The following is a 51,166-nucleotide window of genomic DNA, read 5'->3' on the forward strand; positions in this document are numbered from 1 at the left end:
CTTATATTATTAAGCTGCTTTTTATCTATATAGAGAAAATATTAGTGTATGCTAATTGATTGTTTGATCTTCTATAAATGTGTTACTGTTTATCGATTTGTCCTGTTTGAATTTTTGAAATTCTTCTAAATCATATACCGGACATGCTCCTATGTGATTGGTTATAAACGCCCCCAAAGCTATTGCTTCTTTCATAGCATCTAAATTTGAGAACCCTTGAGCTCTTTTAGCTAAAAATCCGGCCAGAAAAGAATCACCACTACCGACTGTATCTTTTATTTCAACTTGTATGGCTTCTGAATATATATATTGATATTGATCACAATATACCGCTCCTTTACTTCCTTTGGTTACAATTAGTCCATCTAAAGAGAATGTTTTACGAATATATTTTACGGCATCTTCTTCAGATGTATATTCTTTCCCCACCCATTCTAACAAAAGCCTTAATTCTGCCTTATTCATCTTTACTAAATCAGCTTTTTTCATAAAATCGATAATCGATTCTTGAGAAATATATGGGGGTCGTAGATTGATGTCAAAAACTTTATATGGCGCAACTTCAATTAATTTTGACAAAGTGTTTTTGGATAAATTATTTCTGCTTCCTAAACTTCCAAATACAAATCCTTGTGAATTCTTTACTAAATTTTCATATTCATCTTTCCATTCTATAAAGTCCCAAGCTACGGGTTCTACAATGGTATAATGAGCTTCGTTATTTTTATCTATTTCTGCTATTACAGTCCCTGTGTTGTATTTATCGCTTATCTGGCATTCTTCTGTCGGAATCGCTGCTTCTTGTACTTTATTAAGCAATTCTCTGCCTAATTCATCATTTCCAACACAACTAATCATTCTTCCATCAACACCCATTTTATTAAGATGATATGCAACATTAAATGGAGCTCCTCCTATTTTCTTTCCTGATGGGAATATATCCCATAATATTTCTCCAAAACAAATGATGGGCTTCGTATTCATATTATTTTTCATTATGTATCTTATTAAGAAGATTGTTTTATTATTAATTTGGAGTTGTACACTCTCGGTTTGAATTTTAAATTTTTATCTTCAATCATGCCGGTAATTATTTCTACAGCTTCTTTGGATATTTCATACAAAGGTTGTTTTATATGGCTCACCGGTACTTTAAAGATGTCAAAGGCTTCTGATTCATCAAAGGTAATTAGTGCTAATTCTTCAGGTATTCTTATGGTTAACGTCATTAATTTTTTAAGTCCCGCCAATGCTAATTTATTTGTTGCAAAAAATAAGGCATCAATGGCTTCTTCTTTTGAAAGTAATTCATCTATAGCATGGGAAACTTCTATATCTATTTCCGCTTCATTAATGTATTTTATATTTTCTGATTTAATAGTTAAACCCCTATCCAACACAGCTCTTTTATAACCATTTACTCTTTCATTTATATGAATTAATTCCGTTTGAAATGATAGTATGCCTATGTTCTTTTTTCCTTTTTTTATTAAATGTTCTGTGGCTTGATAGGATGCTCCGTAATTATTAGTAGTAATTACGGGTATTTCCATATTATTATTAAAATATCTGTCTATTAAAACTATCGGAGCATTGGTTTTAGCTAAATCCAATATATACTTTTCTGAGCCTTCTACCGGTAGAATTATAAAACCATCTACCTGTCTGGTAAGAAAAATATCTATTAATTGCTGCAATTTTTCTGCGTTTTCATCGGAACTTCCAATTAATATTACATATCCTTTGCTGCTTATCTCATCTTCAATAATCCTTGCTATTTGAGAAGCAAACGGGTTGGCAATATCTGCAACCAACAAGGCAATGGTATGAGTTTTTTTGGCTTTAAGACTTCGCGCTATGCTATTGGGTCGGTAATTCAGTTCTTTAGCTGCATTTTTTATTTTTTCTGCTGTTAGTTTACTTATTCTATCGGTATGACGACCGTTCAAAACATATGAAACCAACGCAGTCGAAACCCCTGCTTTTAAAGCAACATCTTTAATTGAAACTCTTTTCATAGTAATTGTATTTTATAGCTTAGTCAATAAGCCCTAATTCTTTTTCAATTTGTTCTAAAGATTTTCCTTTGGTTTCCGGAATCCAAAATTTAACAAAAATAAAGGCAATTACAGTAAATATTCCAAAAATTCCAAATAATGCACTGTCTCCTAAATTTGCTCGTATAATTGGTGCAAAATATACAGTTAAAAATGTACAACCCCAGCTAACAGCAGTTGAAAAAGACATTGCTAATCCTTTGATTCTATTAGGATAAATTTCTGATATAATTACCCACATTACCGGAGCAAAGGATGCAGCAAAAAAGGAAATATATCCTAATAAGGCTATTAAAACTCCCACACTATTTTTTTCAGGTTGCAAGAAAGCATATGTCAAATATCCTAAAGAAACAGCCATTCCAAAAGCGCCCCATAATAAAAGAGTTTTACGACCTTTAGAATCCACTAATTTCAAGGCAACTATAGTCATTAATACATTTACAATTCCCACGATCATGGATTGAAGTAAAGCTGTATCTCCACCTACTCCGGCAGAACGGAAAATATCCGGTGCAAATATTAATACAGCATTTATGCCGGTAATCTGCTGGAATGCTGCTATAAGGGTTCCTATTGCAACTATTTTGCCAGTCTTTCCGTTAAATAATTCTTTACTGCTGGCTTTTTCTTTGTTCTTTTCAGCATTTATGGATTTTTCCATTTCAGGAAGTTCGTTTTTCACATAACTATCTCCTCCTATTTTATTAAGAATTTCTACGGCTTCGTCTTTTTTTCCCTTAGCCAATAGCCAGCGCGGACTTTCCGGAAATGAGAATACTAAATATAGTAAAAAAATGATCCCGAATAGGGCCGGGATTCCCAACATATACCTCCAACTTTCATGACCTAAATTAATCAAGAAATAATCAAAAACATAGGCTAAAAAGATACCGATGGTTATTGCAAATTGATTGAATGATACCAACGTTCCTCTTTTATTGGCCGGGGAGATTTCTGAAATATACATGGGGCCTACTACTGAAGTAGCTCCTACAGCAAAACCGGAAAGAACCCTGAAAATAGTTAATCCTATAAAGCTGGTTGCAAAAGCACAACCTAAAGATGAAATTATATATATAATTGCTGTAATGATCATAACATTTTTACGACCGTATTTTTCAGCAATGCTACCAGTGAAAAAAGCTCCAATTAAGCAACCAATCATTAAAAAACTGGCAACCGTACCTAATCCGCTATCGCTTAAACTGAAATCTTGCTTTATGAGATCATTGGCTCCGGCAATTCCTGCCATATTTAAACCAAATAATAGACCTCCGTTTACTGCAACGAAAGTAATCCAATATAGATATTTTGTATTCATATTACATTTATGTTTGTGGTTTCATGCAGTAAAATTATATCATTTAATCGATTAAATGATTTTATTTGAAATGAGTTATATCATATTAAAGAATGATAATATTTTTATAGGTATAGAGATTGATAGTACAAAAATTATATATCTTATTTTTTCAAATGATTCAAAAATAATTTTATTAAATGTAAACGAAAATGAATTCTTAAATTTAAATATTGTTAATTAGAAAAAATGATTCTTTAACTTTAAAAAGATATCTAGTTAAAAAATATAAATATTTTATCTTTCTTAATCTATCGTTTAAACGTTTAAACATTTACTAAAGACTTAAACATGCTTTATAATTTTTATATGTTAAAGCATCATACTAACTTACTTAAGAAAGCTATATATTAACCTTAATATAATTCTTTGTACTAGACCTATATATTTATATAGGGTGATGTATCATTAAATTTAAACTAATTGTAATAGTTCGTTTTGCTTGGTTTGGATTTTCTAATTTTCTTAGGCGGATATTTCTTAAACAACAAATTAATTGATGAATTATAAAAGGAAGCTCTAGAAGCGGTAGAGGTATTAAAAGGTTTAGAATCTACAACTTTTGATGTCCAAACTAAATTCTTGGTTTTTGCATCATCAAAATCGACTTTAAACGAATAATTAACAATTTTACTATTATTTTTTATGGGTATATCTACATTAGTACCTAATCCAAACCAACCACTTCCTCCTCCAATTCCTAAATTGACCGAACTATTGGCAGGGTGTGTAAGTTGGGTATAAACTTCCACGGCTACATAAACATCGGGGTTATCAACATCTTTTATTAAACCTTTGGAAAGCAACACCGCATCCAGGTTTTTCATAAAATTTGTACTGTCTATTTTATTATTAAGTTTTACTTTATTATCTGCATAATAATTATAGGTTTTTACTGTAGAAAAATTATATCCTGAATCATAATCTACTGATAGATTATTGGTTTGACATGAAACCAATGTAATTAATAAAATAAATAGCAGCCAATGAGATTTCATATATTTATATAATTTACATTCAACATAAGTAACAAATTTACTAATATTTTAGTCATATTTTACTTGCCTATCTAAATTATGTCCCTTTTATGTGATTGTTATCAGGTTTACGTTATTTTATCTCAAAACTCTACTTCCTTGTTATAATTTTACACCTGTTAATTAATACTTCTTTATGACTGATACTTCAATTGAAATAAAATTTGTAAGTGAAGTTATTTCAGATATTGCTATAAGCCTTATCATGAATGGTGCTAATACTTCGCGAACATTAAAAAATACGCAAAGAATAGCCGGGGCTCTTGGTTATGAAGCTGATTTATTTTTTTCGTTATCAGGCGTTGTACTTAGTGTGAGAGATAAGAAAACTCATGTTATGCATACTATAGTTCGTGCTATACCTCATATTGGAGTAAATTTTGAAATTGTTTCTGAAATCAGCATATTATCATGGAGAGTGATTCATGAACAAATGGATGTGAATGCCGTAAATGAACAATTTAATTCTATAAAGAAAATTAATCATTACCCGAAACCCGCCATTTGGTTTTTTGTAGGTCTTGCCGGAGCCAGTTTATGCAGGATTCTTAATGGTAGTTGGATTGAGTTTTTTATTACTTTCCTTGCGACTGTTTTTGGAATCCTTTCCAGACAATTTTTAACTAAAAAAAAATTCAACATTTTTATAATTTTTACTATTGCTTCTTTTACTGCCGTATCTGTTGTGAATATTTTTAGATTAATCACCGGCCTTGATCTTAAAAGTGCTTTTGCTGCCAGTGTTTTATTTTTAATACCGGGTGTGCCTTTAATTAATTCTTTCATAGATATTTTAGAAGGATATGTTACACAAGGTATTGCCAGGGGAATACACGGATCAATGTTAATTTTTGTTATCGCTATGGGCCTATTTTTATCATTATTTTTATTTGGATATGGATTTAATTAATTTTTTTACCGTTTGTGAGAATGTAACTATTTGGGAAAAAATATTTTGGTCTATGTGGGTATCCATAGGCTTTGCCGTTATATTTAGAACGCCTTACCGTTCGATGTGGGTGGTAGCTTTGTTAGGAGCTATGGGATTTAGCTGCCGAGCTGTTTTATTACATTATTTTGTAAATCAAATCGTATTTTCAAGTTTTGCCGCTGCCAGCTTAGTAGGTATATCAGGCGTTTATTTCGCTCATAGAGTACACACCCCTCCTATTGTATTTACGATTCCCGCTGTCATTAATATTATTCCCGGTAAAATGGGCTATGAGTTTATGATTTCTTTGATCGAGGTTATGACTTTAAAAGAAGGGGAACCACTGCAATTTAATTATTTAGTAGAAATGCTTGAAAAAGCTACTCGTACGGGGTTTACTTTATTATCACTCGCATTTGGCGTTGTTTTTCCTTTATTAATTTTTAAAACCAGATCAGTTAAACAAACTAATCTTAATCAATTATTATTTAATAAACTGGTTCATATTAAAAAGAAAAATGAATAAATGATTTGTTAAACATATTGATAGTCTTATTATAAAATAAATTATTTAACTGATTATATTTAATTTATCTCCATATACTTAATTGAGTATAAAGAAAGTGAAATTCACCCATTTAATTTTTTAATTAATTATTTTTCAATTAGTTTTTGTTAGTTTATACTATTAAGTAAAAAAAACAATCATATAGTTTTATATGATTGTTTTTTATAATATCTTTTATTTATTAATTATCTTTTTATTTTTTGAAACATCATTTCAATTAATTTCAACGGATTCATTATTAATTGTATAATTTTTAGCTTAGTTAAAAACAAACATACTAAAGTAATTGTTATAGCTGCTAAAATATCAACTACAAGTGGTATATGACTGAAATGTTTTGTAACTATCCCCCAATATACAGGATATACGATCATAATATGTAATAAAAGGATGCCCAAACTAGCGGAACCAAATTTATAGAAGGTATCCGGAATAATATTAAAAAATGCTGCAGAACTGAATATGGCAAAAACAAGAAAAATCAACCTTTGAATCAATCCATCGGTAATGGTAGGAAATACACTATAGGAATATCCACCAAATGTGGTGAATGCATGATAGCTTGTTCCATATAAACAAACCCAGATACCAAAAATCGTGAAAAATAATACGGAATATATTTTTTTAATATTTTTTATTCTAGACCATATATCTTGTGGGGCATAATATCCTACAAAAAAATGGGGTATAAAAACCAAGATTCTTAGTGCAGAAACATAATCAGGATGTAATATAGGATCTATTTTTATGAATCCAACAGATAACGAAATAACCGTTGAAATTAGTAAGCTTGCCCATGCCGGTATATTAAACTTTTTTATTAGTATTATAAAATATCTCCAAAGTATTAATCCCGCAAGATACCAGAGAGGACCTATGGGTAATAGTATATATCGTACGATATTGAAATGCCCGGCAGCCATGGAGGGGATTGAATAAAAAAGCTGAAATAAATAATATACTAAAACAAAGCCTAAGAAGAATTTTTTAAACTTATCCCATGTTAAATTTTTTGAGAAATAACCTGAAATGATTATAAATAAGGGTATTGTAAAGGTTGAAGAAAAAATGTAAATCAAAAGTTTGATTTTAGATGTAAATAAATCATATTCACAGGTATGTGCTAATACAACAAAAAATATTAAAATGAACTTAGCGGAATCTAAAGATTTATTCCTTTCCATAAAAAAATAAAATTATTTAATAATAAACTATTTGTATAATAAATGCAATTTAAAATATAATGATCTGTTTATAAACATATAGATCCGACTGTTAATTATAAATTTAAATGTTCTTAAAATTTATAAAAATCTCCAACTTCATATAAATAAAAATTTAACTTTATTTACCAGCATTCCCAAAGGTTAAAAGCATCTATACTTTTATAAAAATTGGTCAAATATACACATAAAATGTTAATACAATTCATATAATAATCATGAGTGAAAAGTAATGATAAAAATCACATTAACAAATAAAAATCAAAAAAAAGTTTATTTTATATTAATAATATATATTTTTAAATAAAATTTAAAACTGATCATACTATGAATTATATTTATTTTTATATAAGATCAACACCATTTGTTGTTTATTTTTTTTTATTTCTTTTTCCCTCAACTCCTATCTTTTCTCAAAAAATACAGCGGCAACAAAGTATTGGTGGAAACCAAATTAATTATACCGATATTGAACCTATTGAAATGGTAGGTAATAATTACTTTTTACCGGATTATATATCCGGTGCATACCTTAATGCAGTAGCAAGTGGTCAATATGGAAGATATAGCCCTAATAAGCCGGATGCATTTAGTTTCAGCTAGGGATTTTCTTTTCAAGGAATCTTTGGAGAAGCAAGCTTAAGTATTGGAATTGCAGTAGCCAACGGTGATGCGGCTTTAGTTGTGGGAACTGGAGGTGGTCTGGGAATAAAACCGAGCAAACCGGGGGTAAAAACCGGGGCTCAATTTGCTTTTCATGATAACTATGGGGATAATAAAGATGTTTTAAAAGGTCTTTCCGGAACGGATGTTAGCTGGGGAGGTTCCTTTTTGATGGGAGGTGTTTATTCAACGTCTGCAGTTTATAAGAATGGGAAATTAATTAAAGATGAATCTGGAGTACGAACAATTGGAATAAATGCCAGAGTAGGATTTGGCGCGGGTGTTGCTGTTTCTAAATCCGAAACTTTTAGATTAAGCAATGGTATTCGTCAGTTAAGTAATTGGTTTAACAATAAATAAAAAGATAATGAAAAAGATAATTATTTTATTATTGGGAATTAGTCTATTACGTTCTTGTTTAAAAATTGATTGTGAAAAAAATGCTGATTTACATAGAGATGAAGAATGCATTATGATCTTAGAGAAAGAGCCCTCAACAAGTCAAGCTTATTTAGATTTATATGGAGTGGATATGAATACGGGAAAACCCTGTCATTGTAAAGCTAATGGACGTTGGTGGTCAACATTTAGCGATAATATGTCTGTAGGAGATACTTTAATTAAACGAAAAGGGGAATTAGTTTTTTATATTCATAAAAAAGATACTATTTTAAGTTTTCCTTGGAGATGTGAGGGTAAAGTGTATCAATAATTTTTTATTACTTCTATTTTAAAAGAATGTGCTACTGTTTTTTGCTGATGATGAAACTTTAAAGGTGTAAACATAACAAAAAATATCAGTGAATGTTTTATTGTTCAGAAAATCGAAAGTATTTTAAATAAAAAACCCTCATAATTCTATATGAGGGTTATAATTTTGTAGCGAGGAGCAGACTTGAACTGCCGACCTTTGGGTTATGAATCCAACGCTCTAACCACCTGAGCTACCTCGCCAATTAATTCGAGGTGCAAATATAACGGGATTTCATTAATTTACAAAATTATTTAATAGTAAAAGCCGATTTTTAACTTTCTGCTTTAGGTAAAAATATTTCTGCTAACATACATCGTACGCCACCGCCGCCATATTTTTCAATTGTGGGAATATCAAATACTAATATTTGACTGTATTTATTTATGGCATTTATTTGACCTGCATTCAAGGATTGATAGGCTGTATTGGACATTACTAAAAATCTTTCTTTTTTATCGTTTTCCAGTTGTAAGGTATTTCCTAAAAAATGATTCATTTGTTCTTCTGAAATGATAATTACCTCCTTTTTCGTAGTTTGTAAAAAGTCTATTACTAGTTTTCTTTCTTTTACATCTTGGATGGATTCTTTACAAATTATGGCGAAATCTTCTGCTACGCTCATCATTACATTGGTATGATACACCGGGTATCTTTTACCATTTTTTTCTTGTGTAGAATGAAAAACTACAGGTGAGAATTCCAAATCTTCACAAAACTCTATAAAAAGCTCTTCGTTGGTTCTTTCTGAAATGGCAGCATAGGCGATTTCATTAGTACGATCCAATACCATGCTTCCGGTTCCTTCTAAAAAAATATCTTCCTCTTCAGCCTGGCTGTAATCTATTATTTCATTAATTATAAATCCTTCCTTCTCTATACTATCCAATATATCTTCTCTTCTTTCTACTCTTCTATTTTCAGCATACATAGGATAAAGCACTACTTTACCGTCTGAATGGAAAGAAATCCAGTTATTTGGAAAAATTGAATCCGGTGTATGCGGTTGCTCCGTATCTTTAACAACCAAAACATTTATTCCGAATTTTCTAAGTTTTTCAACCATATTTCTGAATTCTTCCTTTGCTTTTTCTTGAATAGATTCTACAGAAACCGAATCGTTTTGTTGGAAGAAATTATTTTTTGCTGTTTGATAATTATACCCAAAGGAAACGGGTTCTATCATCAATACGGTATTTGTTATCTGCTTATTACTCATTTGTACGTATTAAAGGTAAAGTGGAACATCTTAGAAGGCCTCCCATTTTTGATATTTCATGGTATGGAACTTTTTCTACTTTTATATTCCATTCGTTTTCCATAAAATTATTAAGTCTTTCAAATTTATTTTCCGAAATAACCACTTCCGGTGAAATGGAAAATACATTAGTATTCATGTAATACAATTCTTCGTCCGTTACTTCAAAGACATTATTTGTGCCAAAAAAATCAAGTAAGAAATGATAGTCTTTTTCATTTGCAAAACCTCCTTTGTAAAGAATAGCTTTATCTTTTCCAACAGGCATAAAGGTGCAATCGAGATGTAAAATTCCGTTTCTCGGGTTTTTATCATCTTTTTTTAACGGTAAATTTATAAAGGTTTTATTAGGAAATAAATCTTTTAAGTAATCTATAGCATATTGGTTTGTTCTCGCTGTTTTAATATTCGCAAAGTCTTTTCCTTCATAAGCTCCGCAAAAAACAACATCGTTGTGAGGTATAATATCCCCTCCTTCAACTTTTGCTTTTTTAGGAAGATTATAAATATTCTGAAAATATATGGATTTGAATATTTCCTTATAAGCATAGAGTTCTTCTGCTCGATCTGCAATCATATTAGATATAATGATCTTATCTTCTATAACAAAGGCTACATCTCTTGCAAATACTTGGTTATAATCTTTTAAAATTTCGGGAGATAAAACCGTAACATCATATTTTTGAAGGGCTTTTTTAAATTCCTTCATTTCGTGTATTACGTCTTCTTCTATAGGGTAACTGTTGTTTTTTACATTTTCATAAGACTTTGCATCATAAGTTTCATTTTGTTCCGGTGTTTTTCCCATAGAACAGGGTTGACCCAGAACAACCACTTTCAGCTTTGATGTTTCATTTTTTATGTTGAGCTGCATAATATTTCATCTAGTTAATTGATTAAAAAAAATCAAAGTTAGTTCAAATTTACAGAAAATTTATTTTTAAGGAGTTTTACTTTATGTTAACGGGCTTTATTCGCCAAATTTAGTTTTTATTAGCTTCCAAAATTTTTTCATATTGGTGTATGATCTTATCTTTTGAAAATCTATTTATTATGGAATTTTTTATACGATTTTTATCGTATTTCTTATTTAATGTTATTTTTATCTCCTCTGCAAAATTTTTATGATCTTCAATGGAAATAATTCTTCCATTGACATTTTCTTCAATTATTTCATTGATTCCCCCTTTACAATTATTTGCTAATGAAAATGTTCCGGTAGCTCCTGCTTCTAACATTACATTGGGAAAACCTTCATATCTGGAAGAGAGGATAAATAAATCTGCATTTTTTAAATATGGATAGGGATTAGTTATTTTTCCTAAAAATTTTACATTCTTAATTTGTAAAGAATCTTTTAATTCTATCAATTTTTCTTTATCGTCACCCTCTCCTATGATATATAAAAATATATTTTCATTTTTTAGGTATGAAAAAACTTTTAATAGATTGTCAAAGCCTTTACGATAGGAAAGATTGCCGATAGCCACTACATTTTTATAGCCTTCGAAAAATGGAAAATTCATAGATTCGAGTGATTTTGCTTCAACTGCATCTACATCCACCGGATTATTGATTTTTATAATCTTTTTCTCAAGTATTTTTAGGTTGTTTATAAGATCATATTTCATATCATCACTCTGTGCAATGACGGTATCAAAATTATTGTAAAAACGATAAAAAAATCTTATTTCCGGCCGGGTTACATGTTGGGAAACTATATTGGTTTCTCTTGCTATAAAACGTATTTTCGGAAAAAAGGGTATTATGGGTGCTAAATAGGCCGATACTTCACCCCATCCGCCAAAAACGATATCGGGTTTTAATGTTCTAAATACCTTAATTATGGGAAAAAATGCATTTCTTATTCGAGACGTTTTTATATCTATGATTTCAATATTTTTATCTAAAAGCTCAAGATAATATCCTTCTTTTCTCATTAGAAGGAGCTTTGGAGTAAATTTATTTTTATCCAAATTATTTATAAGCAAAGTAATTATTCTTTCTGCCCCGCCCATATTTAAATCCGGAAGTATAAATAGTATAGTTTTCATTTACACTTTATTGTTAATATATCCTTCGGTTGCTTTTTCATTGGGTTGTATTTGAGCTACATTTCCAATTACAATTGAATTATCGGGAATATCTTCCGTAACATAGGCATTGGGCGCGATCAAAACATTATTTCCTATTTTTATATTGCCTACAAGTACTGCATTAGTACCTATCCATACTTCATCTCCTATAACAGGTACTCCTGCTTTTTTGCCTCTGTTCGTTTTTCCTATGGTAACTCCGGGAGCTATATTGCAGTTTTTGCCAATTTTTACTTTGGGATTTATAATAACTGTTCCCCAATGACCGAGGTAAAAGCCTTCTCCAATTTGTGTTTCCGGATATATTTGAAATCCATATTTAGTTTGGTAATGATATAAAATCAATCGATATAAAGTTCCTAATATCGATTTTTTTGGATATACGGATGCTTTTCTTAAAAAATATATATACCGAAAATTGGGATTTATTAGAGCCTTGCCTAAAAATTTCCCCGGCCATTTTCCGTATATTCTGAAATAATCTTTTTGTATTAAAGAGTTTGACATTTTATAAATTGTCTAAAATAGTTGTTAATCGGGATACAGCATTCTCTAATGTAAAGGGTAATTCCTTGTCGTTCATTTCTTGTACATATTTTTGGGTGATTTCGGGTTGTGTTAAAAATTGTTTCATTCCGGTATAAATCCCTTCTTCAGAATTTTCAACGATTTTTCCTAATTTTCCTTCTTGCAATATTTCGCTGACTCCGGAAACATCCGTAGCTATTATCGGCTTTTTCAATGTTAATGCTTCAAATAAAACGGTTGGATATCCTTCATATCGTGAGGATAAAATAAAATAATCAGCATTTTTAAAAAATGGATAGGGATTTTCTTGATAACCCACCATTTTTACTGTATCATCCAAATTCAATGATTTAACTAGTGTATGTATATTTTTAAAATCATACCCGTCTCCTACTATATAAATTTTATGTTTATATCCTTCTTGTAAAAGCCTTTTATGCATTTTTATAAGTCGGTCAAAACCTTTCTGTGGAAAAACTGTACCTACAGCTACAAAAATTTTTTCATTCTTTTCTTTCGTAAAAGTAAAGTTAATATCTTCTTCTGATTTTTTTATAATTTCTTGAGAATCAATTGGATTATAAATTCTAATTAGTTTTTCTCTGTCCTCTCGGGTTGTGGCTAATTTTTCGAAACCGGATCTAATCTTTTCAGATATTACCCAAATTTTATCTGCTTTAAAAAAATTACTTAATTTTTTGGTTGTATATTCTGATATGCTGAACAAATCATTATGAACCCAAACTACCTTTTTTGAGGTTTTTATTGGACTTTTTAAAACTTCTTCCAACAGTCTGTGATTGGCAATAAGCTCTATATCATAATGTTGTTTTTTTAAAATAAATTTATAAAGTGCTATAGGAAATAATTTCAACAGTTCTTCATAGGATCTTCTAAAAGCTTTAACGGGTATTTCCCAAGGTTTGTTTGTTGTTATCATTTCTCCTTTATGTAGATGATATACTGAGACCCAAGAGGGAACGTCTTTTAAATATTTTCCTGATTTAAGATTTAATAACAGATCTATTTCATATTTATTTTCGGGTAAATTTTTTAAAAATGTTACTAAAACTTTTTCAGCTCCTCCATGACGTAAGGATCCTATTCTAATAAGTATTTTCTTTTTTTTCATCTTAACTTTAAAAAATTTTTTAATTCATTTGAAAGTTTTTTTTCAATTAGATGATAAAGTATATATGAAAATAATATTATGCTTAACATCATTAAAATGTAGAAAAAATAATTTAATAAATAAATTTTAAATATTCCCGGAAAAATATCAAAATGCTCCTTCAATAAATTTGGAATAAATGGATGAAATAAATATAAAGAATACGATATATTTCCTAAGAAATAAAGCGCATTTAGATTTATTTTTATTTGAGAAAAATCAAAATTAATTACGCTATATACGATGAATGTAAAAAAAAGCAATAATCCTATTTTATTATTTATTTTAACATAATTGAATAAAAATAAAATCAATATAAACATTGATACTGTAAACAATGTTAATGAAATTTGAGAATTATTTATTATAATTTTTTTTCTAAATAATCCTAATAAAACTCCTACTAAAAAGTAATTTAGCTGAAAGCTGGAAATCATATTCATATAACTATTTTGATATTTAAAATGTTGTAAACTTATAAATATCATAAAAAATATAAGCAAAACTATATATTTATAATGCCCAAATAATAAGCTTATTGCAAATATCAAGTAAAAAAACATTTCATAGTTTAAAGACCATCCTAAATATAAAATAGGGAATTCATTATACGGAATAAACATTATGGATTTTATAATTTTAATAAATACATTCCAGTTAAAAGAATCAATAAATATAATATACCAAACAATTGTTAATATAGTATACAAAGGAGCAATTCTAATTATTCTTTTCTTTATAAATAATTTTGAATACTTATATTGACTTTGTAAAAAATTATCTTTTGTGGTATATATCATTATAAATCCACTAATGATAAAAAATAATTCTACTCCATACAAACCTTTTGCAAATAAAAAATCTCCTAACTTACTACTATCATTTAAATTAATCCAATAACGTGTATGAAATCCACATACAAGCAATGATGCTAAACCTCTTAAACATTGAACATAGTATAATAATTTCTTATTTTCCATTTTTAACTTTAGTTAATTTTTATCTAAAAGAATTTTCCATGTTGAAATAATGTTTTCCTTTTTCCATTTTTTAGATTCTTCATAAGAAGATATATTTAATTTTTTTAACAACTCTTCATCAGTTATTAATAATTGAAGCTTATTTGTAAAATCTTCTTTATCATGATGCTTTATTAGAAAACCATTATTATTATTTACTATTGAAGCAGGACCAAATTCACAATCATAAGAAATCAAAATATTACTACAAAACATAGATTCAACCAGTACCAGACCAAAAGCCTCAGATTCTGATGCTAGTACTAAAATTTTACTTTTCATCATATAGTTACACACCTCTTCTTTTGTCTTATTTCCCAATATCTCTATATGTGAATGAGGATGATCTTTTACATAATTTTCTAAATAACTTTTTTCAGATCCTTCTCCGATTATTTTAAAATTCCACCCTTCTTTTTCTTTTAAATTAGAATATATTTCCACCAGTTGCCTTATATTTTTTTCAGGGTGTAGCCGTCCGACAAATAAAATGGTATTTTCTTTTTCTTCACAACATATAAATGGCATATTCTCAAAAGGATCACCTATGAGGTTATAAATTAAATAGCTGTTAGGATTTATCTTTTTATAATGTCCCTCGGATTCTTTATTTATATAAATAATTCCTTTTAAATTCTTGTAATATGGTCGCATAAGGGTATTCCAAAAAAAACCTCCCATCTTATAGTTTATGTGTTCCCACGCCCATGTTTTCTTATTTATTCCTTTCATGGTGGACAACATGCTTGAAAGGGTATATCTGCAAGAAACTATGGTATCATAATTCTGATGGTTTTTTTTTAACCATTTTTTTAATAGGCAATATACCCCGTATTGATAAATATAATTTTTAATGTTTTGTTTCTTTGGCAACCACGAAAAGTATTTGTTAATTAGAACCATTGCCTTAAATGATTTTGTATTTCCAAAAGAATTTAAAACCACTGACTTAATTTTAGGGTTTAAATCGTATAGAAATTCCTCATTTCCATCCAAACATAAAACCGTTATATCGAACTTAGTACATAGTTCATTCATTAAATTAGTTAAAACGGTTTGTACTCCTCCGGATTTACCTAGTGAATAGGTTATAAACAATAACTTTTTCATTTTTTTATTACAGCTATCTTTTATTTATAAAATAATATATATAGCTAAATGGCAATGTTAAAACACTCATAGTCTTAATTAAAGGATTAGTAATGTCTGTAATATTTGACGCTAAAGATTTTTTATTTAAAAAGGAATAAAATTGAAATCCGATTAAATTTCTAAGCATAGTTTTAGGATATGAAAATAACTGATAGCTATAATTGTTTAGCATGGCTTTATATCCCTCTCTTAATCCGAAAATATTTTTGCCCTTCCAACGGGTATTGGAAACCGATTCTGAATCGTTATCGTCTTTATGATAAGTACGAATTATCTTATTAATAAATTTTGTTTTTAACCCTTTTGCATCGTAAATGGTAAAGAAAACACTTTGAGGAATATAGCCTTTATTTTCATAAATTAAATAATCAAATTTATCCAATTCTCTTTGATAACTCTTTGTTATAAAAATACCATTTTTATCTCCCTTTACTTTGTACTTATACCGCATTTCTAAAATAGAACCTATAAATCCGTTTTCAGGGAAATAACTTCCTACTAAATTTCCTTCCGTATCTGCTGAATGTCCAATTACTCCAATATATTGATCTTGGTTTTCAATACTGCAAACTTCTTCATACAATATTTCAAATGAATTTTCAGGCCAACTATCATCTGAATCGATAATTACAAAATAAGGTGTTTTTACCTTCTTAATTCCTTCAAATACGGTAATAAATTTATGACGATTTTTTCCTTTATAGTATTCTATAGGAATACTATTTTCATCTATATATTTTTGCACCAACTGACTGGTCGAATCCGTAGAACCATCATCCATAATTATCCACATAAATTGTTTGAATGATTGTTTTTTTAGTGATTCATAGACTCTATCGAGCGTATGAGCCCTATTATAAGTGGGTGTTATTACTGTTATTACGGAATTTTTTTCCATTCATTGATTTTTTTACTTTGTTAACAGCTTTTCTATTTCTTTATATATAGGAACTGGTGAGAAAATTTCTTTACAATTTTTATTATTTTCGATAAAGAATTGCACTTTTTTTGGGTCATACAACAGGGTTTTCATTGCTTCATATAGGGCTTGTTCATTATTACTTGGAATGAATATACCGTTTTCTTGGTCTACCATCATTTCTCTAATTCCTCCAACATCGGTAGTTATAATCGGCTTTTCCAATATAAGGCTTTCCGCAATAACTAAAGGATACGCTTCTGAAAATGAAGGAAGGATAAAATAATCTGCTTCTTTAATCAACGGGTAGGGATTACTATATTCTCCCAAAAATATAAATGTTTCTTCTATACGATATTCTTTTACTTTTTTTAGTAATTCTTCTTTATATTCTCCCTCTCCAACGATATATATTTTATGATATAATCCATCATCAATTAGCTTTTTATGAGCTTCAATTAAAAGTTGATAGCCTTTACCCGGTTTTATTCTTCCAACTGATATAAATGATTGTATTGAATCATTTTTGTGTGAACTGATTTTTATAGTTGGTTTCAGCTTGGATTTAGCTATGATATCATCAACCTCTATTGGATTATAAATAATCTTAGCATTTGCAGCTATCTGATCATTAAAACTTTTTGCACTTTCCATAGTTTGTTGTGAAACATAAACCATGATATTAAATCTCAAAAATTTCGCTACAAATTTCTCTTTATTTCCATTTATGGTAATATTTTTTATATCACCATGCATCCAACCTATTTTTTTGGATTTTAGATTAGGACTGTTTAAAACATCATCGTAATTATAATGGAAAAAAGCTACTTCAACATCTTGATCATAGAGTTTTAGATTTTTATATAGTAATCGAGGAAATTTTGAATACAATTTTAATTTTGCAGCCCTAGTGATTAATTGAAATTTTTTTATAAAAGAATTTGAATTCATAAATTCTCTTCCTTTTCCTATATATTGAACTTTAATGGATTCCGGTATTTCTTTAATTAATTCTCCTTGATATAGATTCAACAATAAAGTAACATCAAAAATATTCTTATCTAAATGATTTAAAATATTTAGTAAGACTTTTTGAACACCTCCGGTTTCCATGGATCGGATTCTAAAAAGAATTTTAATTTTCTTTATTTCTTCCATTTATATAAGTAAAATATATATAGTTAAATCTATTTTTAATATTATTTAATTATTTGTTTTAATCACTATATCTCAATTAATAGTTATAAATTTTAAATTCATTATTTATGAATAGTACCATCTTTCCTTTTAAAATAGATTTTAAAAAATAAATGTAATACTAAGTATATTTTTAAGTAAATCTAAAAAAAACTTACCAATTCTTTCTATTTTATTATTACTTATATAAATTACATGTTTTTAATATATTTGCTATTATGAAATTTTGTAAAAAATACTTATTATTTTTTATTTTACTAATAGGAAATTTATTTTACGGTATAAATAGAGATTCAACTTTTATATCAATTCAGGATTCTTTAAATCGTAGACCCAAAGTAGGTTTAGTTCTTAGTGGCGGAGGTGCTAAAGGGTTCGCTCATGTGGAAGTTATCGAGGCTATTGAAAAAGCAGGAATTAAAATTGATTATATAAGCGGAACCAGTATGGGTGCCATAGTAGGTTCATTATATGCTGCAGGATATTCACCTAAAGAAATGAGAAATATCATTAAAAGCATTGATTTTAACGAACTTTTTTTACAGGACAGAAATCGAAATTTTATTCCTTTTTTTGATAAATCTTACAGAGAAAAATATATTTTAACATTACCTATTTCCAATTTTAAAGTAGTTTTTCCATCAGCTTTAAGTAAGGGACAAGGACCTTTAATGCTTTTAACTAATTTATTGTACAATGTTCATGATATTCATGATTATTCTAAACTACCGATACCTTTCTTATGCATAGCAACAAATTTAGAAACCGGTGACGAAGAGCAAATGGAAAAAGGTTTTCTTCCTCTCAGTGTTTTGGCCAGTGGTGCTTATCCTTCTCTTATAGAACCGGTTAAAATTGATGATAAAACTTTAATTGACGGTGGAATTGTTAATAATTTTCCTTCCCGAGCGTTACGAGATAAAGGCATGGATATCATAATTGGAGTTGATTTAGGTAATGGTTTACAAAAAGCGAATGAAATCAAATCAATATTAAATATTATTAGTCAAATTATTAGCTATCGTATTAATATTAAAACGGATTTCGAACGAAGTTATGTAGATTTACTAATTCGACCAGATGTAAAGAATTATGAGGTAACCGATTTTGATAAAAAGGATTCCATTTTGTATAAAGGAAAACTAGCCGGAGAAAAGGCGTTTCCTGAGCTATTAAAAATTGCAAAATTACAAGGTTTTGATACTATCAATAGACCGAGAATACAGGAACTACCTTCCGAAAGAAATTTATTTATTACTAAACTTTCCATTATTGGTAATTCTTCTAAAGATTCTGTTTATATAAAAAGAAAATTAGGTTTGAAATTACCTCAAAATACCTCTATTACTAAATTAGATAAAGGAATTTCTGCCTTATATTCTACGGGAAATTATAATCGGGTTTTTTATGAGCTTTCTTCCGAAAATTTTGATGAAAATCAACAAGTTAACTTATATCTGGATAAAAAAGATAATAATTCCATAAAATTTGGAATTCATTACGATGATGTATATAAAACTTCTCTTTTAGCTAATGTTACTTTAAACAAACTCATATTAAATAATTCCAATTTATCCATTGATGTAATTTTTGGAAATAATTTCAGAACTAATATAAATTATTATATTGATAATGGAATATTACCAAGTATTGGATCTAATACAACTTTTAATTCTTTTAATTTTAATTATTCCGATATAAAAAGAAGTGAATATTCATTTAATCGTATTCGATACTTTAATCAACAACTTTATCTACAGTCTACCTTAAATGAAAAATATGCCGTTGGTACCGGTATAGAATATAGTTATATGCGCATCTCACCCTTTTCCTACGATCGAATTAATGAAGTAGATCACAAAAATTTTAATAAGGACGAGAGTTTTTTTTATAATCCTTATTTTTATATAAAGGCCGATACGAGAGATAACTCCAACTTTCCTTTTAAAGGTTTTAAACTTGATGCCTCTGCTAAATATATATTTTATTCTAATGCTCCTAATTTTGAAAAATTTTCCACAATTAAAACTCAATTAAGTTATTCAGTCCCTTTCGGTAATCGATTGGCTTTAGAAAATCAACATTTTTTAGGAGTATCTTTTAATACGCCTTCTTTACAATACAAATATTTTAACGGTGGTTATTTTGAACAAGATTTCTTAAATTTCAGTAAATTTTTAGGATTACCATTTGCCTATAAATCCGGGGATCAACTATTCTCATTATATTCTTCTTTAAACTATAAAATCTTAAAAAATCATTATGTGAAAATTTATGCAGACATGGCTAATGTTGAAGATGAATTTAACGATATAAGATATTTTAAATACAAATATTTTAGTTATGGAGTGGGATATGGATATGACAGTCCTTTTGGACCTATTAACTTATTATACACATTTTCTACCAATCAAAACAAAGGTGTATTTAGTGTTGGTTTAGGATATTGGTTTTAACAAAATAGTTAACTACCATTTTTTTCAATCCTATTTATGTAAAATTACTTTATTTAAAAAATTTTTATTCATTATAAACATTTTCTCTTAATTTATACAGAAAGTATACTTGGTATTAAATGTAAAAGTTATTATAAAATTTAATAGTATTAGTAAATAGTATGAAGAATTTTATTATATTAAAATTTCAGAATTTAAATATTAATTTAGCTAAGTACAAATTAACAAAAAATGATAAATTATTTTTCAAATAATGATTTTATTTTAAAAAATAAATTAAAAAGAAAAAAGTGGTTAAAAGAAGTTATAGAACAAGAAGCCTGCCGTGTAGGAGATATAAATTATATTTTTTGCTCTGATGAACAATTATTAGAGATTAATATTCAATATTTAAATCATGATTATTACACGGATATAATTACGTTTGATTATAAAGAAAACCAATTAATTTCGGGTGATATATTCATTTCCACAGACAGAGTTAAAGAAAATGCAGTAATTAATAATGAAGATTTTGATCATGAATTAAACCGTGTTTTAGTTCATGGAGTTCTGCATATCATCGGGTACAAAGATAAATTGGAAAAGGATATTGAACTTATGAGAAAAAAGGAAAATACTTATATAGACTTATATAAAAATTATTAAAAATTAATTATAAAAAAATTTTGTTTCACGTGAAACATCTGTTAAAATGATATTAGAAAAATACGATGTTATTGTTGTAGGTGGTGGACATGCAGGTTCAGAAGCTGCCGCTGCTGCTGCCAATTTAGGTTCAAAAACACTACTAATTACCATGAATCTTCAGACTATTGGTCAAATGTCTTGCAATCCGGCTATGGGAGGTATTGCAAAAGGACAAATAGTTAGAGAAATCGATGCTTTGGGCGGATTATCAGGTATCGTTACTGATAAAACTATGATTCAATTTAAGATGCTTAATTTATCTAAGGGACCTGCCATGTGGAGTCCAAGAGCGCAATCCGATCGAATGAGATTTTCGGAAGAATGGCGATTACAATTAGAAAGCATTCCAAATCTTGATTTCTTTCAAGACATGGTTGTTGAGTTATTAACAGAAAATGATCAAATTATTGGTGTTAAAACCTATATGGGAGCTGTTATTTATTCAAAAGCTGTAATATTAACTAATGGAACTTTTCTAAATGGTTTAATCCATATTGGAAACAAACAGTTCGGCGGAGGTAGAATGGGTGAAAAAGCAGCATTTGGAATCACTGAAAATCTAGTTAAATTAGGATTTGAGGCCGGTAGAATGAAAACAGGAACACCTCCCAGGGTAGATGGTAGAAGCATAGATTTCTCAAAAATGGAAGAACAAAAAGGAGATACTAATCCACAAAAATTTTCCTATACTAATACACCTAAACTCGACAAACAAAGAAGTTGTTATATTACCTATACTAATGTAAAAGTTCATGAAGTTTTACGTGAAGGATTTGAAAGATCTCCTTTATTTAATGGAACAATTAAAAGTACAGGTCCAAGATATTGTCCTTCGATTGAAGACAAAATTAACAGATTTGCAGATAGAGAAAGACATCAAATATTTGCTGAACCGGAAGGCTGGCAAACTGTTGAATTTTACATCAACGGATTTAGTACATCTTTACCGGATGATATTCAAATTAAAGCTTTACAACTAATCCCCGGATTTGAAAAAGCTAAATTTTTCAGACCGGGTTACGCCATTGAATATGACTACTTACCTCCTACTCAATTAAAAAATACATTAGAAACAAAAAATATTAATCATTTATATTTTGCGGGACAAATTAATGGTACAACGGGTTATGAAGAGGCAGCAGCTCAAGGATTGATGGCCGGTATTAATGCATCACTTAAAATTCAAAATAAAGAGCCGTTTGTACTTAAGAGGAATGAAGCGTATATTGGGGTATTAATTGATGATCTTATTACCAAAGGAACCGAAGAACCTTATCGAATGTTTACCTCACGTGCAGAATATAGAATGAGTTTAAGACAGGATAATGCCGATGAACGATTAACGCCATTAAGTTATACACTTGGTTTAGCATCATCTGAAAGAATGCAAAATTTAGATAAGAAAATCAAGCAAACGAATAATTGTATAGAATTTATAAAATCAACATCCATAACCAAAGAAGAAACTAATCCAATTTTACTACAAAAAAATTCAACACCTATTTCTCAAACTTTAAAAGCTGATAGTATATTGGTTAGACCTAATATATACTTAAAAGACTTGGAAAACATATCCTCTATAAATGATTATATCAAATCAAATCATTTTTCGGATGAGGTACTTGAACAAGTAGAAATTAAAATTAAATATAAGGGATATATTGACAAAGAACTTGAAAATGTTGAAAAATTAAATAGATTAGAAAATATAAAAATTCCTTCAAATTTTGACTATTCAAAATTAAATAGTATTTCTACTGAAGCTAAACAAAAATTAATGAAATTCAAACCTGAGACTATAGGTCAAGCCAGTAGAATAAGTGGCGTATCTCCATCCGATATAAATGTTTTATTAATTTACATGGGTAGATAATATAAAGTTATAAATAAATGTTCCACGTGGAACATTTATTTATAATCCTAAATATTTTACTATATGATATTATATATATAAAATTGAAAATGAAAATTAAAGATCACTTCTTATCTAATGAAATTTTTGAAATTCAAAAATCTGAATATACCGATATTTTAAAAACTACCCAAATACCTGAGGATCTTTCAAAATATTATGAAAGTGAAAAATATTTATCCCATTCGAAAGATCAGTCTTTAAAATCAAAAATATATTTATTAATTCAAAAATTGAATGAAAAATATAAATTAAAGATTATTAATAAATACAAAACGTCCGGAACATTATTAGACTATGGTTGTGGAGATGGAACATTTTTAAAATTCATAAAAGATAAAAATTTTTCAATTCTAGGTTTTGAACCTAATATAAAAGCAGCAGAAACTGCTAAATCTAAAATTGGTGAAAATCATATAACTACTTCTTTAGATTCTGTTGAAAATAATTCTTTAGATATCATTACACTTTGGCATGTATTAGAACACATCCCTAATCCGGAAGAAATCCTGTCAAAATTAAGATTAAAATTAAAAAATGTTGGATATATAGTAATAGCAGTTCCAAATTACAAATCTTTTGATGCCAAATTTTATAGAGAATTTTGGGCTGCCTGGGATGTACCTCGACATATATTTCATTATTCTAAAAAAGGAGCTATCGATTTTTTTAATAATCATAAGTTTGAAGTAATTCATACTTATCCCCTACCCTTTGATAGTTTCTATATTTCTTTAATCAGTGAAAATTATATGAATAATCCTTTAGGAATTTTTAGATTTCCATTCATTGCTGCCTTATCAAACTTAAAAGGAATGAATGATGGTAATTATTCATCTGTTATTTATATTTTAAAAAAATAAAATTTTCACAAAATTTTTATTATTAAATTAACAAGTAAGTTAAGTTTAAAAGAGGATAATTTGTAATAGTAGATATTTAAAAGTTTAAATATTTATTAAATAAAACTATAAAAATAGAACTTTTTGATATAAATTACTAAATATTATATTTTATATTATCAAAAATATAAATTTATTTATACAAAAAATATAGTTTTTTTTAGACATTTTATGTATTAAAATTTTATTATAGCAATAATAAAATTAAAGTTACTTTGAATAGTTACTAGCATATAAAAAAAGAAGCTTGAAATATCAAGCTTCTTAATATGAATTGTATAATTCTAGATTTTAATACTAATCGTTTAAAATAGCTGCTACTCCGGGTAATTCTCTACCTTCTAATGATTCAAGCATAGCTCCTCCCCCGGTAGAAACGTAACTAACTTTGTCAGTATAATTATTTTGTTTAACAAATGCTACACTGTCACCTCCTCCAACTAAAGAGAAAGCTCCATTCTTAGTGGCTTCACCAATAGCATCTCCAATAGCTTTCGTACCAACGGCAAAATTTGGCATTTCAAATACTCCTAAAGGTCCGTTCCATAATATGGTTTTAGAAGCTAAAATAACATCAGAAAATGTTTTAATAGTTTTAGGTCCAACATCCAAACCTTCCCATCCATCAGGAATATCATTAGTATCGACTACTTTTCTATTTGCATCATTTGAAAAATCATCACCTATAACAGAATCTTCCGGAAGATATACCTTTACACCTTTTTCTTTTGCTTTTTTAAGTATATCTAGTGCTAATTCTTGTTTATCATCTTCACAAATAGAGTTTCCGATCTTACCTCCTTGAGCTTTAATAAAAGTATAGGTCATTCCTCCTCCGATTATTAAGTTATCAACAACCGGAAGGATGTTTTCTATAATAGTAATTTTAGAAGAAACTTTAGAACCTCCTAATATAGCCGTAACAGGTTTTTCGCCTGTTTTAAGGACTTTTTGAATAGCATCAAGCTCTTTGGCCATCAACAGACCAAAACATTTGTTAGAAGGGAAGAATTTAGCAATAATAGCAGTAGATGCATGAGCGCGATGTGCAGTTCCGAATGCATCATTTACATAAATATCACCTAACTTAGCTAATTCTTTAGCAAATCCTTCATCTCCTTTCTCCTCTTCATTGTGAAAACGTAAATTTTCTAACAATAAAACTTCACCGGGTTTTAATTCTGCTGCAGCTTTTTCGGCTTTAGGCCCTACACATTCATCAACGAACTTAACAGGAACACCTAAAACTTTTGATACCTCATCAACAATATGTTTTAAAGAATATTTATCTGTAACCTGACCTTTAGGTCTGCCTAAATGCGTCATTAATATTACAGAACCTCCATCTTTCAATATTTTATCTATAGTTGGCTTAGCAGAAACAATTCTTGTATTATCAGTAACCTTAAGATTTTCATCTTGAGGAACATTAAAATCAACTCTAATTAATGCTTTTTTTCCGTTGAAATTGAAATCATTAACTGTTTTCATAATTTTTACTTATTTTTCTTACAAATATACCTTCATAAAAACGAAAAGAGAAATTTTGAAACCTGAATTTTTTCCACAATTAATCATTATTTATATATCTTTTTTTAATTAATTAAATAAAATTTAAAGTAATAGTAATAATAGACCTGTTAATATGTTAATAACTTTGAAATAGTGAGTTATTAATATTTCTAAATATGATATTAACAAAATTTATTGAAAATAAATAAGTATAAATCAATAAACTAAATCACTTATCAACAATTTTTAGAAGTTATTAATAAAGTGACTGTTTAAAAAAGTAACTGTTATTAAACTTATCAAAAGGAAGGTAAAATTCATTTTTAAAAAGTTTTATAAATATTTGCAAAAATCTTAAATCTTTATAAATGGAAATTGTAACTCTTGAAGCAAAATTTTTTGTTTAAAAATGTTAACAATAATTTATTTAAATTGTTAATATTGTTTTAACTTATTGAAAATTTATGAGTTAATAAAAATAATTTTTAATAATAATTATATAATTTTATTGATTTACAGTCAATTATATAATTGAAGGAATTTTTGAAATAAATTAAGTTATTAACATATTTATTAATTAATTCATAATTAATTACTTATATATGTATTATTTTGTAAAATATTGATAGTTAATATATTATATTAGGTTAAAATTTATAAGTATAGTTTAGAAGTTTAAAACATTTCTGTAGTTAAAAAATTATATTTTAAAATTATAAATTATAAACAGCTCTAACATTAATTATATTTATTTATTTAAATAAAATCAAATTAATAATGTAAAAATTTATTTTTACATTATTAATGCTTAGTTTTACATACAACCAATAAGCATTTTATGATAATATGATATAACTATTCTAATTTTAATTTATGGTATTTTCAATTTATGAACAGTTATCTATTGGGATAATTATTATAAAAGAAAACATAGAAAAAGCCTTTAAATAAGCTTGTAGACAGGCTCAATATTAGTAAAGGATGGAAGAATGTGAAATAATCCTAGTATAGAAATAAAAAAAGGTAAATAATAGCTATTTACCTTTTTAAAATAGTAGATTAAATTTTTATAAAAAGTTCAACATTAGTAAGGTGTTGAAAATCTAAGTATAGAGTACTTTAATAAAAGCAATTAGTAATCTTGTTTCAATTGAATAGTTATAAACTTGTTAACAATTGTTTATTTTTCTTCCTTTTGGTTTTTTTTGTCCATAGAATCTAACTCCTCTAACACCGGATTAATAGTACTATCCGGAATATCACTTATTCTAATATACATCAATCCGTCAATGGCATCATTAAACTTAGGATCGACGTTAAAAGCAATAACACGGGCGTTTTGTTTTAAATATTTTTTGATCAATACGGGAAGTCTTAAATCGGGCTCAAGTTCATCTATTAACTTGTCAAATTTATTAAGATCATTATCCGCAGCATCAAAGAATAAATCTTTTTCATTAGATTTCAGATGAACTTTAAATTCATTTTTTGAATGTACATATTGAGCAACATAAGAATCAAAATAATGAGAACGCATAAATTCAACCATTATCGATTTTGAAAAGTTGGAAAATTGATTGCTTATACTTACACCTCCCACCAGGTATTTATAATGTGGATTTCTTAAGCAAACATGTACAATCCCTCTCCATAAAAGTAATAAGGGCATAGGTTTTTTTTGATATTCACTGGAAATAAACGCCCTACCCATCTCAATGATTTTTTTAAAGAAAGGATGTACTTCCGAATCATATTCGAAAAGAGAAGCAGTATAAAAACCTTTTATTCCGTATTTTTCATAAATCTCTTTTCCCATTCCCATTCGATAAGCACCCGCGATAAGTTTATTTTCTTTATCCCATAAAAATAAGTGATGATAAATTTGATCGAATTCATCCAGATCAAAAGGTTCATTGGTTCCCTCTCCCACTTCGCGAAAACAAATTTCTCTTAAACGGCCAATTTCACGTAAGATATTAGGTATTTTTTCAGGTTTAGCTAAATAGACTTCATATTGAGAATTGGAAAATAGTTCACAATCAATTTCTTTTAAAAGCTCAACTTCTTTTAAGATTAATTCATGAGGTGTCTCTTTAATAATAGGCTTAACTTCATTGGAATTAGCAGACTTAGTCATTGCTGATACTGAAAGAAACTTTATATTTTTAAATGGATTCTTAACGGTAGTATAGAATGATTTAAGCATATATACCTTATTCCTTAAAAAATTACCGTAAGACTTGATATCTGTATATTCATCTTGCTGTTTAACTGAAATAGGTTTACCGATTCGTATTTTAATAGGCGCTTTTCTTTTTCTAACCAATTCTCTAGGCAGCATCGCAGTCTGTAAATCCGGATGAATATTATACATTTTATAAAACAACTTACTGTTTCTCGCATGAAAATATACAGGAATTACGGGTACTTTAGCTTTTTTCAAAAGTTTTAAGGCACTTTCTACCCATTCTCTGTCTTGATATTCTTTGGTATCCGGGTAATAATGAGAAACTTCACCGGCCGGGAAAATGATAACACAATGATTATCTTTCAAGATACGCAAGGTTTCAATAAAACCTTTTTTACTGTCAAAAGTATCTTTTCTGGTTTCAAAAGGATTAACAGGAATAATAACTTTTTTTAAAGGTTCAATTTTTTGCAATAAAAAATTAGTCATTATTTTAAAATCCGGACGAATTTCTGAAACAATTTTCATTAAAATTATGCCATCTAATCCTCCTAGAGGGTGATTGGAAACGATTATAAAAGGTCCTTTTTCAGGAATTCTTTTTAAATCTTCCTCATGAATTTCGTAGTTAATTTTTAAATGTTTTAAAACTGCAGTAAGAAATTCATTGGTAGGTAAATCTTTATTTTCAGTACAGAATTTATTTATATGACCAAGTTTTGAAACATTCATAAGGGTCCATGCTATACCCTTTCCAATAAAACCAAATTTCTTTAGGTTTAAAGTATTTTGTATATCCTCTAAGGTGACTAAACTCATATTGTTATTCTTTTACAATTGCTTGGTAAGTTTGTTTTACCAATTGTTCTAATAAAACTGTTTTTCCTTTTTTAAAATTATTTCGTATTTTTTGTGAACTATTCGTTATCGTAAATAGACGCACATTTTCTTCTAATGTTACATTAAAAGAATTTGCGAGTATATTCAGTAAAATGTTAATTGAATTAAATTTGTCTTCAATAACCAGTGAAACTGAACAAGCAGAAACCTTGATCATGTTAGTTTTAATATTCAGTTCAGTAAGTTGTTTGAAGAGTATACAAAGAGTATCTTCCAGATTATAAGTAAAATAAATGGAAGAAATAGTAAGCAAATGTACATTTAATTTTCGTATGAAACAAGAGACGCTGGGATCTCCCTTAACTCCTTTCGTAATATAAGTTCCATGATTTTCAAGTTCTAAAAAAGAACGAATGTTCAGTGGAATCTCACCTTTATACAAAGGAAAAATGGTTTTCGGATGAAGGATGGATGCTCCAAAAAATGACATATCCATAGCCTCTTCATAGGAAAGAGATTTTAATAATTGAGCGTTTTCATAGTAGTCAGGATCTCCGGTCATAATTCCCGGAACATCTTTCCAAATGGTAACACCTTCAGCATGTAAACAATAGGCAATTATGGCAGCAGAATAATCTGAACCTTCCCTTCCCAGAGTTACAGTAAAATTGCCGGAATTCGAAGCTAAAAAACCTTGAGTAACATATGTTTGAGAAGTATCAAAATTTTCAAATTGTTTTTGCGTACGTTCCCAATCTATAGTCCCTTCTCTATAATTATCATCAGTTTTTAAATAATTTCTACTATCAATCCAAGTATTGGTAATTCCTGAATAATTTAAAAAAGAGCTTAAAATTCTAGATGAAATAATTTCACCAAAACTTACCGTTTGATCGTATAAGAAATTAAAATTATCGGATGTATTGTTAGTTAGTAAAGATCGCAAATTTTTAAAAATATTCTTAATATCGTTATAAACTTCCGTATAATTAGAAAATAATTTTTTAACTATTTCTAAATGCTCCTCCTCTATTCTGTCTATTAATAGTTTATAAGTATCATTATTATGAAAGTATGCTTGAATAACATCTTCTAATGCGTTAGTCGTTTTACCCATGGCCGAGACAACAATAATGGTTGATTTGTATCCGGTTTGGTTTAAAACTTTTAAAATAGCACGTACATTTTTTTCATTTTGTACTGAAACACCTCCAAATTTATAAACTTTCATAAATGATAGTTATATATTTTCAATATATAAAAAACACATTTTCCCGTAAATAAATCTTGTGAAAAAAGAATTTTTACACATCGGGAATTCACGTATTAATAGACTTAAAATTTATATTATAATGATAAACAGTACAATAAGTATTTTAAATATTAAAAGACCTTCAGCAAATATATGACAAATCTGCATATTACTTATAAAGTACAACCAAAAATCAATATATTTGGAACATTCAAAAAACTAAATATATAAAATATGAAATCGAAGAGCTCACAGACTTTAGGCGAATTTATAATTGATAAACAGGCAGATTTTAAATATTCTTCAGGAGAGTTGTCACGCCTTTTAGGAGCAATAAGATTAGCCAGTAAAGTTGTTAATCAGCAAGTTAATAAAGCTGGGCTCGTTGATATTATTGGAGCAATTGGAAATCAGAATATACAAGGTGAAGAGCAACAAAAATTAGATGTGTTTGCCAATGATGTATTTATTGGAGCCTTAAAAAATAGAGAGGTAGTTTGTGGAATTGCTTCCGAAGAAAATGAAGACTTCATCAGTATAAATTCTAAAGATAATTCACATAATAGTAAATATGTGGTATTAATTGATCCATTAGACGGATCTTCCAATATCGATGTAAATGTTAATGTAGGAACTATTTTTTCTATTTATAGAAGAATATCGGAAGATGGACCGGTAACATTGGAAGATTTTTTACAACCGGGAAATAAACAGGTAGCAGCCGGATATATAGTGTACGGTTCATCAACAATGTTAGTATATACAACAGGTAACGGTGTAAATGGTTTTACTTTAGATCCGGCTTTGGGAGTGTTTTATCTTTCACATCCTAATATTAAAATACCTGAAGATGGAAAAATATATTCCGTAAATGAAGGAAATTATCTTAAATTTCCTCAAGGAATTAAGAATTATATAAAATATTGTCAAGAAGAAAAAGAAAATAGACCGTATACTTCCCGTTATATCGGATCTTTAGTTTCCGATTTTCATAGAAATATGTTGAAAGGAGGCATTTACCTATATCCTTCCTATTCACAAGCCCCTAAAGGCAAATTACGATTGTTATATGAATGTAATCCTATGGCATTCCTTGCGGAACAAGCAGGAGGAAGTGCCAGTGATGGTTTTACACGAATATTAGATTTAAATCCTGTTGAATTGCATGAAAGAACACCATTTGTTTGTGGATCAAAAAAAATGGTTGAAAAAGTAGAAAAATTTATGAAAGATGCCCAAGAGTAGCACTCATCCCTATGATTATGTTTTAAAAAAATTTGATCAACTTACTTTAGACGAATTGTATAACTTATTACGATTAAGAAATGAAGTATTTATAGTCGAGCAAAAATGTTTATACCAGGATTTGGACTATAAAGATTATAAAGCGCATCATTTATTAGTGTATAAAGGGGAACAATTAGTTGCTTATTCCAGGATTTTTCCTGAAAAAGTTTCCTTTAATGAAGCTTCCATTGGAAGAATTATAGTTTGTAAGGAATATCGTTCTACCGGTTTAGGAAAAATTTTAATGGAAAAATCCATAGAGTCATTATTTACACTTCATGGTAAACAACCGATAAGAATCGGTGCTCAATATTATGCAGTTCCATTTTATAAAAAATTTGGATTTGAAACTGAAGGAGAGATTTATTTTGAAGATCATATTGAGCATATTGAGATGGTAAAGAAAGAAGACTAATATTCATATAAAAAAAGTAAAAATTAAAGGCTGATAATATTTAAATTATCAGCCTTTATTGATTTATATAAAATTGAGTATTTATTTTAACGGACCGGAAGGTAACAATTTGTTAGAATTTGAATTAGTATCTTCTTCAATAATTGTATTTTCCTTTTTAATATTACGGTTTTTATCAAAACTGTAAGATAGTTTAATATAGAACAATTGATCGCTGTCTCTACTGTAATAATTGGTTCTTAAATTAAAGTTATTAATATCAGAATTAAACTTAGTAGGACCCAATATATTTTGAATACCTAAAGAAGCCTTAATAGTTTTGTTACTAAAGGATCTTGAAAGTTCTATATTAGAATAACGGAAAGGTTTATAGGATTTGTAAATTTCAAAATATCCCTTATCTGTACTAGATAAAAAGAAAGTGGTTAATTTAAAATCTTTTGGAAGGATTAATTGAGCATATATTACATAAAACCACATAGGTTTTACTTTATCTAAATATGGATAATCGTTTACTTTGTAGTAATTATACATCCCGTAAAGGTAAATGAAATTCATTTTATCCATATTCATAGGCTCGTCAAAGAATTTTTTACCCATGGTAACCAATTTAAATGGAATAGGAATACCAACCCATACGTTATAGTTTTTCATGCCGTGAAATGTACGAGTAGTTTGATTTACGGTTAATGAATTGTCTTCAGTCTCGTAATACAGCATATTTATATTTTTAGAATACGTATAGTTGAAAGAGATTTTCAAATATCTCCATGCACTTAAAGAAACTTCATAGTTATCGTAATAATCCGGTTTAAGATGTAAGTTTCCTTCCGAAGTATTGAATTCGTCAAAATAGTTGGTTAAATTCGGATCCATATTAGAATAGGAAGGAGGCATCATACTCTTTCTGTAGGTAGCATTAAAATCCAGCGTAGGATTAAATTTATATAGTAAACTAAAAGATGGGAAAAACTTTTCAAACGTATATTTAATACTTTGATCAGTAGTTTTTACTTTATTTTTAAATTCTAAATTTTCATAACGAACCCCTGCAGTCAAATCCAACTTTTCAAATTTTTTGCTTAGCTCTCCATATAAAGCATATTGATTTTCATCGTATATAAAATCCCTGAATGAATTATAATCCGGATTTTCCAGTATAGAAGAAGAAGTATTTAAAAGATTATATTTTCCGTTACTGGTATATTTAGTATGAGAATACTTTCCACCGGTATTCATTTTTATTCCTACCTTATTAAAAGAAAATTCAAAATTAGGATTCACTTGAAAATAATCGGATTTATAATCAATATCATTTACAGAATATTTATAAACACCCTCATTATTTTGAATACTGTTATTTGTTGAATTTTTGTTAAAGTGTTTATAAGATGCCGTTATATCAAACAAGTTTCCTAACGTATCTAATTTAACCTTATATTTTGTGGTTAATTCATAATTGGTGTTATCTTCCGAATATTTTGAATTATTTAAAAGATTAATTGGTTCAATATCGTTAGAGCTCAAAGATTCACCTGTATAATGATTACTGTTATCAGTATAACTTAAGTTATAATTGATCAATAAATTACTGTTTTTGTTAAGGCGAATATTTGAAGAAGGTCTGAAATAATAAAAACGATTATATTTATTTTCAATATTCTTTTGATCAAAAATAATGGAAGGAGTGAAAGAAGTAAATTCCCTTTTATAATAGGTAGTTTTATCGTTTTCCCTATAATTATAACCACTATTTAATTGTAAGGATACACTTTTTAAACGACTATTTAAACTAATGGAAGGAGATACGCGGTTGTTCTTGTTAAATTGGTAATTTAAAGAAGCAGATCCGTTTATTCCTCGCAATGCCCGACCATTCGTAATAATATTTATAATACCACCCCCTGTTTTAGCATCGTAAGAAGCTCCCGGGTTAGATATAATTTCAATTTTTTCAATAGCATTTGATGGTAAACTTTGTAATAAATTTTCTAAGTCTCCACCCGATAGACCTGTCGGGATATCATCAATATAAATAGTCATGGACTTACCATTTACGGTAAGATTTCCACCATATCCCTTGATTACCCCCGGAAGTTTTGTTAAAGTTTCTTGTGCACTTCCGCCGGAAAGTAAATCATTATCCTTTATCGTATAAGTTGTCTTGTTAGCTTCTAATTTAATAAATTTCTTACGTGCCCCGGTCACTGTTACTCCCTCAATTTCTTTTTCAGCAGATTGGGAAGGTTTCTGAATTTCTTCACTAATTTCGGGATATGTACGTGTTAGATAAACCTCACCTAAATATAGGGTATCTTTACTTTGTTTGGTAATAGTGAAATCAAGATATTGTGATTCATATTCAGGTACTGAAATATAAATTCGAAAATTACCAGAAATTTTAGTTATTGCATAACTATTAAAACACTTTGTAGAAACTAAACTTTTTAGGTCTTTATAACCGGAACTATTTTCATATTGGAATGTAAAGTTTTTCTTTACGTTAACATCAACACAGGAATTTTTTTCTTTATCTATAACTTTAAAAGCTACTACAACTTTTGATTGAGCAACACCTAATAAAGGGAGCATCATTAAAGATAAACGAATAACAGATCTTATCATATACTGAATTTGGCAGAATAATTTTTAAACATTAGTATCATTTGATATTAATTATGTTACGTTAAATACTGTAAAATATTTAATCGTAATCAAAAAATTTGCCTAAATGTAACAACAAAATTCGTTATTTTAAATCAGCATATAGAGTATCATTAATATATTATGATTTAAATAATAATATTAATATTAGTTAATATTTATAAATTTAATAATTATTTAGGAAAAAAATAAATTAAATTGAAGAAATATTCAGGCGAGTATTATTAGAATTGCTAAAGATTAAATTTTAAAATTTTTTGAATTTTACTGTATAAAAGGGACGCTAAGTCTATATATTATTACTTAGTGGAAAACATAAAAACAAATCATCTAGTAAATTCAATAACTTCTAAATTCTGTATAGTTTCCTGATTTATTTCAAATCGTAACATAGTCCTTACTTTATGAAATCCATAGATTCCTATAGCACCCGGATTCATATGAAGTAAATGTAGTTTTTTATCATTCATAACTTTTAAAATATGTGAATGACCGCAAATAAAAAGTTTAGGAGGATTCAATTTTATTTCTTCGCGTATGATTGGTGCATATTTACCCGGATAACCGCCAATATGGGTCATCCATACATCCACTTTCTCACAAAAAAAACGTAGATTAAGAGGGAATTCTTTACGAATTTCTGTTCCATCAATATTTCCATAGACCGCTTTAAATACCGGAACCGTTTTTTTTAAAGTTTCGGAAACCTTTATATCACCAATATCACCTGCATGCCAAACCTCGTCTGCTTGGGAAGCATATTCCAATATACGATCATCAATATAAGAATGGGTATCGGAAAGCAATAATATTTTTCTCACTATTTTTGTAGTAAATTTACAATAAAATTGCGTTATTTCATTCAATTTTCATACGATGGTACTCAGTATTACGGGTATCAGAGACAGCCAAAACATATATCAGTACAAGAAAAATTAGAATCGGCATTAAGTCGATTACTTAGAAAAGAAATAAAAACAATTGGAGCAGGAAGAACCGATACGGGAGTTCATGCAGCTGAAATGTATGCTCATTTTGATTGGGAAAAAGAATTGCCGGATCAATTGGTGAGAAAACTAAATTCTTTATTGCCTTCGGATATTTCCATAAAAGCAATATTCCGAGTTAAAGACTCAGCACATGCACGTTTCGATGCAACGGAAAGAATTTATAAGTATAGAATTTCTACCCTGAAAAATCCTTTTAAACAGCAATTCCATGCTCAATTTCTTTTCTATCAGTTTGATGTAGATAAAATGAACAAAGCTGCAAAAGTATTATTTGAATATAAAGATTTTACCAGTTTTTCAAAACTACATTCGGATAATAAAACGAATGATTGCTATATTTACCAAGCAGAATGGCAACAATATGAAGATGAATTAGTATTTACCATCGCTGCCAATAGATTTTTGAGAAATATGGTTAGAGCAATTGCAGGAACTCTCATGGATGTTGGCAGAGGAAAAATTGATGAAAAGGAATTTAGAAACATAATTGAAAAAAAAGACCGTAAATTTGCTTCCACTTCAGCACCTGCTAAAGGTCTTACTTTAGTGAAAGTTAACTATCCTCAGGACATATATTATGAAACATAAAAAAGAAAAAAACGTAAAAGCAGGTCAAGCACTTTCTCGATTAATGGAATTGGGAAGTAAATATCCTGTATGGTTTTATTCTACAATTTTTATAGCATTAGCGTTAGCATATGTTTCCTCTTTCCGTCCGGTTGTAATAAGTCATGCAATAGATGTTGATATTATTAAAAATAAAAATTTTTCAAATTTATATCATTCCCTTTTGCTTATTTTTTTATTAATGTTGACTGAAGTTGTTTTACAATTTTTTTTAGTTTATGCTTCTAACTTTGTTGCTCAAAATGTAATTCGTAGCTTACGTATAAAATTATACAAAAAGCTCATTTATTTTAAATCTTCTTTTTTCGATAAAACGCCTTTAGGAGTGTTAGTCACTCGCTCTGTATCCGATATCGAAACTATTTCAACTATTTATACCGATGGAATTTTAATGGTTTTAGGAGATATTCTTCGTATAATTTTTGTGGTAGTAACGATGTATTGGATTAATTGGGAATTAGCAACCATAGCATTGTTCATCTTCCCGATAATGACTATTATAACTCGAATATTTCAAAAAGCCATAAAAAAAGCTTTTTCAGAAGAAAGAAATCAAACAGCCAATCAAAACAGCTTTGTTCAAGAGAGGCTGTCAGGAATGACCATCGTTCAAGTATTTAATCAACAGAAAAAAGAATATAAAAAGTTTTTTCAAATTAATCAAAAATTAGAAAAAGCCTATCTTAAAACAGTTTTCTATTTTTCACTTTTCTTTCCTGCTGTTGATATTATTACTGGTATTGCCATTGGTGTCATGATATGGTATGCAGGTTATAATGCATTAACGGCACACAATATATCACCGGGTGTAGTTATAGCTTTTACTACTTCCTATGTGAACATGCTGGTAAGGCCCATGAGGCAAATAGCAGATCGCTTTAATACCATTCAAAGAGGTATTGTTGGAGCGGAACGAGTTTTTACCGTTTTGGATTCCAATCATGAAATATCAAATAAAGGAACTGTAAAAAAAGACAACATTAAAGGAGATATCATTTTTGACCATGTGTCATTTTCATACGTAAAAGGAGAAAGTGTTCTTAAAGATCTTTCATTTACGGTTTCCGGTGGAGAAAAAGTAGCAATTGTTGGAGCTACCGGAGCAGGAAAATCAACTATTATAAATTTATTAAGCCGTTTTTATGAAATTTCGGGAGGACATATATATATAGACGGAACGGATATAAAATCATATGAATTGCACAATTTACGGTCGCACATCGCTGTTGTATTACAAGATGTATTTTTATTTAATGATACCATTTTAGAAAATATCACTTTTGGAAATAAAGATATAACCTTAGAAGAAGTACGGAAAGCTGCAAAAGAAATTCAAATAGATGATTTTATAATGAGCCTTCCCAATGGTTACGGCTATGAAGTAAGTGAACGGGGAGCTTCCATCTCTTTAGGTCAACGACAATTGATTTCCTTTTTACGGGCTTATTTATATAACCCTTCTATTCTGGTGTTAGATGAAGCAACTTCTTCTATAGACACTAAATCAGAGGAATTAATACAAAAAGCTACCGATAAGATTACTAAAAATCGAACTTCCATTATTATTGCTCATCGTTTAGCTACCATACAGAATGCGGACAAAATTATCGTATTAGATCATGGGAAAATAGTTGAAATAGGAAACCATAATTCCTTGTTACAACGAAAAGGGTATTATAGAAAACTTTACGAAGCCCAATTTTCCCAAACTTAAAATCAATATCCATTATAAATTTTTAATATTTACCGGCTAATTATGTTTATACATTACTGTTTATTTTATTAAAAATGAATAACAATTCACCTAATAATAAATTTTATTCTTATTATATTTCTAAAATATGTGTGTATACATGTAAATAAACGTAAAAAACAATTATAAAAATTGTTAAATTTGTTGTATAAACAAAAAATATGAAAGATTTACAACAAACTATTGAAAAAGTTTGGAATGACCGTGCATTATTATCGGATAAAGAATATCAAAAAGCAATTCAAGAAGTAATTGAATTGTTAGACTCAGGAAAACTAAGAGTAGCACAGCCGTTAGAAGATGGAAAATGGCAAGTAAATGAGTGGGTTAAAAAAGCGGTAGTATTATATTTCCCTATACAAAAAATGGAAACCTATGAAGTAGGTATTTTTGAGTATCATGATAAAATTCCTTTAAAAACAGGATATGCAGAAAAAGGAGTTCGTGTAGTACCTCATGCAGTTGCAAGAAAAGGAGCATATATTTCCAGCGGTGCGATCTTAATGCCTTCTTATGTTAATATAGGTGCTTATGTAGATGAAGGTACTATGGTAGATACTTGGGCAACCGTAGGAAGTTGTGCTCAAATTGGTAAAAATGTACATTTAAGCGGAGGTGTTGGTATTGGTGGTGTTTTAGAACCTTTACAAGCGGCACCGGTTATTATTGGAAATAATTGCTTTATTGGTTCACGTTGTATTGTTGTAGAGGGTGTACATGTTGATGATGAAGCGGTTTTAGGAGCAAACGTTACCTTAACTTCTTCTACTAAAATAATTGATGTTTCAGGAAGCGAACCTAAAGAATACAGAGGATATGTGCCTCCACGTTCAGTAGTAATTCCCGGGTCTATAACTAAAAAATTCCCTGCAGGAGAATATAACGTAAATTGTGCCTTAATTATAGGAACTAGAAAAGAAAGTACAGACAAGAAAACATCGTTAAATGATGCTCTTAGAGAGCATAACGTATCTGTTTAGATATTAATCATATAGTGAAAGCGCTATTAATACAATATAACAATGTGGGAGAAGTATTACTCTCCAGTGTAATTCCTAATAATCTAAAGAAAATCTATCCGGATATTAAGATAGATTTTCTTTGTTATAAAAAATATATTGGAGTTATACAGAGAAATCCTAATATTGACCGTATAATAGCTATAGATACGGAGCATATACGTTCCGTACTTTTCGTATATAAATATATCCAGTTAGTAAGAAGTGAAAAATACGACATACTTATTGATATGTCGCAGAATTTTAACAGTATCTTGCTAACCCTATTTTCAAAAGCAAAGAAAAAATACAGTTTTTTCAATCCTTTATTGGATAAATTTTATGATAAAACCGTCTCTAAAGTAGAAGAACCAATTACTCAAACGTGTACTTTATTGGAAGATCGTTTAGTAATCTTACAAGAATTTCTAAAAGATAATCCTATACCTATCGATCCGTTAGCTAAAATATATCTAGCAGAAGATGAAATTGAGGACGCTAAAGAAAAAATGATAAATGCGGGCATACATTTTAAACGACCGGTAATTATGTTGGGTGTTTTGGGTTCAAACATACATAATACTTGGACGGTGGGTAATATGGCAAAACTTATAGATTTTATTTGGGCAAATTATAGAGCCGATTTATTATTTACCTATTTGCCTTCGCAGTATAAACAAGTAAACGAGCTGCTATCTTTACTAAATTCTAATACCAAAGTATTTGTTCAGCCGGTAGGAAAAACAATACGTGAGTATGCCGCTTTTATGCAAAATTGCACTTTATTTATTGGAAATAGCAGTAGATTTGTAATTACGGCAAAAGCTCTGCAAAAACCTACTTTCACCATTTATCCTCCTTATATCAGTAGAAAAGATATTGCCTGTTATGAAAATACTAATTTACATCAAAGTGTTCATTTACACGACTTTTCTCCCAGGCTATACGAAGACTTTTATCAAAATGAATTAAAAAATGACTCGTCTAAATTTTACTTGATGTTGTCGTATGAATTTGTAATAGTAAAAGTTAGAACGTTTTTAAAAGAGCATTTAATTACTTTTAATAAAATAAAATAATAAACAAGCCCACCCTATGATCATAAATGTTCCCCCAATGGGAGTTACAGGGCCTAAAAAACGTAAATTGATATTCCAATAATCAGAAAAAGCTAATAGATAAATACTGAAAGAAAATAGAAATGTACCTATAATCATTCCCCATCCGGCCCATTTTTCCAAACCCGAGCTAAACGATAGAGAAAATCCAATAATTAAAAGAGCCAATGCATGATACATTTGATATTTAACACCCGTTTCAAAGCTTACTAATTTTTCAGCTGAAAGCATTTTTTTAAAAGCATGAGCACCGAATGCTCCTAAAATAATGGAAATTAAACCATATAAAGCCCCTGCAACAAGAACAATATTTTTCATAATTTTAATTAACTAATTTTCTAATAAATATTTGGTTATAAAATCTTTTTCTAGATTCCAGCCTCTAGCCGGAGAATATTCCCGACCGTAAAAAATAATTTGAATGTGTAAGATATTCCATAATTCTTTAGGAAATAACCGTTTAGCATCTTTTTCTGTTTGTTCAACATTTTTTCCGTTGGTTAATTTCCATAATTTCATAAGTCTGTGAATGTGTGTATCAACAGGAAATGCCGGGTGTCCAAAACCTTGGCTCATGACAACGGAAGCCGTTTTATGACCCACGCCGGGTAAGGCTTCTAATTCCTCAAAATTTTCCGGAACTTCACCGTTATATTTTTCTACCAAAATAGTAGAAAGTTTATGGATATTTTTGGATTTAGTATTCGATAAACCTATTTCTTTTATATATTCTTTGATTTCCCACTCAGGCAATTCAGCCATTTTAAAAGCATTGGGAGCAACTTTGTAGAGAGCAGGTGTAACTTCATTAACCTTCTTATCCGTTGTTTGAGCAGAAAGTAAAACGGAAATTAATAAAGTAAATACATCTTGATAGACTAATGGAGCAACAGGGTTTGGATAGAGCTTGTTTAACTCCGTTATTATGTACTCTACTTTTTCCTTTTGTTTCATTAAAGCATATAAATTATAATCTAAAAATACTAAATTTTAAATTAGGTTGATGTTATAGAGAAATAAAATTTCTATTTGTTTTGAAAATGCAAATAAAAATAAGTCTTATAAGTATATAGTAATTTATTATGTATTTGGATTGAATTATTTGGAGAAAATTTAAATTATCGTCACATATAAAAATCGTGATTACGATTTGTTAGAAAAAATTTATATCCAAATAAAGAGAAAAAAATTTTAAAATAAACGTGTATACCAGTTATGAAAATATTGTTATTTCATCATCCATTGCTTGGGAGTAATTCCATATTTTTTCTTAAAAGCCTCTATAAAATGACTGGGATTTTCATATCCTAAATCATAAGCGATTTCCTTCACCTGTTTAACTTTCAAGTTTAATTTTTCTTTACCGATTTCTAATTTTGTATCCAGTATAAAATGAGAAATAGATTTTCCGTATATTTTTTTAAAACCTTCTTTAATTTTATACTCACTTAAATTAGTAGTTTCAGAAAGTTTTTTTAAAGTAGGTGGAGAAGCTATATTCTCCATTAAGAACTCTTTTATTTCATAAATCTTACGAATGAATTTCTCATCTTTTATAGGTAAATGGTATGAAGAAGTAGAGGTATTTGAAGAAAAATAATAAAGTAAGAATTCATGTAATTTCAATGTCAAATAATGATTTTCAAATTCTTGATCCAAGGTAAAATCTTCCAGTTGTGAAATAATTAACTTTTCTTGAATGCTTAAAGGTTTTTCATGATAAAATTTTGTGTAATTGTTTTGAATGAGTAAAGGAAGTTTATCTTTATGTTTAGAAAAAATATCTTCCAGTTTTTGAATAGCTATTACAAAAATGACCAGTTTTGATTTTTTCGATAAACTGATATTAATAGGAATATCTATTTCAGGATGAAAAAGAAGTAAGGAATTCCCTTCATTCATAACACGTAAAGATTCATTTTTAAAATGAAAAGAGGCTCTTCCTTTAGTACAAAGATAAAATTGCACAAACCGTTTGCCAACAGGTTTGGAAATAGTATCAGTCAGAATAGTATAATTATCTATCTGAGCCATATAAATATCCGAACCAATTTTGTTTTCTCTAATTCTACTTTTAAAGGTATTTTTTAAATCCATTAACAAATTCTTTATCTATCAATTTAAAACCACAAAATCATGATATTTATCATGTTAATTAACTATTTAGATTAGTTCTAAAATTGTAAAAATTTACTTTTAGAGGTATTTTTTTATAAATATAGGTATTTTCTCCATACATGGACTCATAAATTTGCTTCAACAAAATATATGAAAAAGCTTCAGCCTAATAATATTAAAAACTTTTATGCAATAAGTTTGAGCTTTGTAAAGGCAGATACAGAAATTAGAGGAAAATTTAGTTTTTTTCCTGAATTTGTGGAAGAGTTTTCCAACAAAATTAACTCCCTGTCGGATACTCATATTTTCATATTATCCACATGTAACCGTACAGAATTATATTTTCAAACAGAAAACCCGGATTATGTAATTGATATATTTTGCAAGCAAATAAAAGTAGATTCTGCTGAATTTAGAAAGTATATAACCCTTTATAGAAGAGAAGAAGCCATTAAACATTTTTTAAGAGTTTCAGCCGGTTTAGAAAGTCAAATTATAGGTGATTTTGAAATCATATCTCAAATAAAAACATGGTTTAAAAGATTTAAAAAACATAGTTGCACTAATGCTTTTTTGGAAAGATTACTAAACACAGGCATTCAAATCTCAAAAAAAATTAAGTATACAACTGCAATAAGTACAGGAGTTACGTCTATGTCTTATGCAGCAGTACATTATATTTTAACTCATTTCACGCAACTATCAGATAAAAAAATTACCTTGATAGGTACAGGAAAAATTGGTAAAAACACTTGTGAAAATTTAATAAAACATATCAATATTCCTAACATAACAGTACTTAACAGAACCTTTTCTAAAGCGCAAGAAGTAGCCCAAACATTCAATCTAAAGGTGGTAAACTATGAGCAAATGCAGGAACAGGTTATTAATTCAGATATTGTTATTGTAGCGACCGGGGCATCGAAACCTATAATTACAAAAAAAGATTTACACTCTAATCAACCCATAACTTTAATTGATTTATCTATCCCTTCCAATGTTTGTTTATCTGTAAAAGAATACAATCATATAACTTTAATAAATGTTGATGATTTGTCCCAAAAAATCAACGAAACACTGGAACTAAGAAATAAAGAAATTCCTATAGCAGAAGGGATTATAGATGAAATGATAAATGAATTTATAATTTGGTCTGAAAATAGAAAATATGCGCCGATCATTCACGCTTTCAAATCAGATTTAGAGAAAATTAAAGAAAATCAATTGAAAACACTAAAAAAAGATCAGATGGTAGTTTCAGAAGAACAAACAGAATTATCAAATCGTTTAGTACAAAAAATTACCGACAGACTAGCTAACTATCTTATTACTAACCCTGAAAAAGCAGATGACACCATAAATTTATTTACGGAAATGTTTCAACTGCAAGAATATAAATTATAAAATATTTATGAGCCCTATTCGTATTGGCACACGAAACAGCCCATTAGCAATGTGGCAAGCGTTAAAAGTGCAAAAGAAAATTAAGGAATTAGGTTTCCAAGCTGTAATTGTACCCATTACTTCACATGGAGATAAGGATCTCACACAACCTTTGTATCAAATGGATATTATTGGTGTTTTTACAAGAGATTTGGATATTGCACTTTTAAATGATAAGATAGATGTTGCTGTACACAGTCTAAAGGATGTACCCACCTTATTACCGGAAGGAATACATTTATCAGCGGTTCTAGAAAGGGATTATGAAGCAGATGTATTAGTTAGAAATCCGAATAAAATAGAAAAACTAAATTCTTATGAAAATTTATATTTAGGAACAGGCAGTTTAAGAAGGAGAGCCTTTTGGAAAGCAAAATATCCAGAAGTAACATTTGGAAATATACGCGGAAATGTACAAACCAGATTATCAAAATTAGATTCAGAAGGTTTTGATGGAACTATTTTTTCACTTGCAGGAATAAAGAGATTGGGTTTACCTTTGGATTATGAAGTATTGGATTTTATTATTCCGGCTCCTGCACAAGGTGTAGTTGGCATTACCTCTTTAGAAAAAAACAGAGAATTAACAGAATTGGTAAGAAAAATTAATCATAAGGACACTCAAATCTGTATAAATATTGAAAGGGATTTTTTAAATAGCATTGAAGGAGGCTGTACAGCGCCCATAGGAGCTTTAGCCAAAATTAAAAATGACCAAGTATATTTTAAGGCAGGAATAGTTTCTTTAGACGGGACTAAAAAAGTACTTCTAGATGAAAGTTTTCCAATTTCAGAATCATTTGAAAAAGGAAGAATACTTGCCTTGAAAGCTAAAAAAATGGGCGCTGAAGAGATAATAAACGAAATTAAAGCCTATAGAGAATAAGTAATAAAATTACTTATTCTTTAACTCAGCCATTCGTACTGCAACTACTCCGGCTTCTACCCCTTTATTTCCTAATTTTCCACCACTACGATCTAAAGACTGTTGTACATGATCATCCGTAAGTACGCAAAATACCACCGGTGTATCCATGTGTGTATTTAAATACGTAACACCATCCGTAACAGTTTTACATACATAATCAAAATGAGCCGTTTCGCCTCTTATAACGCATCCTATTACAATAACTGCATCATAAAGCTTTGTGTTACATAGTTTGGTTGCCCCGTATACTAATTCAACAGATCCGGGTACGAATATAGAATCAATATCAGATTCTTTAGCACCTAAATTAAGTAAAGTATCAACAGCTCCTTTGTGTAAGTTATAAGTAACTTCAGAATTCCAATCTGAAATAACAATACCGAAACGATAGGCTCCGGCATTGGGTAAATTTTCTTTATTATAGATAGATAAGTTTGTTGTTGCCATTATTGTTTTCCTGTTGCGTATTTAAGTCTTTCGATATATGCGTCTACTTCTCCTGAAGCATCTACATCCGGAAATTTATCTTTAATATTTTGAAAAAATTCTAAGGCTTTTTCGTTTTGGTTTAAAGACATAGCCAATATACCGGCTTTTTTACTGAATTGATAAACAGTGGCTGCATTTGAACTTTCATTAGCAGCTTTAGTCATATAATTTAGTGCTTCATCTGTGTTATTAAGTTCGGCATAAGTATCAGCAATAGCGCCATATTTAACGGCTTTTAAATCTTTGTCAGAAGTATCAAATTGGTTAAAATGGTCCAATGCATTTTGATAGTTTCCTTTTTTAAATTCGGCTATTCCGGCATATAAATGAGCAAATTTTCCTGCTTTTGTAGATCCATATTCTTCAGCGATGTCAATAAAACCGGAAACTCCGCTGGATTTTCCACCTAATGCCTGATCTGATTTTCCTTCATCATATAAATTTTGAGCGTCTACCAGTAAATCGGAGGCCTCAATATTTTTTGGAGTTACTACATAATTATCATAAATAACATATCCTAAAACTGCGATAATTACAATAGCAAAAAAAATACCTATCGGTTTTGCATACTTTTGTAAGAATTTTTCACCATCTAAGGCAGAAGTATTTAAAGAATCTAAAATTTCTTTAGTTGCGTAATTGTGCTTTCCTTTATGTTTTGACATGTGTCTGAATATGTTTTTAGTGCGCTAAAATAGGCATTTATAAATTGAAATCCAAATTTTTAATGGCCTCGCATTCTAAGTAGGTTTCGAATTTTTCCCGTGAGATTTCAACGGCTCCAAGTTGTTCCAGATAAGAAGAATAAATTTGACAATCAATAATTTTATATTGATGAGAATATTTTTGGATGAAATAGGTAAATCCGCATTTTGAAGCATTACTGATTTTTGAAAACATACTTTCTCCGCAAAATACGGTATGTAAATCTATACCGTAAAATCCTCCCACCAAATCATGGTTTTTCCAAACCTCAACACTTTTTGCCAATCCCCTTTCATGCAAGTTACAATAAGCATGGAACATTTCTTCGGTAATCCAAGTACCTGCTTGACCTGTTCTTTTAATGGAAGCACATTGTTTAATTACTTCCGGAAAACATTGGTTTTCCGTAAATTCAAAATACTCTTGATTCAGTAATTTCTTAGTTGATTTAGAAATTTTTAAATTTTTTGGATAGAGTACAAATCTGGGATCCGGAGACCACCATTGTATAATCTCCTTAGGATTATACCAAGGAAAAATCCCCGATTTGTATGCCAGAAGTAATCTTTCCGGTGTTAAATCTCCACCTATGGCAAGAAGTCCGCTTTCATCAGCCAAAGAGATATCGGGAAATTCTAATTTTTGTGTTAACCGGTACATACGTATAAAAAAAGCACCTTTTTTAGCGGTGCTTGAATAATTTTTAAATATATGAGTATTTTATTAAAACGGTAAATCATCATCCTCTTCTTCTTGCATACTTGGAGCAGATGGTGCAGGAGATATATGTGCGGAAGGAGGAACCATAGGATTATCTTGTCCCATTCCGGAAGAAACAGGCATTAATTTTTCAATTCTCCAGCCGGTTATGCTGTTGAAATATTTAGTTTCACCTTGTGGATTAACCCATTCACGACCTCTGATATTAATTGATACTCTTACATCATCTCCTACATTAAAAGAATTAATGATATCTACCCGATCTCCTAAAAGCTCAATTAAAATATGCTGAGGATATTGTTCTTCCGTAGTTAACACTACTTCTCTTTTTCTGAATCCGCTATCAAATGTTTGAATATCAGATATTAATTTTATTCTTCCTGCTATTTCCATATCTACTGTTTTTAGTTTAGAATACAAAATTAAAAAATAATTTTCAGCGAAAAAAAAAGATATTACCGGGTTTTTAATAAAAAGAAAAGGATCCCAAAAAGGATCCTCATATATTGTAAATCAAAGAAAAGTATTTTATTTTACTTTTTGATCCATTAATTGCATAAATTGATCTAGTTTAGGAAGAATTACAATTTCAGTTCTTCTGTTAACTGCTTTATTTTCAGGATTTGTATTAGGAACTTTTGGTTGATATTCTCCGTGACCTCCGGCAAGTAATCTGGCAGGATCCACTCCGAATTTAGTTTGTAACATTTTAACAACTGAGGTTGCTCTCATGGCACTCAAATCCCAGTTATCTCTTATACAACCTGCAGCAGAATTTTTAAATTGATCATTGTCAGTATATCCCTGAACTTGAACATCATAATCTTTGTAATCATTGATAATTTTAGCTACCTTTTCCAAAACATTTTCTGCAGTTGGAAGCACATCATAACTACCGGATTTATAAAGCATTTTATCTGATAATGAGATGAATACTACTCCTTTTTGAACTTGAACGTCTACATCACTGTCATTTAAATTATCTAAAGAACGTTTTAATTTATTAGATAAAGCAAGATTTAAAGAGTCATTTTTTGCACGAGCTTCTGTCAAACGTTTAATATACGCATTAGATTCATTAATTTGACTAATTAATTTGTCTATATTAACAGTTCCGGCTTTTCCGGTAGCCATACAGTCGGCTAAATTTTGTTGTAATACGTCATTTTGTTTACGTATCAAATTCATTTGTTCTTCCAAAGATTTGTTTCTCTCTTTTAAAGAAGTGATCGAACGATCTTTTTCAACATTTCTTTCTAGACAAGATTCATAATTAGCTTTTGCCTGTTCAAATTCTTTTCTACTTACACAAGACATTGCTAATAAGCCAATAGAAGATAGCAATGCTAATTTAATAATTTTCATATCTTTTATATTATATATATTTTATTAAAAAATCTGTAAAAACAATCAATCAAAAGTAGATCATTAAAGGCTACTCAGGATATTTTTAATGGTAAAAATAGTAAATTAAAATTAAAAATGGTATAAATACTGATATAAAAATTGAAAACAAAGGATTCTTAAGTTGCTTTGTAAAAAATTGTACTTTTGTATTTATTAATGCTTATAACAGTATGCTATACTACAGAGATAAAGGAAAAGGTAAAGTTATAGTTTTTTTACACGGTTTCTTAGAAAATTCAAGAATGTGGAGGTTTTTTCAAAATAATTTATCCAAGAAATACAGAGTTATAGCCATTGATTTACCGGGTCATGGAAGATCTTCTAAAAAAACAAATGAAGTCAACAGAATGGAAGATATGGCCAAAAAAGTAAACAATGTTTTGGAGCATTTGAAAATAGATGATGTAATAATTATAGGCCATTCGATGGGAGGATATGTAGCATTGGCCTTTGCAGATTTATATAAGTATAAAGTTTCCGGATTGGGTTTATTTTATTCTACCACATTACCGGATGATGAAATAAAAAAAGAACAAAGATTAAAAGCTGCCGAAGTAGTAGTTAAAAATCCAAAAGAATTTTTCCGTTTATCAATTCCTAATTTATTTGCTCCTGAAAATGTTCCCCTTATGCAATCAGAAATAAAAACAGCAATTTCTTGGGCTAAACATGCTTCTTTAACAGGGATATCAGCTGCTTTAAAAGGCATGAGGTTACGTAAAGACAGGACAGATGTTTTAAGGAATTTAGACAAACCCATCTTACTCATTTTGGGTAAATATGATACTGCAATTAAAAATGCCGAATTAATAAATAAATTAGAAGGTACAGAACATCTTTCTATTTTTGAGATTTCTACCGGACATATGGGAGCATTAGAAGCACCTGAAGAATGCTTAGAAATTATGGAATTCTGGTTAAATCAAAATTTTAATTGATGTCATTATTACAATTACTTATATGTAGTGTAAAATGAGTAAGAATTATTATTTGTAATTTTGTATTAGTGTAAACCTATTTATTTGTTTAATAGTATGATAAAGGTATCGCAAGAAGCAGAAAAAAAAATCATTGAATTGATGAAAGAAAGTGGTTTTGACAGTACTAAAGATTTCGTAAGAGTAGGAGTAGCAAGCGGGGGGTGTTCGGGATTGTCATATAAGCTGAATTTCGATCACAATCAAAACCCTGAAGATAAAGTCTTTGAAGATAAAGGAATTAAGATATTGGTTGATAAAAAATCCTTTCTTTATTTAGTAGGAACTACGTTAGAGTACTCCGGAGGTTTAAATGGAAAAGGTTTTGTTTTTAACAATCCCAATGCTCAAAGAACCTGTGGGTGCGGTGAAAGTTTTGCTGTTTAAAAGAATAAAAAAGTATATAAAAAAACCTTCTTTTTAAAAAGAAGGTTTTTTTATAGCTATTAATTACTTACACTTATTTCTTCATTACTTCAGCAGCCATGCTATCTAACTTTCTTACGAAATCATTAAATTTATTTAATTCTTTAGGGTTTGAAGACAATTCTTCACTTATAATTTTTCTAGTAATAATTAATTTTTGATTTTTCTTGGTAAGCTCTGTTAATTTATTAATATCTTTTGCATCGGCAGCATTAATATATTGATCAATATACGATTTATAATCTACCAAAAACTTTTGTATTTTAGCGTCTGAAAATTTAGGAATGTCTTGGTTTAAAATTTCACTTACAGTGTCTGTAGATAAGTCAATAGGTTCTTCCTTTATTATATTTGAATTGGATTCCGTTATTTGTTGATTTTCAGTTGTTTTTTGGTCGTTTTTACAAGATTGAAAAGTAATTGTATTAACAATAAATAAAGATAAAATTATTTTCTTCATATAAAAATTTATTTTCGGCTAATGTATAAAAAAATGATTCAAAAATTATAAAAAGATACTTATTAGTAGTTTTATGAAATATTTATTATAATTTACTATATATTTATTTTAAAAAGTTTATAATTAGTCTAATACATGCTTAATTTATAATTTTAATTTTAAATATTTATATTTTTATTAAATATTTTTTTTAATTAATATAGCTTAATAAAATACTTGATTTTATTCTATTATTAAAAATCCATCTCTAGTTTAAAATTTAAAATTCCATTATTTAAAAAATCTATCAATGTGTATTTATAATGTTTGATAAACTCAGTATTTTTGCACATAGAACCAATCTAAGTTTAATAAAGATAGCTGAGCTGTCTTCGAATCAAATCAATTGATAAAATGAGCAGAGCAAAATATACAGAAGAAGAATTACGGTTAGACCTTGAACAAAAAGATTATGAATATGGTTGGACCACGGATTTGGAATATGAAGATTTCCCTACCGGATTAAATGAAGATATAGTTCGTGAAATTTCCAAAAGAAAGAATGAACCGGAATGGATGTTGGAATGGAGATTAGACTCTTTTAAATTATGGAAAGAAATGAAAGCTCCTCATTGGGCTAATGTTACTTTTAAAGAGCCTGATTTCAATAGTATAAAATATTATGCGGCACCTAAACAGAAAAAAGAATTAACGAGTTTAGAAGAAGTAGACCCGGAATTATTGAATACTTTTGACAAACTAGGCATTCCGTTAGAAGAACAAAAAAGATTAACAGGAGTAGCAGTAGATGCGGTAATAGATAGTGTTTCAGTTAAAACAACCTTCACAGAAACATTGGCTGAAAAAGGAATTATTTTTTGTTCTATTAGCGAAGCCATTCAAAATCATCCGGATTTAGTTAGAAAATATTTAGGAAAAGTAGTGCCTAAAAGCGATAATTTTTATTCTGCTTTAAATTCGGCAGTTTTTTCAGATGGTTCGTTTTGCTATATACCAAAAGGAGTGAAATGTCCGATGGAACTTTCTACCTATTTTAGAATTAATCAATCCGGAACCGGTCAATTTGAAAGAACACTTCTAATAGCCGATGAAGGAAGCTATGTTTCCTATTTGGAAGGATGTACAGCACCTCAAAGAGACGAAAATCAATTACATGCAGCAGTGGTTGAATTAATCGCTTTAGACGGAGCAGAAATAAAATATTCAACCGTACAAAATTGGTATCCGGGAGATAAGGATGGTAAAGGAGGTATTTATAACTTCGTAACTAAAAGAGCTCTTTGCGAAAAAAATGCTAAAATTTCTTGGACACAAGTTGAAACGGGTTCTGCTGTAACATGGAAATATCCATCCTGTATTTTGAAAGGGGATAATTCAATTGGAGAATTTTATTCAATAGCAGTAACTAATAATTTTCAACAGGCAGATACAGGAACAAAAATGATCCATATTGGAAAAAATACACGATCAACAATCATATCAAAAGGAATTTCTGCAGGTAAATCACAAAACAGCTATCGAGGATTAGTTAAAGTTTTACCTCAAGCAGATAATGCAAGAAATTTCTCTCAATGTGATTCTTTGCTGATGGGTAATAATTGTGGAGCTCATACCTTTCCCTATATTGAAATAAAAAATAAATCTGCTCAAATGGAACATGAAGCCACAACCTCCAAAATAGGTGAAGATCAGATTTTTTATTGCAATCAGCGAGGTATTGACACTGAAACTGCAATAGCTTTAATTGTTAATGGATTTAGTAGAGAAGTACTTGATAAGCTTCCTATGGAATTTGCAGTAGAAGCAAAAAAATTACTGGAAATTTCATTAGAAGGTAGTGTTGGATAAAAGCGTTGGATAAATATATTGTTCAGTAAAAAAAAAACTTTCTATACCTTAGAAAGTTTTTTTTATTTGGTTATTTTTTCAACTATTT

General features: G+C 28.9%; 48 protein-coding genes and 1 tRNA gene. 20 read left to right on the forward strand and 29 right to left on the reverse strand.

Translation table 11 applies throughout. The annotated features are described in order from the left end of the window. Positions 1-51: 51 nt before the first annotated feature. The 4 genes from GFU93_RS04950 to GFU93_RS04965 all read right to left on the reverse strand — a co-directional run bounded on the left by GFU93_RS04950 (position 52) and on the right by GFU93_RS04965 (position 4,418). On the reverse strand, positions 52-996 hold the full coding sequence (locus GFU93_RS04950) for a carbohydrate kinase (protein WP_160567722.1): 945 nt from the start codon (positions 994-996) through the stop codon (positions 52-54). Positions 997-1,007: 11 nt separating this feature from the next. Further along, positions 1,008-2,018 (reverse strand): LacI family DNA-binding transcriptional regulator, encoded by a 1,011-nt coding sequence (locus GFU93_RS04955; protein ID WP_160567724.1) that lies wholly within the window; start codon positions 2,016-2,018, stop codon positions 1,008-1,010. A gap of 19 nt (positions 2,019-2,037) precedes the next feature. Further along, a complete protein-coding gene (locus GFU93_RS04960; RefSeq protein WP_160567726.1) occupies positions 2,038-3,381 on the reverse strand; it encodes a sugar porter family MFS transporter in 1,344 nt (447 codons plus the stop codon). A gap of 458 nt (positions 3,382-3,839) precedes the next feature. Continuing rightward, on the reverse strand, positions 3,840-4,418 hold the full coding sequence (locus tag GFU93_RS04965) for a DUF4136 domain-containing protein (RefSeq protein WP_160567728.1): 579 nt from the start codon (positions 4,416-4,418) through the stop codon (positions 3,840-3,842). Between the two features lie 175 nt (positions 4,419-4,593). Here GFU93_RS04965 and GFU93_RS04970 point away from each other — a divergent pair, with 175 nt between their 5' ends. Together GFU93_RS04970 and GFU93_RS04975 are read left to right on the forward strand one after the other, a co-directional pair. Continuing rightward, the gene (locus tag GFU93_RS04970; RefSeq protein ID WP_160567730.1) at positions 4,594-5,367 is read left to right on the forward strand and encodes a threonine/serine exporter ThrE family protein; all 774 of its coding nucleotides are present in this window, start codon (positions 4,594-4,596) and stop codon (positions 5,365-5,367) included. Further along, complete coding sequence (locus GFU93_RS04975) at positions 5,354-5,914, forward strand: threonine/serine exporter family protein (protein WP_105296456.1); 561 nt, start codon at positions 5,354-5,356, stop codon at positions 5,912-5,914. Before GFU93_RS04970 ends, GFU93_RS04975 begins: the two co-directional genes overlap by 14 nt. Positions 5,915-6,141: 227 nt before the next feature. On the opposite strand, the gene GFU93_RS04980 is transcribed toward GFU93_RS04975, so the two are convergent. Next, a complete protein-coding gene (locus GFU93_RS04980; protein ID WP_160567732.1) occupies positions 6,142-7,140 on the reverse strand; it encodes an acyltransferase family protein in 999 nt (332 codons plus the stop codon). 366 nt (positions 7,141-7,506) lie between these two features. On the opposite strand from GFU93_RS04980, the gene GFU93_RS04985 reads away from it, so the two are divergent. The 3 genes from GFU93_RS04985 (at position 7,507) to GFU93_RS04995 (ending at position 8,554) form a co-directional block, all read left to right on the forward strand. After that, positions 7,507-7,782 carry a hypothetical protein gene (locus tag GFU93_RS04985; RefSeq protein WP_160567734.1) on the forward strand — a complete coding sequence of 92 codons (276 nt, stop codon included), beginning with the start codon at positions 7,507-7,509 and terminating at the stop codon, positions 7,780-7,782. Positions 7,783-7,863: 81 nt separating this feature from the next. Then, a complete protein-coding gene (locus tag GFU93_RS04990; protein ID WP_160567736.1) occupies positions 7,864-8,202 on the forward strand; it encodes a hypothetical protein in 339 nt (112 codons plus the stop codon). A 7-nt stretch (positions 8,203-8,209) separates the two neighbouring features. Then, entirely contained in the window at positions 8,210-8,554 is a 345-nt protein-coding gene (locus GFU93_RS04995; protein ID WP_160567738.1) for a hypothetical protein, read from the forward strand. Between the two features lie 168 nt (positions 8,555-8,722). On the opposite strand, the gene GFU93_RS05000 is transcribed toward GFU93_RS04995, so the two are convergent. The 10 genes from GFU93_RS05000 to GFU93_RS05045 form a co-directional block, all read right to left on the reverse strand. Further along, positions 8,723-8,796: transfer RNA gene (locus GFU93_RS05000), tRNA-Met, on the reverse strand. 71 nt (positions 8,797-8,867) lie between these two features. Then, positions 8,868-9,812, reverse strand: a complete 945-nt coding sequence (gene ctlX / locus GFU93_RS05005; protein WP_221411318.1) for a citrulline utilization hydrolase CtlX — start codon at positions 9,810-9,812, stop codon at positions 8,868-8,870. Beyond that, positions 9,805-10,725: a dimethylarginine dimethylaminohydrolase family protein gene (locus GFU93_RS05010; protein ID WP_160567740.1), complete on the reverse strand. Its 921-nt coding sequence runs from the start codon at positions 10,723-10,725 to the stop codon at positions 9,805-9,807. Before GFU93_RS05010 ends, ctlX begins: the two co-directional genes overlap by 8 nt. A gap of 109 nt (positions 10,726-10,834) precedes the next feature. Next, complete coding sequence (locus GFU93_RS05015; protein WP_160567742.1) at positions 10,835-11,905, reverse strand: glycosyltransferase; 1,071 nt, start codon at positions 11,903-11,905, stop codon at positions 10,835-10,837. Next, positions 11,906-12,454, reverse strand: coding sequence for a serine acetyltransferase (locus tag GFU93_RS05020; RefSeq protein ID WP_105296464.1), 549 nt, complete (start codon positions 12,452-12,454; stop codon positions 11,906-11,908). It abuts the gene before it with no gap. 1 nt (position 12,455) lies between these two features. Next, positions 12,456-13,607, reverse strand: a complete 1,152-nt coding sequence (locus GFU93_RS05025; protein WP_160567744.1) for a glycosyltransferase — start codon at positions 13,605-13,607, stop codon at positions 12,456-12,458. Next, on the reverse strand, positions 13,604-14,626 hold the full coding sequence (locus GFU93_RS10205; protein ID WP_160567746.1) for an acyltransferase: 1,023 nt from the start codon (positions 14,624-14,626) through the stop codon (positions 13,604-13,606). Before GFU93_RS10205 ends, GFU93_RS05025 begins: the two co-directional genes overlap by 4 nt. Before the next feature lie 12 nt (positions 14,627-14,638). Further along, positions 14,639-15,775 (reverse strand): glycosyltransferase, encoded by a 1,137-nt coding sequence (locus GFU93_RS05035; protein WP_160567748.1) that lies wholly within the window; start codon positions 15,773-15,775, stop codon positions 14,639-14,641. A 13-nt stretch (positions 15,776-15,788) separates the two neighbouring features. Next, complete coding sequence (locus GFU93_RS05040) at positions 15,789-16,715, reverse strand: glycosyltransferase family A protein (RefSeq protein ID WP_160567750.1); 927 nt, start codon at positions 16,713-16,715, stop codon at positions 15,789-15,791. Between the two features lie 12 nt (positions 16,716-16,727). Next, the gene (locus GFU93_RS05045; protein WP_160567753.1) at positions 16,728-17,894 is read right to left on the reverse strand and encodes a glycosyltransferase; all 1,167 of its coding nucleotides are present in this window, start codon (positions 17,892-17,894) and stop codon (positions 16,728-16,730) included. 257 nt (positions 17,895-18,151) lie between these two features. Here GFU93_RS05045 and GFU93_RS05050 point away from each other — a divergent pair, with 257 nt between their 5' ends. From GFU93_RS05050 to GFU93_RS05065, 4 genes are all read left to right on the forward strand, one after another. After that, complete coding sequence (locus tag GFU93_RS05050; protein WP_160567755.1) at positions 18,152-20,389, forward strand: patatin-like phospholipase family protein; 2,238 nt, start codon at positions 18,152-18,154, stop codon at positions 20,387-20,389. Between the two features lie 231 nt (positions 20,390-20,620). Then, on the forward strand, positions 20,621-21,037 hold the full coding sequence (ybeY, locus tag GFU93_RS05055) for an rRNA maturation RNase YbeY (RefSeq protein WP_105296471.1): 417 nt from the start codon (positions 20,621-20,623) through the stop codon (positions 21,035-21,037). Between the two features lie 46 nt (positions 21,038-21,083). After that, positions 21,084-22,952, forward strand: a complete 1,869-nt coding sequence (gene mnmG / locus GFU93_RS05060; protein ID WP_160567757.1) for a tRNA uridine-5-carboxymethylaminomethyl(34) synthesis enzyme MnmG — start codon at positions 21,084-21,086, stop codon at positions 22,950-22,952. Between the two features lie 89 nt (positions 22,953-23,041). Continuing rightward, entirely contained in the window at positions 23,042-23,854 is an 813-nt protein-coding gene (locus GFU93_RS05065; protein WP_160567759.1) for a bifunctional 2-polyprenyl-6-hydroxyphenol methylase/3-demethylubiquinol 3-O-methyltransferase UbiG, read from the forward strand. A 336-nt stretch (positions 23,855-24,190) separates the two neighbouring features. On the opposite strand, the gene pgk is transcribed toward GFU93_RS05065, so the two are convergent. From pgk to GFU93_RS05080, 3 genes are all read right to left on the reverse strand, one after another. Continuing rightward, positions 24,191-25,384, reverse strand: coding sequence for a phosphoglycerate kinase (pgk, locus tag GFU93_RS05070; RefSeq protein WP_160567761.1), 1,194 nt, complete (start codon positions 25,382-25,384; stop codon positions 24,191-24,193). 1,201 nt (positions 25,385-26,585) lie between these two features. Further along, positions 26,586-28,412, reverse strand: a complete 1,827-nt coding sequence (locus GFU93_RS05075; protein ID WP_160567763.1) for a lysophospholipid acyltransferase family protein — start codon at positions 28,410-28,412, stop codon at positions 26,586-26,588. A gap of 4 nt (positions 28,413-28,416) precedes the next feature. After that, on the reverse strand, positions 28,417-29,664 hold the full coding sequence (locus GFU93_RS05080) for an aspartate kinase (protein ID WP_160567765.1): 1,248 nt from the start codon (positions 29,662-29,664) through the stop codon (positions 28,417-28,419). 255 nt (positions 29,665-29,919) lie between these two features. On the opposite strand from GFU93_RS05080, the gene fbp reads away from it, so the two are divergent. Then, a complete protein-coding gene (gene fbp / locus GFU93_RS05085; RefSeq protein WP_105296477.1) occupies positions 29,920-30,930 on the forward strand; it encodes a class 1 fructose-bisphosphatase in 1,011 nt (336 codons plus the stop codon). Next, a complete protein-coding gene (locus tag GFU93_RS05090; RefSeq protein WP_160567767.1) occupies positions 30,917-31,387 on the forward strand; it encodes a GNAT family N-acetyltransferase in 471 nt (156 codons plus the stop codon). Before fbp ends, GFU93_RS05090 begins: the two co-directional genes overlap by 14 nt. Positions 31,388-31,468: 81 nt before the next feature. Here the strand turns inward: GFU93_RS05090 and GFU93_RS05095 are convergent, their stop codons facing one another. Then, entirely contained in the window at positions 31,469-34,012 is a 2,544-nt protein-coding gene (locus GFU93_RS05095) for a TonB-dependent receptor domain-containing protein (protein WP_160567768.1), read from the reverse strand. A 365-nt stretch (positions 34,013-34,377) separates the two neighbouring features. After that, positions 34,378-34,872 (reverse strand): metallophosphoesterase, encoded by a 495-nt coding sequence (locus GFU93_RS05100; RefSeq protein WP_105296480.1) that lies wholly within the window; start codon positions 34,870-34,872, stop codon positions 34,378-34,380. Positions 34,873-34,899: 27 nt separating this feature from the next. Here GFU93_RS05100 and truA point away from each other — a divergent pair, with 27 nt between their 5' ends. From truA to GFU93_RS05120, 4 genes are all read left to right on the forward strand, one after another. Further along, positions 34,900-35,649: a tRNA pseudouridine(38-40) synthase TruA gene (truA, locus tag GFU93_RS05105; protein ID WP_160567770.1), complete on the forward strand. Its 750-nt coding sequence runs from the start codon at positions 34,900-34,902 to the stop codon at positions 35,647-35,649. Then, positions 35,639-37,402, forward strand: coding sequence for an ABC transporter ATP-binding protein (locus tag GFU93_RS05110; protein ID WP_185150453.1), 1,764 nt, complete (start codon positions 35,639-35,641; stop codon positions 37,400-37,402). The genes truA and GFU93_RS05110 overlap by 11 nt, the downstream gene beginning before the upstream one ends. A gap of 200 nt (positions 37,403-37,602) precedes the next feature. Further along, the gene (locus GFU93_RS05115; protein WP_160567772.1) at positions 37,603-38,421 is read left to right on the forward strand and encodes a 2,3,4,5-tetrahydropyridine-2,6-dicarboxylate N-succinyltransferase; all 819 of its coding nucleotides are present in this window, start codon (positions 37,603-37,605) and stop codon (positions 38,419-38,421) included. A 14-nt stretch (positions 38,422-38,435) separates the two neighbouring features. Then, positions 38,436-39,518 (forward strand): glycosyltransferase family 9 protein, encoded by a 1,083-nt coding sequence (locus GFU93_RS05120; RefSeq protein WP_160567774.1) that lies wholly within the window; start codon positions 38,436-38,438, stop codon positions 39,516-39,518. Here GFU93_RS05120 and GFU93_RS05125 read toward each other — a convergent pair. From GFU93_RS05125 to GFU93_RS05135, 3 genes are all read right to left on the reverse strand, one after another. Further along, positions 39,492-39,875 carry a DUF423 domain-containing protein gene (locus tag GFU93_RS05125; RefSeq protein ID WP_160567776.1) on the reverse strand — a complete coding sequence of 128 codons (384 nt, stop codon included), beginning with the start codon at positions 39,873-39,875 and terminating at the stop codon, positions 39,492-39,494. The two genes, GFU93_RS05120 and GFU93_RS05125, sit on opposite strands and share 27 nt — an antisense overlap. Before the next feature lie 12 nt (positions 39,876-39,887). Beyond that, positions 39,888-40,511, reverse strand: a complete 624-nt coding sequence (nth, locus tag GFU93_RS05130; protein WP_160567778.1) for an endonuclease III — start codon at positions 40,509-40,511, stop codon at positions 39,888-39,890. 273 nt (positions 40,512-40,784) lie between these two features. Next, entirely contained in the window at positions 40,785-41,654 is an 870-nt protein-coding gene (locus tag GFU93_RS05135) for an AraC family transcriptional regulator (protein ID WP_160567780.1), read from the reverse strand. A gap of 171 nt (positions 41,655-41,825) precedes the next feature. Between GFU93_RS05135 and hemA the strand changes: the two genes are divergently transcribed. Both hemA and hemC read left to right on the forward strand, forming a co-directional pair. Further along, complete coding sequence (gene hemA / locus GFU93_RS05140; protein ID WP_160567782.1) at positions 41,826-43,079, forward strand: glutamyl-tRNA reductase; 1,254 nt, start codon at positions 41,826-41,828, stop codon at positions 43,077-43,079. Between the two features lie 7 nt (positions 43,080-43,086). Then, the gene (gene hemC / locus GFU93_RS05145) at positions 43,087-44,004 is read left to right on the forward strand and encodes a hydroxymethylbilane synthase (RefSeq protein WP_160567784.1); all 918 of its coding nucleotides are present in this window, start codon (positions 43,087-43,089) and stop codon (positions 44,002-44,004) included. 9 nt (positions 44,005-44,013) lie between these two features. Here hemC and ribH read toward each other — a convergent pair whose 3' ends face one another. From ribH to GFU93_RS05170, 5 genes are all read right to left on the reverse strand, one after another. Beyond that, complete coding sequence (ribH, locus tag GFU93_RS05150; protein ID WP_160567786.1) at positions 44,014-44,493, reverse strand: 6,7-dimethyl-8-ribityllumazine synthase; 480 nt, start codon at positions 44,491-44,493, stop codon at positions 44,014-44,016. After that, entirely contained in the window at positions 44,493-45,200 is a 708-nt protein-coding gene (locus tag GFU93_RS05155) for a tetratricopeptide repeat protein (protein WP_160567788.1), read from the reverse strand. Before GFU93_RS05155 ends, ribH begins: the two co-directional genes overlap by 1 nt. Positions 45,201-45,237: 37 nt before the next feature. Next, positions 45,238-45,900, reverse strand: coding sequence for a leucyl/phenylalanyl-tRNA--protein transferase (gene aat, locus GFU93_RS05160; protein ID WP_160567790.1), 663 nt, complete (start codon positions 45,898-45,900; stop codon positions 45,238-45,240). Positions 45,901-45,963: 63 nt separating this feature from the next. Next, positions 45,964-46,353, reverse strand: a complete 390-nt coding sequence (locus GFU93_RS05165) for a DUF3127 domain-containing protein (RefSeq protein ID WP_105296492.1) — start codon at positions 46,351-46,353, stop codon at positions 45,964-45,966. 135 nt (positions 46,354-46,488) lie between these two features. Next, on the reverse strand, positions 46,489-47,325 hold the full coding sequence (locus GFU93_RS05170) for a flagellar motor protein MotB (RefSeq protein ID WP_160542925.1): 837 nt from the start codon (positions 47,323-47,325) through the stop codon (positions 46,489-46,491). A gap of 212 nt (positions 47,326-47,537) precedes the next feature. On the opposite strand from GFU93_RS05170, the gene GFU93_RS05175 reads away from it, so the two are divergent. Further along, a complete protein-coding gene (locus tag GFU93_RS05175) occupies positions 47,538-48,305 on the forward strand; it encodes an alpha/beta fold hydrolase (protein WP_160542924.1) in 768 nt (255 codons plus the stop codon). Positions 48,306-48,401: 96 nt separating this feature from the next. Beyond that, positions 48,402-48,731 carry an iron-sulfur cluster assembly accessory protein gene (locus GFU93_RS05180; protein WP_105296495.1) on the forward strand — a complete coding sequence of 110 codons (330 nt, stop codon included), beginning with the start codon at positions 48,402-48,404 and terminating at the stop codon, positions 48,729-48,731. Between the two features lie 73 nt (positions 48,732-48,804). Here the strand turns inward: GFU93_RS05180 and GFU93_RS05185 are convergent, their stop codons facing one another. Further along, the gene (locus GFU93_RS05185) at positions 48,805-49,230 is read right to left on the reverse strand and encodes a hypothetical protein (RefSeq protein ID WP_160542923.1); all 426 of its coding nucleotides are present in this window, start codon (positions 49,228-49,230) and stop codon (positions 48,805-48,807) included. Positions 49,231-49,623: 393 nt separating this feature from the next. Here GFU93_RS05185 and sufB point away from each other — a divergent pair, with 393 nt between their 5' ends. Further along, complete coding sequence (gene sufB / locus GFU93_RS05190) at positions 49,624-51,078, forward strand: Fe-S cluster assembly protein SufB (protein WP_160567792.1); 1,455 nt, start codon at positions 49,624-49,626, stop codon at positions 51,076-51,078. Positions 51,079-51,166 lie beyond the last annotated feature (88 nt).

It is taken from the genome of Apibacter sp. B3546, from assembly GCF_009827885.1.
GTDB lineage: Bacteria > Bacteroidota > Bacteroidia > Flavobacteriales > Weeksellaceae > Apibacter.

Excerpts from the sequence above, each read along its gene's own strand:
- GFU93_RS04950 (WP_160567722.1), bottom strand. The coding sequence starts at position 996 with ATGAAAAATAATATGAATACGAAGCCCATCATTTGTTTTGGAGAAATA.
- GFU93_RS04955 (WP_160567724.1), bottom strand. The coding sequence starts at position 2,018 with ATGAAAAGAGTTTCAATTAAAGATGTTGCTTTAAAAGCAGGGGTTTCG.
- GFU93_RS04960 (WP_160567726.1), bottom strand. The coding sequence starts at position 3,381 with ATGAATACAAAATATCTATATTGGATTACTTTCGTTGCAGTAAACGGA.
- GFU93_RS04965 (WP_160567728.1), bottom strand. The coding sequence starts at position 4,418 with ATGAAATCTCATTGGCTGCTATTTATTTTATTAATTACATTGGTTTCA.
- GFU93_RS04970 (WP_160567730.1), top strand. The coding sequence starts at position 4,594 with ATGACTGATACTTCAATTGAAATAAAATTTGTAAGTGAAGTTATTTCA.
- GFU93_RS04975 (WP_105296456.1), top strand. The coding sequence starts at position 5,354 with ATGGATTTAATTAATTTTTTTACCGTTTGTGAGAATGTAACTATTTGG.
- GFU93_RS04980 (WP_160567732.1), bottom strand. The coding sequence starts at position 7,140 with ATGGAAAGGAATAAATCTTTAGATTCCGCTAAGTTCATTTTAATATTT.
- GFU93_RS04985 (WP_160567734.1), top strand. The coding sequence starts at position 7,507 with ATGAATTATATTTATTTTTATATAAGATCAACACCATTTGTTGTTTAT.
- GFU93_RS04995 (WP_160567738.1), top strand. The coding sequence starts at position 8,210 with ATGAAAAAGATAATTATTTTATTATTGGGAATTAGTCTATTACGTTCT.
- ctlX (WP_221411318.1), bottom strand. The coding sequence starts at position 9,812 with ATGAGTAATAAGCAGATAACAAATACCGTATTGATGATAGAACCCGTT.
- GFU93_RS05010 (WP_160567740.1), bottom strand. The coding sequence starts at position 10,725 with ATGCAGCTCAACATAAAAAATGAAACATCAAAGCTGAAAGTGGTTGTT.
- GFU93_RS05015 (WP_160567742.1), bottom strand. The coding sequence starts at position 11,905 with ATGAAAACTATACTATTTATACTTCCGGATTTAAATATGGGCGGGGCA.
- GFU93_RS05020 (WP_105296464.1), bottom strand. The coding sequence starts at position 12,454 with ATGTCAAACTCTTTAATACAAAAAGATTATTTCAGAATATACGGAAAA.
- GFU93_RS05025 (WP_160567744.1), bottom strand. The coding sequence starts at position 13,607 with ATGAAAAAAAAGAAAATACTTATTAGAATAGGATCCTTACGTCATGGA.
- GFU93_RS10205 (WP_160567746.1), bottom strand. The coding sequence starts at position 14,626 with ATGGAAAATAAGAAATTATTATACTATGTTCAATGTTTAAGAGGTTTA.
- GFU93_RS05035 (WP_160567748.1), bottom strand. The coding sequence starts at position 15,775 with ATGAAAAAGTTATTGTTTATAACCTATTCACTAGGTAAATCCGGAGGA.
- GFU93_RS05040 (WP_160567750.1), bottom strand. The coding sequence starts at position 16,715 with ATGGAAAAAAATTCCGTAATAACAGTAATAACACCCACTTATAATAGG.
- GFU93_RS05045 (WP_160567753.1), bottom strand. The coding sequence starts at position 17,894 with ATGGAAGAAATAAAGAAAATTAAAATTCTTTTTAGAATCCGATCCATG.
- GFU93_RS05050 (WP_160567755.1), top strand. The coding sequence starts at position 18,152 with ATGAAATTTTGTAAAAAATACTTATTATTTTTTATTTTACTAATAGGA.
- ybeY (WP_105296471.1), top strand. The coding sequence starts at position 20,621 with ATGATAAATTATTTTTCAAATAATGATTTTATTTTAAAAAATAAATTA.
- mnmG (WP_160567757.1), top strand. The coding sequence starts at position 21,084 with ATGATATTAGAAAAATACGATGTTATTGTTGTAGGTGGTGGACATGCA.
- GFU93_RS05065 (WP_160567759.1), top strand. The coding sequence starts at position 23,042 with ATGAAAATTAAAGATCACTTCTTATCTAATGAAATTTTTGAAATTCAA.
- pgk (WP_160567761.1), bottom strand. The coding sequence starts at position 25,384 with ATGAAAACAGTTAATGATTTCAATTTCAACGGAAAAAAAGCATTAATT.
- GFU93_RS05075 (WP_160567763.1), bottom strand. The coding sequence starts at position 28,412 with ATGAGTTTAGTCACCTTAGAGGATATACAAAATACTTTAAACCTAAAG.
- GFU93_RS05080 (WP_160567765.1), bottom strand. The coding sequence starts at position 29,664 with ATGAAAGTTTATAAATTTGGAGGTGTTTCAGTACAAAATGAAAAAAAT.
- fbp (WP_105296477.1), top strand. The coding sequence starts at position 29,920 with ATGAAATCGAAGAGCTCACAGACTTTAGGCGAATTTATAATTGATAAA.
- GFU93_RS05090 (WP_160567767.1), top strand. The coding sequence starts at position 30,917 with ATGCCCAAGAGTAGCACTCATCCCTATGATTATGTTTTAAAAAAATTT.
- GFU93_RS05095 (WP_160567768.1), bottom strand. The coding sequence starts at position 34,012 with ATGATAAGATCTGTTATTCGTTTATCTTTAATGATGCTCCCTTTATTA.
- GFU93_RS05110 (WP_185150453.1), top strand. The coding sequence starts at position 35,639 with ATGAAACATAAAAAAGAAAAAAACGTAAAAGCAGGTCAAGCACTTTCT.
- GFU93_RS05115 (WP_160567772.1), top strand. The coding sequence starts at position 37,603 with ATGAAAGATTTACAACAAACTATTGAAAAAGTTTGGAATGACCGTGCA.
- GFU93_RS05125 (WP_160567776.1), bottom strand. The coding sequence starts at position 39,875 with ATGAAAAATATTGTTCTTGTTGCAGGGGCTTTATATGGTTTAATTTCC.
- nth (WP_160567778.1), bottom strand. The coding sequence starts at position 40,511 with ATGAAACAAAAGGAAAAAGTAGAGTACATAATAACGGAGTTAAACAAG.
- GFU93_RS05135 (WP_160567780.1), bottom strand. The coding sequence starts at position 41,654 with ATGGATTTAAAAAATACCTTTAAAAGTAGAATTAGAGAAAACAAAATT.
- hemA (WP_160567782.1), top strand. The coding sequence starts at position 41,826 with ATGAAAAAGCTTCAGCCTAATAATATTAAAAACTTTTATGCAATAAGT.
- hemC (WP_160567784.1), top strand. The coding sequence starts at position 43,087 with ATGAGCCCTATTCGTATTGGCACACGAAACAGCCCATTAGCAATGTGG.
- ribH (WP_160567786.1), bottom strand. The coding sequence starts at position 44,493 with ATGGCAACAACAAACTTATCTATCTATAATAAAGAAAATTTACCCAAT.
- GFU93_RS05155 (WP_160567788.1), bottom strand. The coding sequence starts at position 45,200 with ATGTCAAAACATAAAGGAAAGCACAATTACGCAACTAAAGAAATTTTA.
- aat (WP_160567790.1), bottom strand. The coding sequence starts at position 45,900 with ATGTACCGGTTAACACAAAAATTAGAATTTCCCGATATCTCTTTGGCT.
- GFU93_RS05165 (WP_105296492.1), bottom strand. The coding sequence starts at position 46,353 with ATGGAAATAGCAGGAAGAATAAAATTAATATCTGATATTCAAACATTT.
- GFU93_RS05170 (WP_160542925.1), bottom strand. The coding sequence starts at position 47,325 with ATGAAAATTATTAAATTAGCATTGCTATCTTCTATTGGCTTATTAGCA.
- GFU93_RS05175 (WP_160542924.1), top strand. The coding sequence starts at position 47,538 with ATGCTATACTACAGAGATAAAGGAAAAGGTAAAGTTATAGTTTTTTTA.
- GFU93_RS05180 (WP_105296495.1), top strand. The coding sequence starts at position 48,402 with ATGATAAAGGTATCGCAAGAAGCAGAAAAAAAAATCATTGAATTGATG.
- GFU93_RS05185 (WP_160542923.1), bottom strand. The coding sequence starts at position 49,230 with ATGAAGAAAATAATTTTATCTTTATTTATTGTTAATACAATTACTTTT.
- sufB (WP_160567792.1), top strand. The coding sequence starts at position 49,624 with ATGAGCAGAGCAAAATATACAGAAGAAGAATTACGGTTAGACCTTGAA.